Raw genomic sequence first — 56,993 nt, 5'->3', positions numbered from 1 at the left:
GCGGATGTAGCGATCTCGGCGAATATCATATGCTCACGCCAGTTCCGCAACCATTGCCACGGCTTGTAGTCGTCGTTGATGAATTTCGGGTATTTGTCGAATCCCTGCCTACAGCTGGTCAGCGAATTGACCGGTTAGCCGCCGTAGGTCGGGCATTAGGGATTCATTTGATTCTTAGTACGCAACGCCCCGCTGGTGCTCTTACTGGCCAAACACGCGCGAATATCAATGCCGTCATCGCGCTTCGAGTCAATGACCCCAGCGAATCAGTCGAACTCATTGGCTCCACTGCGGCAACATTGCTAGATCAGCCGGGGCAGGCAATTGTGCGAAGTTCTTCGCGGCCAACTGGAAAAGTCCAATTTCATCTCGCTGTTGAGCCCGATCTCAAAGGCGAAATTTTTGAGCGAAACCGCAACAATATGGCAGTAGCCCCGTTCTGCACATTTGAACCTGAACATGAGCTATCCGGGCCGGACCCGCTTACGGTACTTCTGGAGCAGCTAACGGCCCGTTGGGTATTGGTGCCTAAACCTGTCTCGGGATTTGCACCCCCTCTTCCTTTGACCTCCGAAGAGGCACTAATCCCAACAGGCTGGCCCGGGAAGGACAAGGGCACCATCTTTTGCGGCGTTCGGGACAACCTGTCGGGTGGCACGTTAGAACCACTGGTCGTTAACACCGCACAAGGGCATTCTTTATTGATATGCGGTTTGCCGGAAGCTGGCGCCCGGAAGTCATTGAACTACTTGGTCTCATTGCGCCGCAAAATATTGTGTTTTGGACCAGAGCCGGTGACTGACGCACACAAGCATGCAAATCTGAAGGTCATCACTGGCAATGACACATACGCTTTTTTGGATGCTCTGGATTATCTAGAATCGCTTCCGAGGGACGATGGCTTGATCATCATGGTTCATTCGTTGGCTCAGCTTCAATCGGTGCTGCACCCGCAGCACTTTCAACGATTCGATGAGGCGTTGGGTTCGCTTTTGCGCTCAGGTTCTCAGCAGTCACCGTTCATAGTTTGCGCCGTCGATAGAGATCAGAATTGTCTAAAATCCACCGGCTTGTTCACGACCCAATGGTACTTTCCATACAATTCCACGGAATCACTAAAAATGATCTGGCCCAAAATTCCGGCTTGCTCTCCCATTACCGGCCGAGGGGTAATCGTAACTGCGGACAACCCGCCCCAGGTTTTTCAGCTTGCGCCAGCTCAAGCAGTTCCCCGCGAGGACGACAACTGGAACTATGCCAGTCCAGAGGACAGTGCGTATAGCCAGGCACCACACGAAGCATCCCAGCTACTTGGCTACTGCCCGTTTACCGGTCGCCCGATAGCCCGGCCACAACAAGCTCGCTTGATCATGATCTGTCCCGACGCTGACGAGAGGCTCAAGCTGTCGCTTCTTCTAGCGGATCGTTGGAATGCTTCCCACGCTAATGGCATAGAAGAATTAGCTTCAAGAATCGATGACTTCGAATCGGGGAAACAAGATAGTCCGGCCATGCTTTGCGTTTATTTGGAGAGCACAGCACAGCCACGACTCATGCCTGCAATCGAAAAGCTCGGAGCAATCAATGTGCCCGTCGTTTTCTTCACGCCGCCCTCGGCAAGGCTGGCGTATGAGCTCGGACTATCAGCGCTTGGATTAGATGACCGGGAATTCGCAGTCGTTGAGTCCGAACATTCCCAGGACATGCAACCAATGCAATGGCCTGCACTTCATCATGAGCCATCGGCTGAAAACAGACCGTACTGGCGCGCCATCATTTCTCGCAATGGACAGCCACGGATGATTCACATCCCCCGGGACATTCGTAGGAAATAACTAATTTGATGGCCGATCGCCAAGAAAGGCCGTGGTCTTTGGAGCGAAAAGCAGTACCACGCTCGAACCGGCAATCATGATAGATGCAAGAGCAGCTATCTTGACCATAGGAATATTGGAGCTCAGGAATGAAACAGACAAGATCAGTTGGAACAATTGCCACACGATAATTGGGGCTCGCGTGAATGCCTTCCCCTTGAAGAAGTTAGCGGCAACGGACCCCTGCCAGATGGCCAGTAAAAGGCAAAGTGCCAACATGAAGATTTGTCCGCCGACGTTCAACGCACCGTCGGTCGATAAGTTGCCTAGATAGCTAATGGCATATCCCAATACGGCCAGCGCTTCAAGCATTACTAATGCTGCAACGATGACTACACTGATTGGTCGGGGCATATTACTGTGTTGGTGGCTCACGTCAACAATCTTCGTTGACGTCTGGCAGGAACTCAAACTGCCCCGACTACTTCTTCTGTAGTGGACGCCACACCAACTGGCACTAGCGGACTTGCCACCCAAATGCCATGTGAGAAAGCACTCAGGCATTCAGCAACATTTCGCTATCATGACCCTTGTTTACTTCCTCGTAACATGAAAACCTTATGTGGTCGGTTAAACGAGGAGCCCAATCGGTCCTCACCGAAGATCAGAAGAGCCAATCGGTAACCATTGGCTAATCAGGATTTCATTTCTTTCCTAATTAGTTGTTGCCTCATCGTTGCCTGCCGTTGGCCCTTCAGACCCCCTCTCAGATTTCAAGGAGCATCAATAAGCATGGATTGGCGTAGCCGCGCGGCGTGTCTGGAAAAGGATCCGGAACTGTTTTTCCCAGTGGGGAACACCGGTCCGGCCCTGTTGCAGATCGAAGAGGCCAAGAGCGTCTGCCGTCGATGTGAAGTAACCGAAACTTGCTTGCAGTGGGCTATTGAGTCCGGTCAGGATGCAGGCGTATGGGGCGGTATGAGCGAAGATGAGCGCCGCGCTTTGAAGCGCCGCGCCGCACGTGCTCGTCGCGCTTCATAATTATGCGCTCGAGGTAAATCTCGCAACCCGAGACGCCAAACGAATTCCGCCAGAGGTCAACACCACTGGCGGAATTCGAGTTTAACCGGCATTTTTCCAGCTCCCCTAGGTAGATTAAAAGTAGTATTCATGTTCGAAAGGATCTGTTAGTGACTTTGGCCTGCTTCGCGCGCACGATTCAGGCGGGTGCAGACGGGAAATGAGCTCAGCCCTGACAGACCCGCATTTGGGCAAGACTCTCGACGGCAGATATCGGCTCGACCATCTGCTAGCCCTTGGCGGAATGTCCCGCATCTACCGCAGCATGGATAAGCGGCTTCACCGCGCTGTCGTCGTGAAAATACTGAACGACAATTTCGCGAGCGAACCCACTGTCCGTGAGCGCTTTGAATCTGAAGCCGTGATCGCCGCGAATATCACGCATCCGAATGTCGTTTCTATTCGCGACCATAATGTCAGCGACAATCTCGTTTACCTCGTCATGGAGTATGTCCGTGGACGGAACCTCGATCAAGTTATCGCTGAGCGGGGTCATTTCACGCCCCGCCAGATGTTGAGCGTTCTGGAGCAAATTTGCAATGGACTAAGCGCTGCTCACAGCGAAGGCATCATTCACCGAGACATGAAACCAGCAAATGTCCTGCTCGCGGACACCGGAGAGATCAAGTTGACCGACTTCGGCCTGGCGCGAGCAGCCAGCGCCCATACCCAATCAGCAACATTGCTGGCAACGCTGTCCCATGTTTCACCGGAGCTCGTTTCTGGGGCGGCAGCCGATTCTCGCAGCGATATCTACGCGCTGGGCATCATGATCTATCAGATGCTCACCGGCAAACTGCCATACTCGGAAACCAATCCAGCCGCCATGATGAAACACCATCTGGACTCCCCCATGCCGTTGCCTTCGCACACGGTTCCTGGTCTTGCCGAAGATCTGGATGAGCTGGTTCGCTGGTGCACCGAAAAAGACCCTGAAAAACGTCCTCAAGATGCCTCGCTCTTGCTAGAGGAGGTCCGCCAGATCCATTCGACCCTCTCCGATGAACAGCTGGACTTTGGTGTCGAATCGCTGGGAACCGTCTCAGATCTCATTCCCAAAACCTTCACCCACATGCCGACCACCTTGCAGCAACGGCTCGACGACATGCAACGCGACCGGGAGATTGAACGTGAACAGCAATGGCTAGCGCTTAACTCCACTTCTGGTGACGGCGAATACGAGGTCGACGACGACCAAGCGAACGAATCGCCAACCACGATCATCGCTGCCGGCGCCGCGACCGAGGTCCTGGACCTGCGAGACGCCCAGGCAACCCGTGCGCTGCCCCAAGGCGACAGCATTCCGGATGGCGCAGTCCTGAATGCCACCACCGCTTATGCCCGCGATGAGCTTCCCCAAAGCGCGCCGGAAGCTGCCGATACTGCGCCATCCGCACGCGATGCAAAGCGCGCGCAAAAGCAGGCAAACAAGCGTTGGCGCAAAGAAGCCCAAATTCCAACGCACCGCCTGCGCAAGCCGCGGACGGGGACCCAGAAGATCGTCATCACCTTGATGTGGATCCTGATTGTGGCGCTCGTTGCCGGCGCTGGCTGGTTCTTCGGTCGCGGGCCCGGAACGATCGTGCGCATTCCTTCGCTGAACGGCATGCTCCAAGAGCGGGCGATCGCCCAAATGGATAGCCAAGGCGTCCCCGTTAAGGTCAGCACGGCCTACGACGACGAGATCGCGATTGGCCGGGTGGTCGATTCACACCCGGGCACCGGGAAGAACATCATGAAGTTTCAGGGCATCGAGCTTACCGTCTCACAAGGACCGGAGCTCTTCGACGTTCCTGACGTTGCAGGCCTGGCATTGGAAAGCGCCAAAAAGTCATTGGCCAAGGCCGGCTTCAAGAACCTGAGCACCACCGAAGAGTATTCTTCGTCGGTGGATTCTGGCGCGGTAATCAGCGAAAGTCCTGGCGCCGGGCAACGGGTGCCAAAGAAGAACACCGTCAAGCTCACTGTTTCAAAGGGGCCGGCACCAGTTCAGGTACCCTCGGTGATCGGCCTGAGCCAGGAACAGGCCACGGAAAAACTTCGCGCGGCCGGATTGTCATTGACGGCTGGTGCAGAAGTCCATTCGGCACAGGTGGAAAAGGGCTTGGCAGCTTCCCAAGATCCAGCAACAGGCACCGCCGAATTCGGCAGTTCCATCACAGTCAATTTCTCCTCCGGGCCAGAATACATCCAGATTCCATCGGTTGTCGGACTCGACGTCAACGACGCTACGGCGCGGCTGGAGGAATCTGGTTTCCAGGTGAAGACCCACAGCGTTTTCGGTGGTCGCAACCAAATCGTGCGAATGCAGACTCCGCTCAATCAGGAAGCTGTTCGCGGTAGCGAAATCAGCATCTACGCTTTCTAGCGGTTACGCCAAAGGCTCAGTTCCCTTACGGGGAACTGAGCCTTTGGGTTATGCCTTAGCGATTACGGCTGCGGCTTTGCAGTGCCGAGGAGACCAGGAAGGCCATTTCCAGGGACTGGCGGTGGTTCAGTCGCGGGTCGCAGACCGACTCGTAGAGCGAGTCGAAATCTTCCTCACGAATTGGGTCAGCGCCACCGAGGCACTCGGCCACGTCGTCGCCGGTCATCTCGACATGCAGGCCACCTGGGAAGGTGCCCAGCGAGTCGTGCACCTCGAAGAAGCCGCGGACTTCGTCCATGACATCCTCGAAGTTGCGGGTCTTGTAGCCGTTCTGGCTGGTGACCGTGTTGCCGTGCATCGGATCGGTAACCCACAGCACCTGGGCGCCGGAGGCAGTGACCTTCTCGACCAGGTTTGGCAGCTTCTCGCGAATGTTCTTCGCACCCATGCGGGTGATGAAGGTCAGTCGGCCTGGTTCGCGGTTCGGATCGAGCTTTTCGATCAGGCGCAGCGCGTCATCTGGCTCGGTGTTCGGGCCAAGCTTCACGCCAATCGGGTTGCGCACACGCGAGAGGAAGTCGATGTGTGCGTGATCGAGCTGGCGGGTGCGTTCGCCGATCCACAGGAAGTGGCCGCTGGTGTCGTACGGCAGGCCGGTACGCGAATCGGTGCGGGTCAAGGCACGCTCGTAGTCCAGCAGCAGGGCTTCGTGCGAGGCGAAGAACTCGGTGCGCTTGAGCGCCTCGAAGTCCGCGCCGCAGGCATCCATGAAGCGGATGGCCGAGTCGATTTCGCCAGCCAGCTGCTCGTAGGCGGAGTGTGCCGGGTTGGCCATGAATCCGCTGTTCCACGAGTGCACGCTGCGCAGGTCGGCGAAGCCGCCCTGCGTGAAGGCCCGAATCAGGTTCAGCGTGGCCGATGAGGTGTTGTACGCCTGCACCATGCGCTTCGGATCGTGGGCACGCGATTCCTCGGTGAATTCGTAGCCGTTGACGATGTCGCCGCGGAATGCCGGCAGGGTTACGCCATCTCGGGTTTCGTCATTCGAGGAACGCGGCTTGGCAAACTGGCCAGCCATGCGGCCCATCTTGATGACCGGCATCGATGAGCCATAGGTCAGGACAACGGCCATCTGCAAGATGGTGCGCACACGTGCGGAAATCTTGTCAGCGGTAGCATCGGCAAAGGTCTCGGCGCAGTCGCCTCCCTGCAGGAGGAAAGCGCGGCCCTGTGCGGCCTCGGCGAGGCGTTCACGCAGGACATCTACTTCGCCGGCAAAAACCAGAGGAGGACGCGAACCCAATTCGTTGATGGAGGACTGATAGTCCTTGTGCTCACGCCAGGTTGGCTGCTGGGCAATAGGCATTTCACGCCACAGGTCTAGTTGCGGATCAGTGGCGGGGCCGGCTACAGAGGAGCCTGGCAATGGGGTTCGGTTTACTTCGCTCACCTTGAAGATTCTACGTCGCTGATCGGCAAAGCACCGCGACGAATGTAACAACAGCGCGTAATACTGTGAACCGTCTTCTATTTTTTAGCTTTCCGGGGTGCATAAACGTCGACATAGCTCTGTCCAGACAGCGCATTGATAGCCTGCCGGATCTCATCGGCGCAGGCCCTTAGCGCCTGCGGATCGCCGTGTTTGCCCGCCAAATGCTCGAAGTGCAGGGGCTCGCCGATCTTGATTCCGATCTTCCCCGGATGAGGCAGGCCCTGCCCGATAGGCTGGACCTTTTCGGTGCCGATCATGGCCACCGGAATCACCGGTGCCCCGGATTCCAGAGCGAGGATGGCCACGCCGAGCTTTGCGCGGTACAGCCTTCCATCCGGTGAGCGGGTGCCTTCTGGATAGATCCCCAGAATTTTTCCTTCATCCAGGGCCCGTTTGGCGCTAGCCAGGGAAGCGGCTGATTTCTGCCCGCCTGAACGGTCCATTGGCAGCTGATTGATATTGCGGAAGAACCATGCGGTGATGCGCCCCTTGAGTCCGCGGCCGTTGAAATACTCGTCCTTGACCAGGAAGATTACCGGGCGCTCAAGCATCGCAGGCAGGAACACCGAGTCGCTGACTGACAGGTGATTTGAGGCCAGAATGGCCGCTCCGGCGCCCGGAACGTTGTTGATGCCTTGCAGATCCACGCGGAAGAAGATCCTCACCAGTGGCCGAACGGCGAATCGCTTGAGGAAGTCATACAGCACGGCAGAAAATTCCTTATTTCTCGAGGTTCGGCTTTGTCACGGGACATGGATTGATCACAGAACTTGTGGCACTGTCCGCACCCTTCAATTGTGCACTACGCTCGGAGGTATAAGCAGAAAATTGGAGTGGTCACGATGAATAATGAAGCACGGAATAGCTCTGGGCACTCATTGCCCAAGGGCTCAGCAGTGCTGTTGATCCATGGCTTCACTGGCTCCCCCACGGCCATGGAACCCTGGGCCAGATCCCTGCAGGGAGCAGGCTTCACTGCAGCCGTGCCTCTGCTTCCAGGCCATGGCACCCGATGGCAGGACATGATTCCGGTGGGCTATAGCGAGTGGATCCAGGCAACCGAGCAGGCTTTTGACGACCTGGCACGCACGCATGGCACCGTGTTCGTGGCCGGTTTGTCCATGGGTGGAGCGCTGGCACTGCATTTGGCCACAAGGCGCAATGTCGCCGGGATTTCACTGGTCAATCCGGGGCTCGTGGTTGACTCTGCGCTGGCCCCGATGACGCCATGGCTGAAGCACCTGATGCGAAGCGTGGCGCCGATCAGCAACGATATCGCCAAGCGCGGAGTGGACGAGGGGGCCTATCCGCGCACCCCCGTGGCCGCGGTAGCTCAGCTCCACGCGCTGTTCGCGCAAACCCGTTCACGGCTGGAACTCGTCACCGCTCCGGTGCAGCTGTTCAGATCGACCGTAGATAATGTGGTGTCCGAAGCTTCCGTGCGTGAGCTGGTAGCAGGGCTCAAGCCAGGAACACTGGCCGAACACCACATGCTGCTTCATTCCAAACACGTTGCAACACTGGATTATGATGCCGAGCAGATTTTCCACGAATCGGCCCGCTTTTTCTCCCAGCTCTCTAGCACGGCGCACACTCGGACAGGAGGGCCCCTATGAGCCAGCCCGATGCCACTCCTCCGGAGCGAGAAGATCCCCGCTGGGATGATCTGGTGAAAAATTTTCAGCAGCTTGATGCGCAGGCCCCTCGGGAACCTAGTGCCCAAGAACGAGCAGATCACCTCAAGAAGCTCTTTAACACCGGGCCAGGCGCCATGAATGGCCCGCGTGATTTCGCGCCCGAAGAATCCGATGAATCTTTTGTTCCCGACGAGCCGGCGGCGCTGGGCTCCGGGGATCCGATGTTGAATCTCGCGTGGACCGCGGCAGCAGGTGGGCCCATCGGCTTGTTGCTGTGCGTGCTGTTCTTCCGTTCAGCTCCGGCCTTCGTTGTCATTGGCTTGGCCCTGGCGACCGTCGCCGGGATCGTCTACTTGCTTAAACGTCTTCCTACTGCGCACGATCCGGGAGATGATGGGGCCCAGGTCTGAAGTGAACTTGGAGCGCCAAACATAGTAAGTTACCTTAAAGTAATAAAGTGTGATGCGGATTACCCGCCATTGCTCATGGGGACACATACAGTTTCAGGAGATGAATACCAGATGCGCGAATATAGCTCGCCAATTCGCATCCATACGCCTCAGCAGTCAAATATCACCGATCTGTTGCTGCGGCACGCCAATTCGGCCGCGAATCCAGCCTTGTTCGCCAAACCTGGCGACGGCTCCTCCTGGCAGGATGTCACCGCATCGCAATTTGCCGCGGACGCGAAGGCCATCGCCAAGGGTTTCATTGCCCACGGCATCAACCCCGGCGCGCGCATCGCGTTGATGGCGAAAACCCGCTACGAATGGACCCTCGTCGACTTCGCCATCTGGTTTGCCGGTTGTGTCACCGTTCCAATCTACGAGACTTCCTCCCCCAGCCAGGTAGCCTGGATTGTCGCCGACTCCGAGGTCAAGGCGATCGTTCTGGAATCGGCCACCCACGAAGCCGTGGTGCGCCGCGCAGCCCATCAGGAACAGCTCGATACCCTCGATAACATCTGGCAGTTCGAGGGCGGCCTGGAACAGCTGGCCGAAGACGGCAAGGATATTGACGACGAGCAGCTCGAAGCCCGCCGCTCGGCTGTCGCCTTGAGCGACATCGCAACCATCATCTACACCTCGGGAACCACTGGACGGCCCAAAGGCTGCGAACTGACCCACGGCAACTTTGTGGAGCTCGCAGAAAATGCTGCCGCGTCCCTTCCGCAGGCGGTGTATCCCGGTGCCTCCACCATCATGTTCCTGCCACTGGCCCACGTCTTCGCACGATTCATCTCCGTGATCAACGTGGCTGCCGGTTGCCGCACCGGGCATACCCCTGATGTGAAAAACCTGCTGGGTGATCTCCAGTCCTTCAAGCCGAATTTCATCCTTGCCGTTCCCCGCGTCTTCGAGAAGGTTTACAACTCGGCCATGCTCAAGGCCGAAGACGGCGGCAAGGGCAAAATATTCCACGCTGGCGTCGACGTGGCCGTCGCCTATTCCAAGGCGCAGCAGGCCGGCAAGATTCCGCTGGCGCTGAACCTCAAGCACAAGCTCTTCGACGCCTTGCTCTACAAGAAGCTGCGCGAGGCGATGGGCGGCAATATTCGCCATGCTGTCTCCGGCGGTGGCCCGCTGGGAGAGCGCCTGGGCCATTTCTTCAACGGCATAGGGGTCACCGTGCTCGAGGGCTATGGGCTGACCGAAACCACCGCGCCGATCACCGTGAATACCTTGGAACGCATCAAGATCGGCACCGTCGGCAAACCGCTTCCGGGCAACGCGGTTCGCATTGCCGAAGACGGCGAAATTCTTGCCAAGGGCCTGTGCGTGATGCGCGGATACCACAATCGCCCGGAGCTGCAGGAGGAAACCTTCACCGACGGGTGGTTCCACACCGGCGACATTGGCGAACTGGATGCCGACGGGTTCCTCAAAATCACCGGCCGCAAGAAGGAAATCATCGTCACTTCCAGTGGCAAGAACGTGATTCCAGCACTGCTTGAAGACCAGATCCGTGCCGACGCCCTGGTTTCACAGTGCGTCGTGATCGGTGAAGGCCGGCCATTCATCGCGGCTCTGGTCACTTTGGATCCTGAAGCGCTTCCGGGCTGGCTTGAACGCCACCAGCTCGATAAGAACACTTCACTGGAGGAATTGGCCACTCATCCGACGGTGCTGGAAACGGTTGAGAAGGTCATCGCCAAGGCCAACACCTCGGTGTCCAAGGCCGAGGCAATCAAGTCCTTCCGCGTGGTGCCCGCTGACTTCACCGAGGAAACCGGCCATCTGACTCCCTCGATGAAGATCAAGCGTGCTGTAGTGCTCAAGGACTACAACGAGCTGATCGAGGAGATCTACTCGGCTCCCAAGCCCACAGCGTAATCCAGCACTGCTGTAACCAGATCCCACGATTCGCGTGCCGAAGCGGCCCAGGGCAACCTGAGGCCGCTTTGCTGCGTCCGGGCGAAGTAGCTGCGCGGCAAGACCACGCGGTTGAATGCAGGGAGTTCTGCAACGCTGTGCCCTTCGTCGAGCACCGCGAAGATCAGGTTCTCCGCCAAGGCCGGGCGGCCGTTGGCCAGCAGCCACTGCACCAATTCCATCAGCTGGTCTTCGCCAGCGGGCCCGGTTTCTCCGACGACCACGAGCACGTCAACGCCGCTGAACTTCCCCTCGAGGACCGACTGAACGCGTTGCGGTCCGGCGGTGGACACCTCTGCACGCAGCTCCAGCTCACCAAATTGCTCTGCCAGATGCTCGGCGATTTCGAAGAATGGCAGGTGGGTGCTGAGGGTGAATACCAGCACGCCCAGGCGATCGCGCCCGGCAGCGGCCTTGCTTGCTCGTGCTGCCACCTCTGCGGGCGCTGCCCCTGCTGGAGTTTTATTTGCTCGCCTCACGGCTCTCCTTGTGCTTGATCTGCGTTGTGAATCCTTGCGGTGAGCACAGGGGCCCGCAACCATGGTTGCGAGCCCCTGTGCTCGGTGTGGCGTGCTATGCCAGCTGCTACTTCGGTTCGATCACCAACAGCAGGTCGCCACCTTGGACCTGGCTGGTGCCATCGAGGGTGATCTGGGTGACGACTCCGGTGGCGTTGGCGGTAATGCCGGCCTCCATCTTCATCGCCTCGATGGTTGCCACCGACTGTCCTGCCTCAACCAGGTCGCCGGCCTTCACTGTCACCGTCACGGCGCCGGCGAATGGCGCAGCCACATGCCCGGCATTGTTCGGATCAGCCTTTGGCGCCGACTTGACGGTGGACTCCACCGACTCGTCGCGGACCTTGATCTGGCGCGACTGGCCGTTAAGCGTGACCACCACGGTACGCAGGCCCTTCTCGTCAGCCTCGGACACCGAAACCAGCTTGACCAGCAGGCGGACACCGGTGCCCAGCGAAATGACGTGCTCGAAGCCCGGGGTCAGGCCATAGAGGTAATCGCGGGTGTGCAGTACCGACAGGTCCCCGAAGTTCTCCACCGACTTCTCGAAGTCGCGAGTCGGACCAGCGAAGAGCAAGCGGTTCAGGGTGGATCGGATCAATTCCGATTCCCCGCGCAGCGCCTGGGCGTCCTCTGCCGACAGATCCTCGACGCGGGCCTTGACGTTGCGTCCCTGCAGCGCCTTGGTGCGGAATGGTTCCGGCCAGCCGCCTGGAGGGTTGCCCAGTTCTCCGGAGAGGAACTGGATGACCGAGTCCGGGATGTCGTAGTTCTGCGGATTAGCCTCGAAATCAGCGGCGGAGACTCCCGATCCGACCAGCTGCAGGGCCAGGTCGCCCACCACCTTGGACGATGGGGTGACCTTGACGACGTTGCCGAGCATCGCGTTCACCGAAGCGTACATGGACTCGATGGCTTCGAAGCGCTCGCCCAGGCCCAGCGCGATGGCCTGCTGGCGCAGGTTGGAAAGCTGTCCGCCAGGGATCTCGTGCTGGTACACGCGGCCCGTTGGTGCTGGCAGTCCCGATTCGAATGGCTTGTACAGGGCACGCACGGCTTCCCAGTACGGCTCCAGCGAGGCTACGGCATCCAGGGACAGGCCTGGATCGCGCTCGGTGAATTCCAAGGCCGCGACCAGTGCGGAAGCCGATGGCTGGGAGGTGGTGCCGGCCATGGCGGCGCTGGCAACGTCTACTGCATCCACGCCGGCATCGATGGCTGCCATCAAGGTGGCCAGCTGTCCGCCGGAGGTGTCGTGGGTGTGCAGGTGGACCGGCAGGTCGAAGCGTTCGCGCAGCGCGGTGACCAGCTTGGTGGCTGCCGCAGGGCGCAACAGGCCAGCCATGTCCTTGATCGCAATGATGTGTGCGCCGGCGTCAACGATTTGCTGCGCCAGGTTCAGGTAGTAATCCAACGTGTACAGCTTCTCGTTGGCATCGAGCAGATTGCCGGTGTAGCACAGTGCCACTTCGGCAACGGCAGTACCGGTCTCGCGCACGGCCTTGATCGCCGGCGCCATCTGCGACACGTCGTTCAGGGCATCGAAGATGCGGAAGATATCGATGCCGGCCGCAGCTGCTTCCTTGACGAACGCGTCGGTGACTTCCGTGGGGTACGGGGTGTAGCCAACGGTGTTGCGGCCACGCAGCAGCATCTGCAGCGGGATGTTCGGAAGTTCGGCCCGCAGCAATTCCAGGCGCTTCCAAGGGTCTTCGCCGAGGAATCGCAGGGCAACATCGTAGGTTGCTCCGCCCCAGACTTCCATGGAGAACAGCTGTGGCACGCTGTGCGCGTAGGCAGGCGCGGCCGCGAGCAGGTCGCGGGTACGCACGCGGGTTGCCAGCAGGGACTGGTGCGCGTCGCGGAAGGTGGTGTCGGTGATGCCCACTGCCTTGGAATCGCGCAGCAACTTGGCGAAACCCTCGGGACCGAGTTCCAGCAGTTTCTGGCGCCATCCATCAGCCGGAACTGCCGACTTGGATGGGCCGTCAAATGGGGAGCGCTCCGGCTCGTCGGACTTGTCCCCTGGGAAGGCAGGAAGTTTCTTGCGAGGGTCGATGCCCTCGATGCGTTCGCCATTGGGGTGGTTCACGGTGACGTGCGCCAGGTAGTTCAGGGCCTTGGTACCGCGGTCCTGGGACTCGTTGCCGGTGAGCAGGTCCGGCCGCGAATCGATGAAGTCGGTGGCGACATCGCCGGCCAGGAACTGTGGATCGCCCAGCACGTTCTGGATGAACGGGATGTTGGTGGCCACGCCGCGGACACGGAATTCAGCCAGCGCGCGCCGGGCACGAGCCACGGCGGTCTTGTAGTCACGACCGCGGCAGGTGAGCTTCACCAGCATCGAGTCGAAGTGCGGTGAAACCTCTGCGCCGGTGTAGATGGTTCCGCCATCGAGGCGCACGCCCGAGCCGCCGGCGGAGCGGTACACGGTAATCGTTCCAACATCCGGGCGGAAGCCGTTGGCAGGGTCCTCGGTGGTGATACGGGACTGCAGAGCCCAGCCGCGCACCTGGATCGTGTCCTGGCTGATTCCCAAATCCGCCAGCGACTCGCCGGCAGCGATGCGCATCTGCGCCTGGACCAGGTCGATATCGGTGACTTCTTCGGTTACCGTGTGCTCGACCTGGATGCGCGGGTTCATCTCGATGAACACATGCTGGCCGGCGCGCTCGCCCACGGTGTCCACCAGGAACTCGACGGTTCCAGCATTCTGATAGCCCAGGGTCTTGGCGAACTTCACAGCGTCGCGGAACAGCGCCTGCCTGATTGATTCGTCCAGGTTCGGAGCCGGAGCGATTTCAACAACCTTCTGGTGGCGGCGCTGCAGCGAGCAGTCGCGTTCGTGGAGGTGAACGATATTGCCGTGTTCGTCAGCGAGGATCTGCACTTCGATGTGCCGCGGGCGAAGAACTGCCTGTTCCAGGAAGACGGTGGGATCGCCGAAGGCGGTGCCTGCTTCGCGCATGGCCGCACCCATCAGCTCTGGCAGATCTTCGCGCTTGTCCACGCGACGCATGCCGCGTCCGCCGCCGCCGGCCACTGCCTTGACGAAGATTGGGAAGCCGATTCGGTCCGCTTCAGCAATCAGGAAATCAACGTCATCGCTTGGCTCGGAGGATTCCAGAACCGGGATGCCCGCCTGGCGGGCGGCCTTCAGCGCGGCGACCTTGTTTCCGGCCAGTTCAAGCACGTCCGCCTTTGGACCGATGAACTTGATGCCTTCGGCCGCTGCAGCACGAGCCAGATCGGGGTTCTCGGACATGAATCCGTAGCCCGGGTATATTGCGTCCGCACCGGCTTCTTTGGCGACGCGGATAATCTCGTCGATGTCCAGGTAGGCGCGGACCGGGTGGCCCTCTTCGCCGATCTGGTAGGCCTCTGCGGCCTTCTGGCGGTGAATCGAATTTCGATCCTCTTGTGGGTAAACCGCAACTGTCTTTGCACCTAGCTCGTAGCTGGCACGGAAAGCACGAATTGCAATCTCACCGCGGTTGGCGACCAAGATTTTTTCAAACATAGTGTCCCTACATCGAATCAGTACAGGTTGGTTGGGCTCGGTCCAAGGGTTTAATTTCCCTAGTCCGAAGTGAGACATCAACAGCCTGTCGGGTCTCGAAAAGCAGCAAGCTTTTGCCACTTCTGTGAAACACACTACACGGACGCCGAGTTGAACGTCCAAACATTTCACGCTGTGGTCAGACCACAAGAAATATTTGCCAAGCGTGATCTTTTAATCACTAAGTTGGATTCATAACCAAAAACCGACGTTGCAAAGTCGGGGAAATGGACTCCGGCACACTATGATGATGAGAGACTAAATATTCGGTGGGACGTTAAACTAGCGAACAGTGAAAGGCGTGGTCTGGTCCGTGCACGTAGTGAGCATCAGCAGCCTCAAGGGTGGCGTGGGAAAAACCTCCGTAACGCTCGGCCTGGCTTCAGCAGCACTTGCCGCCGGCATCCCGACTCTCGTCATTGACTTGGATCCCCACGCGGATGCCAGCACTGGCCTCGGAGTCCGGGCGAATGGAAAGCAGCCAATTGGGCAGATGCTCAAAAACGCTCGCCGAGCCCGCCTGCAAGATCAGGTTGTTGCCAGCGCTTGGCAGACGAAGGCAGCAGAGAAGAAATCGCGTACTCGCATTCCGGTGCTTGATGTAGCTGTAGGCGACGCCTACACCGGCATTTACGACCGTCCGGATCTGCGAACCAGGGATCTTCGCCGGCTTACCCAGATCCTCAGCCGCACCAGCGGTTATCAGCTGGTGCTGATCGATTGCCCACCGTCGCTGAATGGCCTGACCCGCATGGCATGGAGCGCTTCGGACCAGTTGCTGCTGGTGGCAGAACCAAGCCTCTTCTCCGTGGCTGGCACCGAGCGCACACAGCGCGCACTGGATCTTTTCCGTCGTGAATTCGCCCCTTCGCTTGGCCCAGTCAAGGTCGTCGCCAACCGAGTTCGCAAGGATTCGGCAGAACACACCTTCCGCTTGGGAGAAATGCGCCAGATGTTTGGTGATTCCATGGTCAAGCCAGAAATCCCAGAGCACCCGGAATGGCAGCAAATTCAGGGTGCCGCCTATTCGGTCCACCATTGGCCTTCAAAGGCCACCGGGCCAATGCTCAACCAGTTTGACGCATTGCTCAAGGAAATCATGTCGACCGCTGGCTCGTCGAATTCCTGACGTTCATCAGACGTTGACCACATAGGCTTTGGGCCGGACCACCGATCGGTGGTCCGGCCCAAAGCCTATGCAGTTTTATTTCAGATTGATTAGCCGACGTTGCGCGCGGCCTTGGCAGCACGACGGGCAGCCAGCTCATCTTCGGGCAGCGTCTGCTCTGCAGAGCTTTCCGAAGGCAGTTGCGCCAGCGAGCCTTCTACTTCACGCCAGACTCGTCCTACGGCGATGCCGAACACTCCCTGGCCCTTCTGCACAAGATCAATGACCTCATCAGCACTGGTGCACTCGTATACCGAGGCGCCATCGCTCATCAGGGTGATCTGCGCCAGGTCCTCGACCCCGCGTTCACGCAGGTGCAATACCGCAGCCCGAATCTGTTGCAGAGATACTCCGGTGTCCAGCAGACGCTTAACGACCTTGAGAACCAAGATATCGCGGAAGGAGTACAACCGGTGACTGCCGGACCCCTTGGCACCACGAACTGCCGGCTCTACTAAGCCGGTGCGTGCCCAGTAATCAAGTTGGCGGTAGGTGATCCCTGCAGCCTTGCATACGACCGGACCACGATAGCCGGCATGCTCATCGAGCTCAGGCAAGTCATCGGTGAAGAGCAGCCCTTGTGTATTGGAATGCTTGATGCCACCGTCTGCCCCATGACGAGGCTCTGTCTGGCGTGACTCCATCCAATTGCTCCTTGCGTATCAGCGCGTTTCTAAGCGAGTAATGAGGCGACCAAATTAGAACCGTGCAGATGCGAGCGATGATCACAAAAACAGTTCCTGTTTAATGTCCCTATGCATCGACGGTACGGCCATCTGACCTAATGGTCAAAGACCTTCAAGCTTAACTTTAAGCCGTGTCGCGCAAGCGATTCGAATATCCCAAATGAGAGTCGATAATTCGCTGAATTCAGCAATGCTTCAACTACGAAGAAAAATCTTCGGGATCAATATTGTCCAAAAATTCACGGAACTCGCGCAGTTGCTCCTCGGGAGCTTCTTCGCCGTCGCTATCCGTCTCGATGGAAACGCCAGCTTCTTCCAATACGTCTTCTGCGCACATAATCGGGCACTTCGCACGAACCGCCAAAGCCACCGCATCGGAAGATCTGGAATCAACGCGCTTGCCATTGGAAAAAACAAGCTCGGCAACGAAAACAGCATTATGCACGGAAACGATTTCAATTCGTTCCAATGTCACGCCCAGCGCTTCAAAGACGCTAATCATCAAGTCGTGGGTCATCGGGCGAGGCGGGGTCAGGCCTTGTTCCGACATGGCGATTGCCGATGCTTCAGGCGCTCCGATCCACAATGGCAGGTAGAGATTCTGTTCCGGATATTTAAGCAACAGCAGTGGCTGATTCGCAGGCAGTTGAATGCGAATCCCGGAAAACTCCAGTTCCAGCATGCCGGCCTCCTAGAGTTGTAAATGCCTGTTGAAATTCAGCCTAGCGATCAAGTTGCGAAATAGCACGCTGCACGAGGGCGTCGTGAATTTCTAGGCACTGGCGAGAAATTTCTTGCGCTTCTTCGGCGGCCCGGGCCCGTGCCGAAACTTCAGGTTTCTTCAAGTCGTTGCCGACGATTGATTCGATCAATGAAAATTCGCGATCAGCTGCGGTACGGAACTGGCGCAAATGCCTAGGCTCAACTCCGTGATTCGCGAGTTGCACGGCAGATTGGGTCACCTTGATGCAGCTCGAATCAAAAAGTCCTGCCTGCGCTTCGACGAGTCCAAATTTGAGTAGCTCATCAACTAGTTCTTCACTGGCACCCGTCAGCCCCTGCAGCTCTGCTAGTGATACGAGACGGGTCCTACGCTCTACAGCTTCAGTCATATCGCTATTGACCAATTGCGGAGCGGCGGGCGCTCCCCCAGGCAACGCCTCAGGAGCTTCGCCTCGGTCGATGGCATCCAGATGGTCCTTGATGACCTTCAGTGGCAGGTACTGGTCACGCTGCACGGCGAGGATGAAACGAAGGCGACTGACGTCCGACGCGGTGTACTTGCGATATCCGGCAGAGGTGCGCTGCGGGATAATCAATCCCTTGTCCTCCAAAAAGCGGATTTTAGAAGCCGTTACTCTCGGGAACTCATCTTTCAGTTCCGAGAGCACTTCGCCGATATTCAGCGCTGCCTGCCGGACAGGCTCGTGGCGCGATGCCTCGAGTCGTGGGCTGCGGGCTGCGTCAAAGATCGGCAAAGGGTCTACACCTCGGAAGTAAAAATATCTCGACGGACTAGCCGCCGGTGGAAATCTAGAACTCTACCAGTTTAAAGGTTCGGTACGCTCTGGTAGAAATTCAACCGGAACTTGCCGATCTGCACCTGGACTCCACTGCTCAGCTGAATTTCGTCAATGCGGTCACCGTTGATGTAAGTACCGTTCAGCGAACCAATATCGCTGAGCAGGAAGCTCTCGCCGTTTCTGGTGAACTTCGCATGCCGACGCGATACCGTGACATCGTCCAGGAAAATATCCGCGTTGGGATGACGGCCAGCGATGCTTTCATCGGTATCCAGCAGGAATCGGGCTCCCTTGTTGGGACCCGAGTGAGCAATGAGCAAAGCCGAGCCCGATGGAAGTGCTCGAACCGCGCTCTTCTCATCTTCGCTGAGTGTGTAAATCACTGAAGGCTCTGAAGCCTTGTTCATCGAAGGAAGAGCAATATTGGTCGTCTCGGAGGCAGACTCATTATGCGGGGCAACCGGCCCATGTTCCGACATGTGGGATCCTCCAGAAAATCTTGCTTACAGTTCGTACGCGACGACATTGTGTTCAGATTTGGCATAGTACGCAATACCAAACTATCTACAGATTAGCCTACTCACCACCCAAGTGATAACAGAAATATCGATATTTTCCGATGCGTGGATTTCCTGGCGATCCTTCCACTGCTGAAAGAGCATTGATGCGGCCGTCGCTATAGCACCAGTCTTTCGCGGTATAGGGTGGCAGTGCAAGCGTTGAGCAGAACTTCGCAGGTGGACAATGACTGAAATACTGATTAAGCGCGCCTATGCGGAACCAGACGACAAGGACGGCTACCGAATACTGGTTGACCGTTTATGGCCAAGGGGACTTACCAAGTCCAAGCTCAAGTTGGACCAGTGGGCCAAGTCCTTGGCTCCTAGTTCCGAGCTCCGCAAGGCGTGGAACCACGACTCGGATCGTTTTGAAGAATTTGCCCAGTTCTACAGGGCCGAGCTAAATCAGAATCCGGCGGTCGACGACTTTCTGGAGCTGATCGAACACCTGCCCACGGTGACTTTGGTTTTTGCCGCTCGCAATGAACAGGCTAATCACGCGATGACCCTGCGTGAGTATTTGCTTGACCAGTTGAAGCGTCAGTAGGCGGTACGAAACAGACACCATCGGCACACACGAAATCCGATTCAACAACTTGCTGAAGGTCAAAACTGAACTCCCGGCTCATTGCACCATCCTTTCAATGAATCATTTCACCGTTCACATGCTTCAACTTGCCGAGCCCGCGAAATATTCCTCAGGCAGCCATCTGGAAAAGCAGCATAGGTCCGGCCGCTGCCGACCGGACCCCTGCTGCGTTCTGGAGTAGCGGCCTAGATGCGTGGAACCAAGACATCGTCAAAAAAGCCTGCTAGATCCTGAATGGAATCCAGCGGCAGAACATGGGCCACGTACATGTCAGGGCGGACGATGACTATCGCGCCATCGCGCGAAATCTGGCGCTCTTCGAAAATATCTGAGGATTCCCACGCCGCATAGACCTTTTCATAGTCCATGAGTCCCAGCTCGCCAACATTGGGCCGGAAGATTTTCGGAGCATCATTGATGTTCATCGAGGCGTAATCCTGTTGGTAGATCACCTTCACGTCAAACAGGGAATCAAGATCAGCATCCTGCGGTGTGAAGCGGCGCACCGGGGAATCCTTCGATTCCAATAGCCAATTCGCCAGCGTGGCAACTTTGCTTGGTTCGCCTATTCGGGCTCGGTCGGCAAAGACGTAAATTCGATAACGGCCATCGGCCCGATGGTGGTGCCCCAAGTGCCGTGGACTGGCATCGGCGACCCGCATGACTTCCGAAGATCTGAATCGCTTCCCAATCGGGAATCCTGCCGCCAAGTCCTGGTGATCGTGGACGGCCGTTAGCACCGAAGGAGCATATTCAGTCATGAAACCAGCCGGGAACTCGGCGGTACGCACGTAGAACTCGGCGGCTCCCTCCTGGCCCTGCAGCGCTTCCGGCGTGGCCGCCATGATGGAGGACCACTGCTTATCAAAGTCGATGAGGTCCCTGGCGATCATCTTTCTCTCTGTTGAATACGTGCGCAGAAGGCTTTGTGGAGACCGCCCGGTCAAGACATATCCGAGCTTCCAGGCCAGATTGAAACCGTCCTGCATGGACACGTTCATTCCCTGTCCAGCCTTCGCCGAGTGGGTATGGCAGGCGTCGCCAGTGATGAATACCCGCGGTTCTCGAATGCAATTCTCATCCGGCGCAATGTCATCAAAACGATCTGCGAGACGATGCCCGACCTCGTAGACGCTATGCCATGCAATGTCCTTCACATCCAACGTGTAGGGATTCAGAATCGCTTTGGCGCGTTGAATGATTTCTTCCAGCGGCGTTTCGCGAACTTTGCCGTCATCACCTTCTGGGACTTCGCCCAGATCGACGTAGAGCCGGAAGAGCTGGCCGCCTTCACGCGGGATCAGCAAAATTGAACCGGCCCCGGAGTGAATCGCGCATTTGGTTCGAACGTCAGGGAAATCGGTGAGTGCCAAGGTATCCATAACACCCCAAGCGTGGTTCGCCTTGTCTCCAGAAAGCTTCGCTCCGATAGAACGACGGACGTTGCTTCGCGCGCCATCCGCGCCAACAACGTATTTAGCGCGCACCACTCGCTCAATGCCCGGAGCTTTGTCTCCGCAGGCAAGCAGGGTGACCTTCACTGGATACGCGTGGCCATCTTCAATCACCAGTTCCTTGAATTCCCAGCCGAAATCCGGAGTGATCCGCGCCGGCGAGTTATAGGCATACTCGGCGAAATAATCGATCACGCGGGCTTGGTTGACCACCAGATGCGGAAATTCGCTGACACCAGTTGGATCATCCGGGGTGCGGTCGGTTCGCATAATGCATTCCGAGTTTTCCGGGTCGGGATTCCAGAATGTGGTCTCTTTGATGATGTACGCCTCGGAGGTAATGCGTTCGGCAAATCCAAATGCCTGGAATGTCTCAACGGTTCGAGACTGGATGCCGTCGGCTTGACCAATTTCCAGGCGGCTCGGACGTCGGTCAATGATTCGCGTGTGCACTTGAGGGAACTGCGAGAGCTGGGCAGCGGCGATGATGCCCGCTGGCCCGGTGCCGACAACCAGCACATCCATTCGGTCAGGAAGCTGCTTTGGGCGGTCTGTTCCCTTACCGGCAGCTGGCTGTTTACGCGGATCAGCGGAAACGTATCCGTTGTGGTGAAACTGCATTGTTCCATTCCCCATTTCTCTAGCAGTGCGATCAAGCATCTCGCTCAAAGTTCTATAAACGAACACAGTAATCTTTTATCGCACACCGATCATATACAATCTGTGAGCTCACGCACAAGGCGCCTGTCGGCGCCGCGAAGTACCGCTGGCTCCGGGCATGGAAAACGCCCCAGCAATCCGCAAAGGTTTGTTGGGGCGTTCGAGCCGCGCCTAGTTGGCGCTGCTCGCAGGCGAAAGCCCCTGAGGGCCATCGAGTTGGCGAACTCTACTGAATTACTTGTACGTGACCATCCTGTACCTGCAATCGGTGCAATGATCCGTGCTCCTTGAGTTTCTGCTGCCATCGCCGATCATGGCTCACGGTGACTACAGTCCCGGGGAAGGCCACCAATGCACCTTCAAGCTGTTCGACCAATGCCGGCGAAATATGGTTCGTGGGCTCGTCCAAGAACAAGATGTGCGCCTGGGAGCTCACAGCGATTGCCAGTTCGAGCCTGCGTCGTTGCCCCACGGACAAGGCCAGGGGGTGGCGCAAGAAGTCCTGGGGCGCAAATAGCCCAAGCTTGGCCAGCACTTCGGCGGCATCTTCAACGTATTGATCTGTCGCCAGCGCAAAGGCTTCGATCAGGCTCTGCCCCGGCACCTCGCCGAGCTCCTGCCGCAGCCAGGCACAGCGCAATTGCTGGGTCAATTGAACCTGGCCGCTGTCATAGGACAACTCGCCGGCCAGCATTTTGAGCAGCGTCGTTTTCCCGGCCCCGTTCGGTCCGGTCACCATCCAGCGTTCGCCGAGCTTGATCTCGAACGATCCGGTGCGCAGCGCCGGCAGTTCCGAGCGTTGGGCCTTTTCCACGCGGATCAAGGTCTTGGCGGTTTCTGGACCGGTGGCGCCTGCCGGCATGGAAAATTCAAGTTCAGCGGCTGGTTTGGGCGCCGGACTGGCTTCCAGCTCTTCGATCCGCGACTTGGCCTGGCGGATTTTGGAGGCCGACCCGTGGCTCCGTTCCCGTAAACGGAAATTGCCGTGCCCAAAGCCCGCCATTTCCATTTTTCGTGGAATGGCCGCGGCACGCGCCACGTTCTTCTCCACCAGCTTCCGCGAATGCTCCATCTCAGCCCCCCATGTGGCATAGGCTTCCTGAGCCGCGATCCGTTCCTGCTCCTTGGCATGGAGGTAGCCATCATATCCATTGCCATATCGGCTCAGTTGCCCATCATGGACTTCGAGGATCGAACGCGCAAAGCGCTTGAGGAACATGCGGTCGTGAGTGATCAGCACCAAGGCCCCTCGGTGCCTGTCCAAGCTGCGTTCCAGCCAGGCCAGCGCCGCCTCGTCAAGATCGTTGGTCGGTTCATCAAGCAACAGCAGCTGCGCGCCAGAGCACAGCACGCAAGCCAAGGCGAGCCGGGATCGCTGGCCACCGGACAGGCGCGAGACTCCGCGCTCTCGGTCCTGCTCCCCCAATCCAAGTTGTTGCAGGGCGCTGTCCAGCCGCTGGGCCAGGGTATAGCCGTCGGCCGCTTCGTAGATATCAGTCACCTGTTGCAGTTGGGCCATCAGGCGTTCAGCAGCAGGGCCCTGTGCACCTTGGAGCTTCAGGCTGATGACCCGCATCAGGTTCTCCAGCTCGCGAAAGCGGGCATGATACGAATCGATGACTTGCTGAATGCTCATCGAAGCGGTGAAGCGCGGATTCTGCGCGGCATAGGCCACGCCGCCCGGGGCGTTGATGTGCCGTTCTCCTCGCTCGACCTCCAAGTTTCCAGCGATGACACGCATCAGCGTGGACTTGCCTGATCCGTTATCCCCGAGCACTGCTAGCCGCTCCTTGCCGGAAATCGACAAATCGCAGTCGACCAGCACGTCGCGTTCGCCAAAGCTGACGCTGAGGCTTCGAAGGGAACAGATGTAGTCGGGGTCGTGCTCGGGATTCTCGAGCGCTGGCTGGCGCTGATCATGTGGATGGGTCATGGGATATTCCTGCCTGACGCCAACGGCCCACCAGAGTACTTTCCGGAGGCTGGCGAAGATTGGGCATCACAATGATGCAAAAGAAAAGAGAGGGAAGGTGCGGCGTGCAATCGCCTGCTGCCTGGAGGAATCAGATCCCGGAAATTATCGTGCCCATCTTTCAAGGCTAGAGCTCGATGGTTCCGCTGATCAATATCGAGGTAGCGCCGCCAACCCAGAGCTGATTGCCGGCCACGCTCACATGCACTTGGCCGTCGCGGCCAGCCTTTGCGCCTTGGCGGTTGACCAATGGCGCACTGGCATATCCAGAGTCGATCAGCCATTGGGTCCCGGCACCGTTCAGGCTTCCAGTCACCGGGTCTTCACGCAATGCCCCATCTTCAATGGTCAACGCCCGGACTTCAAACTTTTCTGGCCATCGCTCCTGCGGCAGGGCCCCGAAGACCCCGATCTTCCACCGGCCTGGCCGCTGCGGAATTTTCGGAACAATATCCAGGACCTGTTCCGAATTCTCCAGCAGTATCCCGGCCCACCCCGGCCCGTTGTCAACCCATTGGGCGTCCTTGACTGCGGCTGGATCAATGTCCAGAATCCCTACAAGGTCCGCCAGTTCCCCGGGCTCCAGCTCGCCGGAGCGAATGGCAGGCGGAGAAGCGAAGGAGAGCAAGTTCCCGTCAATGTTGATGGGCACCAATCCGGCGCCGCACTGCACGATGAGCTGGCGCGGATTGCGTGGCACTCCCCCTGCTTCCAGCCAAGCACGGGCGGTTCCGAGGGCAGGATGCCCGGCGAAACGGTACTCGTGCTGCCGGGCAAAAATGCGGAATCGGAAATCTGCCTGCTGGTCGGTGGCCGGCAGGACATAAGTGACTTCGGAAAGATTGGACCAGAGCGAATAATCTTGCATCGCTTGCGTCTCCAAATCCTGTCCGTCAAGCACCACGCCCAGCGGGTTGCCCTTGTAGGCAGTGTCGCTGAAAACATCAACCTGGTAGAACCGACGCTGCATGGGGCTGGCCTTCCGAACTAGTTCCCGAATGCGCAAAACCCCGCCGAGACTGGTCTCGACGGGGTTGTGCTATTTGGTCGGGCTAGCGGGATTTGAACCCACGGCCTCCTCACCCCCAGTGAGGCGCGCTACCAAGCTGCGCCATAGCCCGATGCCTCCGCAGCCGTTATCCCCGAGTCGTGAGAACCAAGGGTGCCGTCTGCAAAAGCTCCGTTATTACCCTACACCAAGTGAAGGGCTAATTTCGAACTCTAGCGCTTGCGACCGCGTCGTTCGCGGATTCGCATCGATACTTCGATCGGCGTGCCGTCAAATCCGAAGGTCTCGCGCAGGCGGCGCGTGATGAATCGGCGGTAGCCAGGATCGAGGAATCCGGTGGTGAACAGCACAAAGCGCGGCGGGCGGGCCGAGGCCTGGGTGCCGAAGAGGATGCGTGGCTGCTTGCCGCCGCGGACCGGGTGCGGGTGGGCTGCAACCAGTTCGCCGAGGAAGGCGTTGAGCTTTCCGGTGGGAATGCGCTTGTCCCACGAGTCCAGCGCGGTGTTCAGCGCAGGAACCAGCTTGTCCTTGTGCCATCCGGTTTTAGCCGAAATGTTCACCCGCGGGGCCCATTCGATGTGCGCGAGGTCGCGGTCGATTTCCTGGTCCAGGTAGTAGCGGCGGTCCTCGTCCACCTCATCCCACTTGTTGTACACGATGACCATCGCACGGCCGGCCTCGATGGCCAGCTGGATGATGCGCACATCCTGCTCGGAAACGATCTCGTTGGCGGCCAGCAGGATCACTGCGACCTCGGCCTTTTCCAGCGCAGTCTGGGTGCGCAGGGATGCGTAGTAATCCGAGCCCACAGCCATGTGCTGGCGGCGGCGGATGCCTGCGGTATCGACAAAGCGCCAGATGTTTCCGCCAAGCTCGATTAGTTCGTCCACCGGGTCGCGGGTGGTGCCGGCATAGTCGTCGACTACTACGCGCTCGGAACCAGCCAGCTTGTTCAGCAGCGAGGACTTGCCCACATTGGGGCGTCCGATCAGGGCCACGCGGCGAGGCCCGCCGGATGGAATCAAGCCGCCAAAGGCGGAATGCTCAGGCAGCTTCTCCATGACGGCATCCAGCAGGTCCGCGGTGCCGCGGCCGTGCAGCGCCGAGACTGGCCAGGGCTGGCCGAAGCCCAAGCCCCAGAGCATGGCCGCTTCGGCTTCCTGGTTGAAATCGTCCACCTTGTTGGCGACCAGGAAGACCGGCTTGCCCTTCTTGCGCAGCATCTTGACCACGGCCTCATCGGTCGCGGTGGCGCCAACATGCGAGTCCACCACAAAGAGGATCGCATCGGCGACATCGGCAGCAATTTCCGCCTGGTCAGCCACCGAAGCATGGATGCCCTTGGCATCGTGCTCCCAGCCACCGGTATCAACGATGGTGAAGGGGCGGCCCATCCACTCGGCAGAGTAGGACACGCGGTCGCGGGTCACGCCCGGGGTGTCTTCCACCACGGCTTCGCGGCGGCCCAGGATGCGGTTGACCAGGGTGGACTTGCCCACGTTGGGGCGGCCGATCACGGCGAGCACTGGTGGAATGACCACCTCGGCGTCGTCGTCATCAAAGTCGTCCAGACCGGCGAGCAGGGCCGAGTCTTCCTCGTCCAGTTCGTAGTCTTCCAGTCCGCTGAGCAAAGCCTGCGCGCGGATGGCGGCTTCTTCCTCGCTCAGTTCGGCCAGGCGCTCGGCGATATCGTCGTCTCCAACGGGGATGTATTCCTCGTCGTGGGTGGAGTTGTTCTCGCTCATGATTTTCCCTTCACAGCGATCGTAATCTTCATCGGCTCTCGCCGAGGATGGGCACCAGCTTGTGGCTAGTTTTTCGTTGCGGTGCTGATTGCGTCAAGCACCGCGGCGATGGTTTGTTCAAAATCCAGGTCCGAAGAATCCACGGTCATCACGCCGTCGGCAGCCTGGGTGAAGTTCACCACCGTGGAGTCCTTCGCGTCGCGAGCCAGCACCTGGTTGGCCAGCTGCGAATCGTTCTGGGTGCCGCCCAGCTGCAATCCGCGGCGGCGCAGCCGGGCCTCTTCCGAGGCGGTGAGCAGGATGCGGGCGTCGGCATCCGGGGCCACCACGGTGGTGATGTCGCGGCCTTCGGCAACAATGCGGAGGTTGGCCTTGATGATTTCCTGCTGGCGGCGCACCAGTTCGGCACGCGCGTCCAGGTTGGTGGCCACGGTGGAGACCTGTTCGGAAATGCGCGGCTCGCGGATCGCCGCGGTGACATCCACGCCGCCGATCTCTACCAGCTCGGCATCCGGATCCACCGAGATTTCCAGCTGGGCATCGCGCACGGCCTGGGCAATGGCGTTGGCGTCCGACAGGTCCGTTCCGTCTGCGAGCACCGAGTAGGTGATGGCGCGGTACATGGCGCCGGTGTCCAGGTAGGCTGCGCCCAGTTCGCGGGCGACGGCCTTGGAGACCGAGGACTTGCCCGAGCCGCTGGGGCCGTCGATGGCGATGACGAGCTGGTCGTTGTTCAAGGTGCTCACTGGGCTACTTTCCATCCGTTCTTGGTCAATACGTCAATCAGTTCGTCCCGGCGTCCGGGAACCACCGAAACATCCACCATGCCGACCTGATGGCCAGCAGAGTGCTCCATGCGCAAATCTTCAATATTAATGCCCGCTTCGCCGATTTCGGCCAGCAACCGGGCAATCTGCCCCGGCCGGTCATCCACCAGCACCGTGACCAGGGCGAAGGCCTGCGGCGGGGCGCCGTGCTTGCCCGGGATCCGGGCCTTGCCGGCGTTGCCTTCGGTCATCAGCTGGGAGAGATCCAGCAGGGCCCCGGGGCCGTGCGGGTTCCGCAGGGTGCTGATCAGCCGGTCCAGGTCTTCTTTCATCCCGGTCAGGATCGGCACCAGCGCCTGGGCGTTGTGCGAAAAGATCTGGATCCAGAGCTTCTCGTCACTGGCGGCGATGCGCGTGGTGTCCCGCAATCCGTTGCCGGCCAGGGCCAGTTGGTGCGCTTCGGCATTGAGCAGGCGCGAGGCGATCATCGAGCTGGCCGCCTGCGGGAAGTGGCTGATGAGCGCCACCGACTGGTCATGGTCGGCCACCGACATCCGGTGCATCGTAGCGCCAAGGTCGATGGCCAGTGCTTCAGCCACCTTCACTCGTGCCGGATCCGCGCCGCCATGGGCGCAGATGACCCACGGCATCGAGGTGAACAGCTCGCCGCGGGCCGCGGCCGGGCCGGACTTTTCGCGTCCGGCCATCGGGTGCGTGCCCACATAGCGGGAGGTTTCGGCCTCGCCCAGTCGATCATCGGCCAGCACTGCCGAAAGGATCGAGCCCTTGACGCTGGCGATATCCACCACGGTGGCATTGGGGTAGGCCAGCAGGGCGTCGGCCACCAGGGCGGCGGTGACATCCGGCGGAGCGCCGATCACCACAAGCTCCGGGGCAATGGCGCGCTGTTCAAGCAGGACGCCGGCCCCGATGTCCTGGGCAACCCCAGCAGCCGTCGGGGAAACATCTGCAAGATAGACCGGCACGCCTTTGGCGCGCAAGCCCAATCCCACCGAGGTGCCCAGCAGCCCGGTGCCGATGACCAGAACTGGGCCGGCAAGGTGAGAGGACAGCATGGGCTACATCCCCACCATGGCCATCAGGTGCCCGACTTCCTGGTTGCCCAGGGAGCGGATGGTGCCCTGTTTCTGGTCGCCGAGCAGGATTGGTCCCACGGCGACGCGCACCAGGCGCTGGACCGGGTGGCCCACGGCGTCGAACATGCGGCGCACAATGCGGTTGCGGCCCGAGTGCAAGGTGACCTCGACCATGACATGCTTCGGGGTGGTGGCGATGATCTTCAGGTCATCGACCTTGATCCAGCCGTCTTCCAGCTTGATGCCCTCGCGCAGCTGGTTGCTCACCGCGCGTGGCAATGGCCCAGGAATCTGCACCAGGTAGGTCTTGGGGACCTCGTACTTCGGGTGCTGCAGGCGGTTGGCCAGCTCCCCGTCGTTGGTCAAGATCAGCACGCCCTCGGTCTTGTAGTCCAGGCGTCCGACGTGGAACAGGCGCAGCGAGTGGTGCTCGTTCTTGAAGTAGTCGGCGATGGTGCGGCGGCCCTCGGGGTCATCCATCGTGCACATCACGTGCTTCGGCTTGTTGAAGACGAAGTAGCGGTTGGCCTGGTTCGTCTGGATGCGCATGCCGTCGACGTGGATGGAATCCTTGGCAGGATCCACGCGGGAGCCCAGCTCGACGACCAGGTTGCCGTTGACCTCGACGCGGCCTTCGAGGATCATTTCCTCGCAGACGCGGCGCGATGCGACGCCGGCGTTGGCCATGGCCTTCTGCAGGCGGATGCCGTCCTGCTGCTCGCCATTGATTTCGCGAGAGGCCTGGCTCTCGGCACGGGCCTGGGCGCGGGCGCGCTGGGTCGGGCGTGCGTAGTTGGTGGGCACGGAGTTGCCGAAGCGCTCCTTGCCGAAGGCGCGCTCGGAATTCTTGCGCGGGGCCGAGGTGTTGCGCTTGGCCGAATTCGACTTGGCGCCTGGCTTGCCCGAGGCAGACTTGTCGTGGGGCTTCTCGCCGAAGGACTTGCCGCCCTGCTGCTTGCCGCGTCCGCCTGCTGGCTTGCCGCCAAAATTGGAATTGTTGCCGCGTGGTGTGCGGCCGGAGGATGATCCCCTGCTCATGCTTCGCTATGTCCCTTGCTGTTGCGTTTCACTGCGCGGGCCCATGGATTGGGGGCTTCACGCGTGGTTAGTCCGTTGTAGCCGCCAGCTGGCTGCTACTTAGTCGTCGTAGGTTGCCGAATCGAGCGATTCAAGATCGGCCACCCCAGGAAGATACGGGGATAGCGCAGGCAACTCATCTAGCGAGCCCAATCCCAGTCGTTCCAGGAAGTATTCAGTGGTCTGGTACAGCGTTGCACCGCCATCGCCAGTTTCCGGATACTCCGTGATCAATCCGCGGGTGAGCAATGTGCGCACCACAGAATCGACGTTTACACCTCGAATCGCCGAAATACGTCCACGCGAGACCGGCTGACGGTAAGCGATGACAGCCAAGGTTTCCAAGGCGGCCTGCGACAAGCGCGCGCTCTGCCCGTCGAGCACAAAGCTGGAGACGAAATCGGCGTAATCGCTGCGCGTATAGAAACGCCACCCGGAGGCGACACGACGCAGTTCAAATCCGCGCGGGCGATCCTTTCCATCATACTCGGTTGCCAGTTTCTCCAAAGCTTCGGCAACTCGCGCTGCCGGCACCTGGAAGATTTCGGCCAAACGCCCCGAGCTGACGGGGATATCAGCGACCATGAGCACCGCTTCCAGGCCCGATTCCAGGCCTCCTGGCAGCTGGTCAATGGGTGCAATCTCACTCATGATTCACCTCACCACCGCTCCCCTCATACTCGTCTTGTACTGCTTGGGCATCGAAGGAGGACTCCGAAGCCAGGGCGATCCGCAGCGGGCCGAGCGGGTCTTCTTGCTCAAAGCTGATCGCTCGTTGCCGGAACATCTCCAACAATGCCAGAAAACGCACCACAACCACCAGATGAACCGAAGCATCGGCGACCAGCTCGCGGAAGTCCAGCGGTCCGCGCTCCTGCAGCAGGGCGGTGATGGACTCGGCTTCATCGGCAATCGTGACATTGGCCCCATGCAAGTGGCCGATTCCCACCTCGGTGATCGGCTCCGGCTTCGGCGCCAAAGCGCTGGCCGCCAAGGCTGCCAGGGCGTCGGGGCCAATGCTGAAAATCAATTCAGGCAGCAGGGAGGCAAACTGCGGTTCCAGGGAGACCTCGCGCGGATGACGCGAACCTTCAGCCTCGTAGCGCTCGCCCAGGAATTCGGCGGCCTGCTTGAACGCCTTGTACTGCAATAGCCGGGCAAAGAGCAGGTCCCTGGCTTCGAGCAGCTCGAAGTCCTCTTCATCAGCCATTTCCCCGCGCGGCAGCAAGCGGGCCGCTTTCAGGTCCAGCAGGGTGGAGGCAACCACCAGGAATTCGGTGGTCTCATCGAGCACCTTCATCCCGTCGTTGCCTTCGGCGACGCTGGCCTGCAGCTCACGCAGGTAGGCAATGAATTCGTCGGTCACCTCCGCCAAGGCCACTTCGGTGATGTCCAGCTCGCGCTGGGTGATCAGGTGCAGCAGCACGTCAAAGGGCCCGTTGAAATTGTCCAGGGCAAGGCGAAAACCGCCAGACGATTCCTGCTCAGCTGCTGCTGGCTCGGCGGAATCGTTGGCGGTTTGCTCGGTGAGCGTGGTGCTCATTACGGGGCGCCACCGCGCCAAATCAATTCACGCGCCAGATTGCGGTAGGCCTCGGCACCGGGGTGGTTGGCCGCATAGGTGGTAATCGGCTCGGCAGCAACGTTGGCATCGGCGAATTTAATGGTTCGCTTGATCACCGTTTCAAAGAGCTTGTCGCCGAAGGCCTCGTCCAGGCGGGTGATCACTTCGCGGCTGTGCAGGGTACGCGCGTCGTACATGGTGGCCACCACGCCGTCGAGCTCCAAGACCTGGTTCAGCCGGTCCTTGACCTTGTCGATGGTTTCCATCAGCAGGGCCACGGCACGCAGGGCGAAGAATTCTGCAGTCAGCGGGATGATCACGCCATGGGCGGCGGTCAGCGCATTGATGGTCAGCAGGCCCAGCGATGGCTGGCAGTCGATCAGCACTACGTCATAATCGTCGATCACGTGGCGCAGCGCGCGCTCGAGGACCTGCTCGCGGGCGACCTCGTTGACCAGTTGCACTTCAGCCGCCGACAGGTCGATGTTCGCTGGCAACAGGTCGATGTTCTCCACATCGGTGTGCAAGATCGCGTCCGTGATTTTCACCTGGCGGTCCATCAGCACGTTGTAGACGGTGATGTCCATTTCATGCGGGTTGGTGCCGAACCCGGCGGACAGTGCGCCCTGCGGATCGAAGTCCACCAGCAGCACCTTGCGGCCGTACTCGGCGAGCGCGGCGGCCAGGTTGATGGTGGAGGTGGTCTTGCCGACCCCACCTTTCTGGTTCACCATGGCGATCACGCGTGCTGGGCCGTGCGATGGCAACGGTGCTGGCACCGGGAAATCTGTCAATGGCTTGCCAGTTGGACCCATCGGACGAGGCTCCTTGAGCATCCCCGCCCCGCGGTGCTTATTTCCCTGTTCCTCGCTCACGATGGGTAAACCACACTTCCCGTTCGATACACCAAATTCTTTGAGCTGTAGGCTCATTTCAAGGTTATCGGTCGAAGTAAAAGATCCCGGTTTTTTGGGTTCATTCACGGCGAGCCTTTACCTTGAACCTTAGCTCTAATGTTGTATGCGAGCTGGATGCGCACTGGCATTTCGCGAAAGGACACGATGAGCACCTTTGTGAAGTTCATCAGCCTGGCCGTGGCCGAGCCGGAGAGCGAGGAAGTCAGTGTTTCCGTGCTGCTCCAGGCACAGCTGGATGACGGACGGCTGATCGTCGTGCTCGATGACCGGGGCTAGTCCATCAATTGCCCCTGGCCGCAGGCGGAACTGGCTGAACCGGCCCCCGGGGCGACCGCGGCCCAAGCCCTGCACGATTACTGGGAGTACATCCAGTCGATCCTCGCTGCGCAACAGCTGCACCTGCCGGTCCACGAGCTGATGGCCCTGGAGCATGAAGTCCCGTTCGGCCCGCGCCTGCAAAACCTGCTGGCCGCGTCAGGCCATTGACCCTGCCTGGGATTGGGCAGGAGACTTGAACCATCATGAACAAGGATTCCCAGACCGTGCTCGCTTCCCTGGAGCACTCGTTGCAGCTCGGCGGCCGGCTCGTCGAGAACATTGCAGGCCCGCAGTGGAATGCGCCCACACCGTGCAGCGATTGGACGGTGCGCAAGCTGCTCGAGCATGTGGTGGGCATGAATCTGGTCTTCGCCGCCATGCTGTCCGGGCAGCGCCCACCCTCTCGCGATGCCGATGTGCTGGGCGAGGATCCGGCCGGGGCCTATGCCCGCTCAGCGCAGCTGCTGCTCGCCGCCTTTGGCGCCCCGGGGGTGCTTGAACAAAGTTTCCAGAGCCCGATGGGCACGGCCACCGGCTTCGAGCGGCTGCAGATCCGCAGCTACGATTTGCTCGCCCACCTCTGGGATCTGGCCCAAGCCACCGGCCAGGCGCTGGAGGATGATCCCGTGCTGGAGTCCTCGGCGCAGCAGGCATGGGAATTCGCCCGCGGGCAGCTCGCTGATTCTCCGCGTTCCGGGCGCTTCGATCCCCCGCAACCGGTCGGCGATAAGGCACCGGCGCTGGACCGGCTCGCGGCGTTCCTCGGCCGGCCAGTGCCGTGGACCCCACACCGATAATTTGCCCTCGATCCGGAGAAGTCCTTGAACCGGGCGCACCCCGGTGGTCAAATGGTGCCACACACCAGGACCAGGCGGCGTGAGGGGCGAGGCAGATGTTCATGGGAATGCTCGGCAATTGCACGGTATCGGATGTGGCCCGCGCCGAGCACTGGTATGCCCGGCTCTTTGGCAGATCCCCCGATCAGCGGCCCATGGACGGATTGCTCGAATGGCATCTGGCCCCGGGCTACGGCGTCCAGGTGTACTGCGAACCCGAACGCGCCGGGCACAGCACCCTGGTCTTGGAAGTTGCCGATCTCGACGCCCAGGCGTCGCGGCTGCTGGAATCGGGCATCGAGCATCACGGCCCGCAGCCCGGCGGCGGGGCGCGAATCCTGCAGCTTCAGGATCCCGACGGCAACCGGGTAGTGCTCGCCTCCCCGTTGACCGGCCTCGCGCGCTGAGCCCGGCATCAGGAACTCAGGCTTGCTCTGCCGCCCAATCGAATGACAACGGCAGCAGCTCGCGAGCGCTTACGCTGCGCGGCCCGTTCGGGGTATCGACGATGACTCGCAGCTGCGGGTAGTTATCCGCCATCACCTGGCGGCAGCGACCGCACGGGTTCTTGATTCCGCGGCCCTCGTTGCCCACCGCAACTACCACCTGCGGATCCACGGCCCCGGCGGCACGGGCCACCCCGAAAGCCACCAGCTCGGCACAGGGCCCGCCGGTGAAGTGGTAGAAATTCACGCCCGCGTGCATCGTGCCGTTGGCAGCCAGCACCGCGGCGCCCATGGTGTGCACCCCGTCCCCGCCATCGGGCGCATCGGTGGTGGACTCGATGGTCTGCCGGGCCAGCTCGACCAGCGCTTTTTCGGCATCAGCCAGTTCTCGATAGTGCAGCCGGTACGGTGTCGCGTTCATGGCTCCAGCCTAGCTGCCACGTCCTGCAGCCAGGCATCCCACGCCCCGCTGGCCAGCCCGGCCAGCAAGCCGTATCCTGCGGCGCGTGGATGCGCCCCGTCATCGGCGGCCACTTCACCGCGCCACAGTTCATTGCCGGCCAGGTCTTCGTGGACGCCCAGATACGGCACCATCTCCGAGCGGCAGAATGCCCGCATCTGCGCGTCCAGCTCAAGCAGTTCCGTGTTCAAGGCATCATCGGCGATCGCTGGCGGCCCGATCATCAATACCGGCCAGCTCCGTTCCCTGGCCGCATCCAGGATTGCCGCGAGGTTGGGGATCCGATCTTCGGCTGCCACCCGTGGCTTCGCTCCCCAGCGGATGACGTCGTTGACGCCGAAAGAGAACACCACGCCCACCGCATGATCCCCTGGCGGAAAACGCGCAGCGCATTCGGCTTCGAATCGCTGCCTGATCATGGCGCTGGTATCGCCGCGCACCCCGAGGTTGTAGCCGGTGAGCGCGTAGCCGCGTTCGATTCCCCGGGCGATAAGCCGTCCTGCCCATCCGCGGTGGGTTTCATCGCCGACTCCCGCGACAAAAGAATCCCCGACGAAGCACACTCGCAGCGCTGCACCCATGATGTCCTCTCGACCGGTTGGCTGTCCCGCCACCCAAGGCCAATCCTCCCAAAGATTCCAAGACGCAAAAAATCCGCTACCCGAGCACTTCGGATAGCGGATTCTTCACTGCGGGCTAATGGCCCTCGACGCTGGTTTCGTCGAACGGACGGTTGCCGGCCAGCACGGCCTTCGCCTGGTCCATGTCAATTTCCCTGGTCCACTTGCCGATCAGCAAGGTGGCCACGGCATTGCCAGTGAAGTTGGTCAGCGCGCGGGCTTCGGACATGAACTTGTCGATGCCCACGATCACGCCCATGCCGTCCAGCAGTTCCGGACGGTGCGACTGCAGCCCGGCGGCCAAGGTGGCCAGGCCTGCTCCGGTCACGCCGGCGGCGCCCTTGGAAGCGACGATCATGAAGACCAGCAGGCCGATCTGCTCGCCCAGGTTCATCGGCATGCCCATGGCGGTCGAAACGAACAGGGCTGCCATGGTCAGGTAGATCGCGGTGCCGTCAAGGTTGAACGAGTAGCCGGTTGGCACGGTGATGCCGACAACCGGCTTCGAAACACCGGCATGCTCCATCTTGGCGATCAGGCGCGGCAGGGCCGACTCGGAGGAGCTGGTGGAGAAGATCAGCAGGTATTCGCGAGCCAGGTACTTGAGCAGCAAGAAGATGTTCAGACCGGTCACCACGCGCAGCAAGGTGCCAAGGATGACAACGATGAACAGGGCGCAGGTCATGTAGAAGGCGCCCATCAGGATAGCCATGGAGCCGATGGCGGCCCAACCGGTGGCACCGACCACTGCGGCAATGGCGCCGAAGGCACCAATCGGGGCAACCCACATGATCATCATCATCAGGCGGAAGACCACTGCCTGGATGTGCTTGATGCCGTTGAGCACCGGCTCGCCGGCCTTGCCCATGGACTGCAGCGCGAAGCCGACCAGCAGGGCCAGCACCAGGGTTGGCAGCACCGGGATGTCGCCCGGGATCAGTTCCAGCAGGAAGGCGACGGTGGCGTTGTCTCCCCCGCCGGCGCTCGCCTCATATGGCTCGAGCTTCAGTCCGGACCCAGGGTGGATGATGTTGCCGACGACCAGGCCGATGGCCAGTGCGAAGGTGGACATGGTGATGAAGTACAGCAGCGCCAGGCCGCCGACCTTGCCGACCGTAGCGGCCTTGGCGATGGAGCCGACACCGAGGGCGATGGTGCAGAAGATCACCGGGGCGATCAGCATCTTGATCAATGCCACAAAACCGGTGCCCAGGGGCTTGAGCGCCTTGCCGAGGTCCGGGGCGAGCAGTCCGACCGCTGCGCCGAGCACCACGGCGGCAATCACCATGATGTACAGCCAGTGGGTCTTGTCTTTTTTCTTCGTTCCAGCCTGGGCTGAGTTGCCGCCCGGCTTCATGTCGTCAGTGACAGTCATGTAGTTAGTCCTACCCTTGAAAAGTGCCTGCAACCGCCCCTGGCGTCCTTGCCAAGCCGGTATTACGTAGAATCGTTCTGTTCAATGGTGCGCGCCGAGGTGATGTGCATCTCTATTGCGTTCATATTGGTCACGCAGTAGCACTCCAAAGGAAGACACCGCAAGAGGAGGAGCGCAACATGACAGACCACTTCACGGACCTGTCCTCGCCCCGCGAGGCCCAGAACGATGCAATCCCCGCTCCCCTGAGCCGCAACGGCTGGTCTTTTGCGGTGCTGATCTTCGCCGCGCAAATGCTCGTGGTCATTTTGGTGGTCATTGGAATGGCGGTTTCCACCTACCAGCAACAGGCCCGGGTCATCCTCGACGACAAGCAAGCCACCGTTGCCACGATCTCCATTACACTGGCCAACGACCCTTTCGTGAGCAGCGCGCTGGCCGACGACCACCCCTCGGAACTGCTGCAGCCCTATACCAACAAGATCCTGGACCGTGGCCAAGGTGTCGATTTCATTTCGATCATGACCCCGGACACCAAGCGCGTCACCCACCCCAATCCCGAGCGGATTGGCCAGAACTACGCAGGTTCCACCAAGCAGGCGCTCGCCGGCCACACCTATAACGAGGTGGCGCTGGGAACCCTGGGACGCTCGGTGCGGACCATTGCGCCGGTGTACCACGACGGAAAGCTTGTCGGGCTGGTGGCCACCGGAATCACCCTGGAAAACCTGCAGACGATTTACCGCAGCGAGCTGCCGCAAATCCTACTGGTTTCCGCACTCGCCCTGATCCTGGCCGGCTTCACCTCGTGGTGCTTCTCGCGCTACGTCAACCAGGCGACCTTGGGCTTCGGCCCGAATGGTCTGCGCCGGCTCTACGCCTTCTATTTCTCCGCACTGCATTCGGTGCGCGAAGGGCTGGTGCTGCTCGATCGGCGGCATCGGATCGTGCTCTATAACCAAGAGGCCGCGAAATTGCTGGATTTGCCCGATGAGGTACCGCCTCATGGCCTGGATCTCGACCAGGTCCAGATGCCCGAAACCCTGCGCACGCTCATGGCCACCGGCCGCAGCTGCAAAGACGAAATCCATCTGGGAACCCGCAGCGTCCTGTCCATTTCCCAAGGCCCCGCACGCTTGACCAACGCGGGATTGCCCCGGCGAGGCGGCGCTCCTCGGCGCTGGCTTGGCGTGCAGCCGCTCACCGGCCAGGTTCTGACCTTGCGCGACCTCACCGAGGTGCAGGAACTGGCCGGCGAGGTCCAGTCGCTGAAAACCTTCTCCACCGCACTGCGAGCGCAAACCCATGAGCATGCCAACCGGCTGCACACCATCGCCACGCTGATAGAAAATGGCCAGAACGAGCGGGCCTTGGCCTTTGCGGTGGACGATCGGCAGCATTCGCAAAAGCTCACCGATGCCATCGTGCATTCCATCGATGACGCCTATCTCTCCAGCCTGCTGGTGGCCAAAGCCGCCCAAGCCCATGAGCGCGGGGTCAAACTGGATATCACCGCACAGGGATTCATCCCTGCCGATGCGGTGGCAGCCAGCGATATGGTCACCATCGTGGGCAACCTCTTGGACAACGCCTTGGACGTTTCCGCCGGCACCAGGGAATCCACCGTCTGGGTTGAGGTCACCGCGGGGCATGGGGAGCTGATCATATCCGTGGCCGATTCCGGGCCCGGCATTGAACCGGAATTCCTTGACCAGCTGCTGCGTTTCGGGGTGAGCACCAAAAAGGGGGCACAGCCGCGCGGACTGGGCTTGGCCCTGGTGCAGCAGGCCGTGCTGCGCCTAGGTGGCACAATGAATGTTGACAATGATGCCGGGGCGATCTTCACTGTGACCCTTCCGCTAGAGTCCAGCAGCCAGCCCAGGAGAGTTCCATGACAGATCCCCGCATCGTCCCGCCCGCCCCGTCTTCAAACAGCGCGGACATCGTTGTGCTCGTGGTTGACGACGAGCCCGAAACCGCGGCGTCCCACGCCAAGTACGTTAATCGGGTCCGCGGATTCGCGACCGGCGCGATCGCCAGCAACGGGCAAGAAGCGTTGTCCCTGCTCACTCGTGCCCGGAATTCAGGGGCTGCCTTTGATCTGGTCCTCCTGGACATGACCTTGCCCGATTTGCACGGCATCGACGTGGCCAAGCGGATGCGCGGGTTGGGCCTGACCACCGACATCATCGCCATCACCGCCGTCCGCGATCTTGCCGTGGTCCGCTCCGCTGTCGCCACCGGCATCACCCAGTACCTCATCAAGCCCTTCACCTTTGCGGCCTTCAGCGAGAAGCTGGAAAATCACCGCCGCTTCATCTCCACCATGCGGTCCACCGGGCCGGACACCAGCCAGGCCGCCTTGGACACCGCCTTTTCCGCGCTGCGCACATCTACCGCTTCCGCGTCCCTGCCCAAGGGCCTGATCCCGGAAACCTTGGCACAGATCAGCGAGCATCTTGCCCGGCAGGCCGAACGGTGCTTCTCAGCCACCGAACTGGGCGAAGAGCTGGGCATCTCGCGGGTCACCGCGCGGCGCTATCTGGAGCATCTGTTCGAGACCAGGGCAGTGCTCAAACAACCGCGGCATGGCACCAGGGGCCGCCCGGAATATGAATACCGGGCAGCCCCTCGAAGCTAGGCCGCCGACCTAGGCTTGCGCGCGCAACAGCGGTACCAATTCATCGAGCACCACAGGGTCCTCGATGGTGGATGGAACGGTGAACTCCTTGCCGTCGGCAATCTGCCGCATGGTCTTGCGCAGGATTTTGCCCGAACGGGTCTTCGGCAACGCCGCGACCACAGTGACTTCGCGGAAGTCCGCCACGGCGCCGATCTGCTGGCGCACCAAGGCGACAATTTCCCGCGCCAAGGTCGCCTCGTCGATCTGAACGCCGGATTTGAGCACGACATAGCCACTGGCGCGCTGCCCCTTGAGCGCATCGGCCAGGCCGATCACGGCGCATTCTGCGACCGCCGGGTGGCTGGCCAGCACCTGCTCGATGGCGCCGGTGGACAGCCGATGCCCGGCAACGTTGATCACGTCATCGGTGCGGCCCATCACGAAGAGGTAGCCGTCCTCATCCAGGAACCCCGAGTCCCCGGTCAGGTAGCATCCCTCGATCTGCGCCAGATACGTGTCGATAAAGCGCTGGTCGTTGCCCCACAGCGTGGTCAAGGCTCCAGGTGGCAACGGCAGGCGGACAACAATATTCCCCTCCTGGCCCGCCGGCAGCTTTTCGCCCAGACCATCGCGAATCTGCACCGCGAAGCCAGGCACCGGGGTGGTGGGCGATCCCGCCTTGGCCGGCAGCGCTTCCAGCCCCAGCGGATTCGCGGCGATCGGCCAACCGGTCTCTGTCTGCCACCAGTTATCCACCACGGGAATCCGCAGAAGATCGGAAGCGAAGTGGAAGGTATCCGGGTCCAGGCGCTCTCCGGCGACAAACAGCGCGCGCAGGCTGGACAAGTCATGGCTGGCGATCAGCGCGCCCTGCGGATCCACCTTGCGCACGGCACGCAACGCAGTTGGCGCAGTGAACATCGTTGTGACCCCGTGGTCCTCGATAATGCGCCCAAAAACTCCGGCATCCGGCGTGCCCACCGGCTTGCCTTCATAGAGCACCGTCGTTGCGCCGGCGATCAACGGCGCGTACACAATGTAGGAGTGGCCTACAACCCAGCCGACATCGGAGGCGGTGAACATGGTGTCCCCGGGATGCACATCGTAGATTGCGTTCATCGAGTACTGCAGCGCTGTGCCGTAGCCACCGGTATCGCGGACCACTCCCTTCGGCGCCCCGGTGGTGCCCGAGGTATACAGCACGTAGAGCGGGTGGGTTGATGGCACGGGCACGGCCGCGGCGGGTGTTGCCTGCTGCGCCAGCTCATCCCAGTCCAGCCAATTGACCTGTTGTCCGTTGATGGGCTGGTTCCGGTATTCGGCGAGGCCATGCTCGAACCCATCGCGGTGGGCCACGATCACGTCCCTAACCGCTGGTTCCGCCAGGGACAGCGCCTCGGACACCGCCGGCAGGTATTCGATGCGCCGGCTTGGCTCGATGCCACCAGAGGCGGTTACCACCGCGACCGGCGCGCAGTCGGTAATACGGGCCGCCAGTTCCTTCGGGGCAAAGCCGCCAAAAACCACCGAATGCACGGCACCGAGTCGGGCGCAAGCAAGCATGGCGATCACGGCCTGCGGGATCATCGGCAAGTAGATCAGCACCCGATCCCCCATGCCGACCCCGCGCCCTGCCAATACGCCGGCAAAGGTTTCGACCTCGCTCAGCAGCTGCGCGTAGGTGTAGCTGACGACGCTGCCCAGCATCGCTGAATCGTGGATCAGCGCGGTGTGATCTGCGCGGCCGGCGGCAACATGCCGATCGAGCGCATTGCTGGAAAGGTTGAGCTTGCCATCGGGGAACCAGGAATAGAGCGGCTTGCGCGAATCGTCGATGGCTATTTGCGGCACCATGTCCCACTGGAGATCCTGGGCCGCTTGCAGCCAGAAAGTGGCGGGGTCATTGGTGGCCTGGGCGAAGGCCCGGCGATATTCCTGTGCCATTGTTCTTTCCTCCCGGCACCGGGCGTCATTGCCCGGCCCCTGCGTGGTGACTGAGGTCGTCCTCGCCGACAACTCTATGAGCCAAGTCACGCCACCACAAGGTTTATGTATACATAAACTGAAAAGATTTTGGGAAATATTCTCATATCTCCCAATTTTCCACGGGCCATGTATACAATTGCAGCATGAGAGCAAGCGACAAGGTCTATGAGAGCCTGCGCGCCGACATTGTCGAATGGCGCTTGGCTCCGGGCACCGTACTCGCAGAAGTCGAGCAGTCAGAACGCCTGGGCGTTTCGCGCACACCAGTTCGCGAGGCGCTGGGGCGGCTGGTTGCCGACGGACTAGCGGTAGCGCAACGCGGGCGAGGCACGGTTGTCTCGGAGGTCAGCGAAGATCACGTAGAAGACCTGTTCGTCCTGCGCGTAGCGCTGGAATGCGCCAGCGCCCGGCAGGCAGCCAGCTCAGCGCAACGAGCAAGCTTCGACGAACTTGCGCAGCGCTTTGAGGCCGCCGCCCTAGAAATAGCGATCCCCGGATCCCGCGAATCCTACTACCAGCTGGTGCAGCTGCTCGACGATTCCATCGACGAAGCTGCGAACAACAAGTACCTGTCCAACGCATTGCGCACCCTGCGGGTTCACCTGCAACGGATTCGGCGCATGGCCAAGGACAACCCCCAACGGCTCAAGGCCTCGGCCGGCGAACATGCTGCCATAGCGCGAGCGATCGCCAGCGGGAATCCCGAGGTTGCCGCGGCGGCCACCACAGTTCACCTGCACCAATCCTTCACCCACATCATGGCCCACGCGGCCGGATCAGAAAGGCAATGACCATGATCAAGCACCCTGTACGCGTATACCGCTCCGAGGAAAACCTGGCTCGCGAAGACCAGCTGGCGCATAAGATCGCCACCGTGGCCGCCGATCCGGTAGAGGTCACAGCAGAAGTGACCGACATGATCATCAACCGCATCATCGACAATGCCTCGGTGGCCATCGCTTCGCTGAACCGAGGACCGATCATTGCCGCCCGCGCACAGGCGTTGACCCACGCCCCATCCACCGGCGGGGCGGGCGCCAGCGTCTTCGGCATCTCCGAAAAAGTCTCTCCGGAATGGGCAGCCTGGGCCAACGGCGTGGCCGTGCGCGAACTGGACTACCATGACACCTTCCTGTCCGCCGAATACTCGCACCCGGGCGACAACATCCCACCGATCCTGGCTGTTGCGCAGCACACCGGTGCCTCGGGCAAGGACCTGATCCGCGGCATCGCCACCGGCTACGAAATCCAGGTGGACCTGGTCAAGGCCATCTGCCTGCACAAGCACAAGATCGACCATGTCGCGCACCTGGGCCCATCGGCCGCCGCCGGCATCGGCACCCTGCTGGGCCTGGATGTCGAAACCATCTTCCAGGCCGTTGGACAGGGCCTGCACACCACCACCGCCACCCGTCAGTCGCGCAAGGGCGAAATCTCCACCTGGAAGGCCCACGCCCCGGCCTTCGCCGGCAAGATGGCCGTGGAGGCCGCGGACCGTGCGATGCGCGGCCAGACCTCCCCAGTGCCAATCTACGAGGGCGAAGACGGCGTCATCGCCTGGATGCTCGATGGCAAGGATGCCGCCTACGAGGTGCCGCTGCCAGAGGCCGGCGAAGCCAAGCGCGCCATCCTGGACACCTACACCAAGGAGCACTCGGCCGAGTACCAGGCCCAGGCCTGGATCGACCTGGCCCGCAAGCTGCACGGCGAGCACCCGGAGGCCACCGACCCGAAAAACGTCACCTCGGTGCTGATCAAGACCAGCCACCACACCCACTACGTCATCGGCTCCGGCGCGAACGACCCGCAGAAGTACGATCCCACCGCCAGCCGCGAAACCCTGGACCACTCGATCCCGTACATCTTCACCGTGGCCTTGCAGGATGGCGCATGGCACCACGTGGATTCCTACTCCCCTGAACGTGCCGGCCGCGCCGACACCGTGGAGCTGTGGCACAAGGTCACCACCGAAGAAGATGCGCAATGGACCCGCCGCTACCACTCGCTGGACATCGCCGAGAAGGCCTTCGGCGGCTCGGTGGAGATCACCCTTGCCGACGGCACCGTGATCACCGATGAAATCGCCGTGGCCGACGCGCACCCGCTGGGCGCCCGTCCTTTCGCCCGCGAGCAGTACATCAACAAGTTCCGCACCCTGGCCACCGGCTTGGTGGACGACGCCGAGATCGACCGCTTCATCGCGGCCGCAGAAAACCTTGAAAACCTGGCCGCCGGCGAACTGGACCAGCTGAATATCGTCGCCGCGGCGAGCGTCATCAACGCAGCGGCCGCACCGAAGGGTCTGTTCTAGCATGCTGTACTCGACAAAAACCCCTGCGGCAAAGCGCCTGGCGCTGCGCGAAATGCTCACCCCGGGTGCCGCCCGCCAGTTCCCTGGCGCCTTCAACCCGCTCTCGGCGAAGCTGATCAGCGAGAAGCAATTCGGCGGCATCTACATTTCCGGTGCGGTGCTCGCCAACGACCTTGGCCTGCCGGATATCGGATTGACCTCGCTGACCGAGGTAGCCACGCGTGCCGGGCAAATCGCCCGCATGTCCGACCTGCCCTCGATTGTGGACGCCGACACCGGTTTTGGCGAGCCGATGAACGTGGCCCGCACCATCCAGGAACTCGAATACGCCGGACTTGCCGGGTGCCACATCGAGGACCAGTTCAACCCGAAGCGCTGCGGACACCTGGACGGCAAGAATGTGGTGGACACCGACACCATGCTCAAGCGCATCGCCGCTGCGGCCGACGCACGCATCGATGAGAACTTCCTGATCATGGCCCGCACCGACATCCGTGCGGTGGAGGGCCTGGATTCGGCCATCGACCGGGCCAAGGCGATGGTCGACGCCGGAGCCGACGCGATCTTCCCGGAGGCGATGAAAAACGTCGCCGAGTTCGAGGCAGTGTGCAACGCCGTGGATGTGCCGGTGCTGGCGAATATGACCGAGTTCGGCAAGTCCGAGCTATTCAACCGCCGGGAACTGGCAGATGCCGGTGTCGCGCTGATCATCTACCCGGTCACCCTGTTGCGCAGCGCCATGGGCGCGGCCGAGCGAGTGCTGGATGCCATCAGTGAGGATGGCACCCAGCAGCGCGAAGTGGATAACATGTTAACCAGGTCACGCCTCTACGAGCTCGTGGACTATGAAGCCTACAACCGCTTTGATACCGGAATCTTCAATTTCCAGGTCCCGACCTTGGACATTGATTCCAATAGCGCCAACCTCTAGATTCGCACCATAGCAGTATCACCAATGCATTATTTCTCCGGCAATGAAGAGGAGCAAGAATGACTACCCCCGAGGAAATCAAAAAGGGCCTAGCAGGCGTTGTCGTTGACTACACCGCCGTCTCCAAGGTCAACCCGGAAACGAACTCGCTGTTGTATCGCGGTTATCCCGTGCAGGACCTGGCCGCTAACAAGTCCTTCGAAGAGGTCGCGCTGCTCTTGTGGACCGGGGAATTGCCGAGCCAGAGCGAATTGACCGAGTTCACCGCCTTCGAACGTGCCAACCGCGCTTTGGATCCGCGGGTCAAAGCCGCCATTGATCTGCTGCCCGCCGACTGCCACCCCATGGATGTCGGACGCACCGCGGTGTCGGTGATCGGCGCAAACCACCCCGAGGCAGGCAATTCCTCGCCCGAGGCCGAACTGCTCAAGGCCAAGGAACTGTTCGCTGCTTTCCCGGCAGTGGTTGCCTACGACCAGCGCCGCCGCCGCGGCCTGGAGATAGTCGCCCCGCGTGAAGACCTGGACTACTCGTCCAACTTCTTGTGGATGACCTTTGGCGAAGAAGCCGCCCCGGAGGTTGTCGATGCTTTCCGCGTGTCCATGGTGCTCTATGCAGAACACTCTTTCAACGCCTCGACCTTCACCGCCCGAGTAATCACTTCGACCCTGTCGGATCTCCATTCGGCGGTCACTGGGGCCATTGGAGCGTTGAAGGGTCCGCTGCATGGTGGAGCCAACGAAGCGGTGATGCACACCTTTACCGAGATCGGCATCAACAAGGACGAATCTCGCGAAGATGCCGCGAAGCGCGCCAAGGCCTGGATGGTGGAAGCACTGGCCGCGAAGAAGAAAGTCATGGGCTTCGGGCACCGTGTTTACAAGCACGGCGACTCGCGCGTCCCGACCATGAAGGCCGCATTGGACCGGATGATTGAACACTACGATCGCCACGAAATACTGGGATTGTACGACGGCCTGGAAGCTGCGATGGATGAAGCCAAATCCATCAAGCCAAACCTGGATTACCCGGCCGGTCCGACCTATCACCTCATGGGCTTTGACACCGAGATGTTCACCCCGATCTTCATTGCGGCACGCATTACCGGCTGGACGAGCCATATCTTCGAACAGCGCGCAGCCAACGCGCTGATCCGACCGCTCTCTGCCTATAACGGCTCGGAGCAGCGAGCACTGTAAAAAGTTCAGCTCACAACAAGGGCCACGGGGACGAAGCAAGCACTTCCTCCTCGTGGCCCTTGCCACGCCCAGGACCGGAGTGCACCAGTTGGCCGCCGCGCAGGCTTGCAGTATCGAACGAATCAACCTATCGTTTAACGATAGAAACACTTCGAAGAACGATAAGGTAACTTGCCATGGGAAAATTCAGTATTGTCGGGTTGAAGATAATTCTGGCTGTGATTCTAGCTGGCACGTTCTTTGTTCAGCTATTCATGATCCCGATGATTTTCATCCACGAGTCACCGAGCGACGGGACGGAGAAGTTCTTTCAAGGCTCCTTCCTCAGCTACCTTTTTCTCGCAGGTCTCATCATTGAAACCTGCGTTTACTGCGTGTGGAAATTAGCGACGAGAGTCAAACGCGGGACTGTTTTCGACCCGGCCTCTTTGGGTTATGTAACGCCCATCATCATCGCCTTCGCGGTCGGCGCCGTGGCCACGCTTGCACTCGGCGCCATCTTCGCTGCCAGCACCGAAATAGCACCCGGCGTTGTGCTTCTTGTCGGTGGGGCCGGACTCCTGATGATCGGCATCAGCATCATCGTGCTCGTCCTGCGCCAGCTGCTCGAACAAGCGGCAATGACCGAAGCCCAAGCTGCCGAACTTCGCACCGAATTGGGTGGCGTTATCTGATGGGAATCCGAGTAGATATCGACGTGATGCTAGCCAAGCGAAAAATGGGGGTTGGCGAACTATCAGAGAAGATCGGCATCACGCCAGCGAATCTTGCCGTGCTCAAAAATGGACGGGCCAAGGCCGTCCGGTTTAGCACCTTGGAAGCGTTGTGCCGTGAATTGGATTGCCAACCTGGCGACCTGCTGATTTTTGAACCCGACGCCGGCTAGGACAGAGAACGGCATCGGATCAAGATCAATCCCAGGGGTCAAAATCAATCGTTTGCACCGAGATGTTGTCGGAGGCCAGAACTATCCTTGCGGTGAACCTCTGGCCGGCGGCCAGCTGGGGCAGCCAAGTTTTCGAGTCCTGCCACATCTGGTCGACGGGCAATTGGTCGATGCGGAACCACAACGGTTCGAGCTCGTCGCTGCTGGCTGCTTGCCCCTCGGCAGATCGCGCGATAAAGGTCATGCAGTCCATGTCAGCGGCGGGCAGCGAACTGAATCTGAATTCAATTCTTGCTGCCAGTTGCAGGTCCGGGCCAGAGACCCTCAGGCCCGTTTCTTCGAAAAATTCCCGAACAGCCGCTTGCCTGCTCGACTCCCCCGGTTCATTTTTCCCTCCGGGAAGGACGATCTTTCCTTGCCCGAATCCGCGCAACTTTCGCCCCAGTAGAATTTGGGCATGCCCATCCCGTTCAGCGAGCAAGGCAACTAACGCCACCGGACGAGGATTAGACGAGTGGCTATTCCCAGACATGGTCATTCAACCCTTGGATGCGCCAGTTGATAGGACTCACGCAGCGAGTCCACCGTCACTTTGGTATAAATCTGCGTTGTAGTCACCGAAGCGTGACCCAGGAGTTCTTGTACTACACGAACATCGGCACCGCCCTCTAGTAAGTGGGTGGCGAAGGAGTGGCGCAAGGTATGCGGCGAAACTTCGACATTGATTCCCGATCGCTGCGCAGCCTTGCTGATCAAGAGCCAAACTGACTGTCGAGACAGCCGGCCACCGCGCTGATTGAGAAAGAGCGCAGGCGTGCCCTTGCCCTTCAGCGCCAACCCAGGTCGCGAACGCACCAGGTAGTCGCTGACCGCTTGCTGCGCGTAACCGCCTACGGGAACGATGCGTTCCTTGGACCCCTTGCCGAAGAGCCGGACCACCGCGTCGTCGGCAAAATGAAGATCGTCCACGTCCAGATCGACCACTTCAGAAATTCGAGCACCGGTGGCGTACAAGAATTCCAGGATGGCGCGATCACGCAGGCCCGCCGGAGTTTCGGTACTGATCGAATCCAGCAGTCGAATTACCTGCGCAATGGAAATCGCTTTTGGCAGTGATTGCCCGATTGCCGGGGGCTGAATCTCGCGTGCCGGATTGGGCACGCAAATCCCTTCCAGCTCCCAGTACTTGTGCAACTGCCGTATGGCCACTGCATGCCTGGCCACGGACCTCGCGCCCAAGGGCTTATGGTCGTCGTCGCCGCGGGAAAGCTCCTGCAGATAACCGCTAATGGTGGCCTCGGTGATTTGCTGTGGATCGTTCACGTTATAGGTTTGCAGCACATCTGCATAGCGGGCTAGGTCCCGGCGGTACGATGCAAGCGTATTCTCGGCTAGGCCTCGTTCGATGGCCAGGTGCTGCAAGTAGCGCTTGACCGCCTGCTCAAAGCCGTCGCTCATCCTTCGCGCAGATTGGGGTGAACCTCGAATGGTTCATTCGCGTCGCGCAAATTGGTGTACTTGCTAGCTCGTGCAGCTTGAGTAGCCAGGAGCGCGATCATTGCCGTTGGATTGTGAATCTTGCCGGCCAGTACTGCGGCAACAGCTTCTTCCAATGGAACCCAGGTGCTGATCATTTCAGCTTCTTCTTCGGTGCGTTCATGTCGCTGGCCCTCCGGCACGAGCTGCGGTTCGCGTGCTAGATATACTCGCACGGCCTCCGATGACGAGCCTGGCGAAAGGAAGACATCCGTCAAAATTGACCAATGATTTGCCGTTCGGTCCGCTTCTTCCCAGAGCTCACGCTTGGCTGCATCCAGCGGTGCCTCGCCCTCGATATCCAACAGCCCCGCGGGAATCTCCCATAAGCGCATCCCGACTGGATGGCGATACTGATTGATCATCAGCACTCGCTCGTCATCATCCATCACCAATACACTGACGGCGCCAGGGTGGTTGATGTAATCGCGTTCAATGGTTCCGCCAGTCTCTGAAAGCTTCACCGAATCGTGGATGACGTTCCAGATTCGCCCTTCGTACACTGTTTCCCGGCCCAGTAATTCGCGCGGAGAGAATTCGTCGGAAATTGGAGGCATCGACACCAGGTTCGTCCTTTGGTAGGTAATAGCTGTCCTTCAATTCCAAGCTTAAACAGCCGCGCGCCGGTCAAGAGTAACCGGCGCGCGAGTGCTTGCAGAGAATTCACTCTGCCCGAAATTTGCTAGCTGCGCTGATCCAAGGCAGCAGCAACAAGACCAGCGAACATCGGGTGCGGCCGTGTCGGGCGGCTGGAGAGCTCCGGGTGCGCCTGAGTGGAGACGTAGTAAGGGTGAACATCCTTTGGAAGTTCGACAAATTCTACAAGGCTGCCATCTGGCGAAGTGCCGGAGAAGACCAGGCCAGCTTCTTCCAGCTGCGCGCGGTACGAGTTGTTGACCTCGTAACGGTGACGGTGGCGTTCTGCTACGTCGGTTGTGCCATAGGTTTCGGCCAGGACCGACCCTTCAGCCAGCTTTGCCTCATAAAGGCCAAGGCGCATGGTTCCGCCCAGGTCGCCCTTTCCATCCACGATCTCCAGCTGCTCCTCCATGGTCGCGATGACCGGGGTGGTGGTATCTGGATCGAATTCGGTGGACGAAGCGCCTTCAAGGCCAGCAACGTTTCGTGCGTATTCGATGACCATGGACTGCAGGCCAAGGCAAAGGCCGAGGGTAGGCAGCTTGTTCTCACGAGCGAAACGCAGTGCGCCCAGCTTGCCTTCGAGGCCGCGAATGCCGAAGCCACCTGGCACGCAGATTGCTTCAACGCCAGCGAGAGCCTTGGCAGCTCCTGCTTCAGTGGCGCATTCATCTGCTGGAACCCAGCGAATGTTGACCTTGGCGTTGTTAGCGAATCCACCGGCGCGCAATGCTTCGGTCACCGAAAGGTAGGCGTCCGGAAGGTCGATGTACTTGCCAACCAGAGCTACGGTCAGCTCAGTGCTTGGGTTATGCACAACGTCCAGCAGGCGGTCCCACGAGCTCCAATCGACATCGCGGAACTTCAGTTCCAAAGTCTGCACGATGTAGGCGTCCAGGCCCTGAGCGTGGATGACCTTGGGGATGTCGTAGATGCTCGGGGCATCAGCGCAGTTGATGACAGCTTCGGTGTCCACGTCGCAAGTGCGTCCGAGCTTGGCCCGCATCTCCGCAGGAATCGGACGATCGGAACGGATGACCAATGAGTCTGGCTGAATGCCAATGGATCGCAACGCAGCTACGGAGTGCTGGGTTGGCTTGGTCTTCAGCTCATGGCTCGGGCCAATGAATGGAACCAGGGATACATGCACGAAGAAAGCGTTCTTGCGGCCGATGTCCTGTCGAACCTGGCGCGCTGCTTCCAAGAATGGCTGGGATTCGATATCGCCAACAGTGCCACCGATTTCGGTGATGATCACATCTGGAGCTGATTTGCCGGCGGCAGGATCAGTGGCAGCCAAGCGCATACGGCGCTTGATTTCATCCGTGATGTGCGGGATCACCTGGACGGTATCGCCCAAGTACTCGCCGCGACGTTCACGTTCCAGAACGGTTGAATACACTTGACCGGTAGTTACGTTGGCGGTTCCAGGAAGATTCTCATCCAGGAAGCGCTCATAGTGTCCGATATCCAGATCGGTTTCTGCGCCATCGTCAGTGACGAAGACTTCACCGTGCTGGAATGGGTTCATAGTACCTGGATCGACGTTCAGGTAGGGATCGAGCTTCTGCATGGTCACTGAGAGACCACGAGCTCGAAGTAGATGTCCAAGGCTGGATGCCGTCAATCCCTTACCAAGGGAAGAGGCCACACCGCCGGTGACGAAGATATGCTTTGTCGTTTCAGACGACCGAGAATCACGAGTTGAATTACGCTGCACCACGGGATTTCATCCTATCACCATTCCAATATTTAGCATCCTTCTAAAACTCTAGTGCACCATCACGCGAAGCCCTAGCCTCACCGTAATTCAGGCATTCACCAAGACTTTTAGCCGAAAATCTATTTCGCGGTGGTGAGCGATGACACTAGAATCTGGGCTTCCGAAAGCAACTCCTCCGCATGGGCCTGAGCTGTATCCGATTCCTCTTGACCCGCTAGCATCCTCGCCAATTCCTTGACGCGTGCATCCTGGTCGAGGCTAATCACATCGCTGGCGGTGTAGCCTGCACCTGATTTCGATGTCGCATCCGAATTCTTGATCACGCGAATATGGCGATCTGCATACGCGGCAACCTGAGGCAGGTGTGTCACGACGATGACCTGCACGTGCCTGGCGAGCATTGCCAGGCGTTCGCCAATGGCTACGGCAGCCTTGCCGCCTACGCCCTGGTCGACTTCGTCGAAAACGAACGTCGGCACCGGGTCGACCGCCGCCAGCACGACTTCAATGGCCAGCATGACACGTGAGAGTTCACCACCGCTGGCGCCCTTGCCCAAAGCACGTGGAGAGGCACCGGCATGAGGGGCGAGCAGCATCGAAATTGCGTCCTGGCCGAATGCCCCCGGCTCGTACAATTCGGCGACTTCAATAACGAGCTTTGCATCTGGCATCGCCAAGGCTTTAAGTTCGGCCGAAACCTGCGAGGAGAGCTTCTTTGCCGCTTTGCGTCGAGATTCCGACAGCTCGGAGGCAAGCGAAGCGACGCGATGCTCAAGCTCAACTACTTCATTCTCAAGCTCCGCAATCCGCGAATCATCGCCACCAAGCCGCTCCAGGCGGGAACGGGCCTCGGACGCCCAGCTGATCACTTCGTCGACGCTCGGAGCGTACTTCCGCATCAGCTTGTTCAAATCAGCGCGGCGGGCCTCGATCTGCGCAAGCCGCTCCGGGCCTTCCTCGTCGAGATCTGCGGCATAGGCCGCCAAATCGCTGGACAGTTCTGAGGCAAGAATGCCAAGTTCTGCAGCACGCTCGGCAAACGAGGACAATACGGGATCGTCGCCACTGGCCTGAGCGAGCACTCCCCTGGCAGTTTCCACCAGCGTCGTGACTCCAGGGTTCTCGAAATCTTCGGAATCGATTACGGACTGCGCTTGCTGGCTGGCAGATCGAAGCGACTCAACGTTACCCAACTTGATCGACTGCTCGCGCAAGGTTTCGTCCTCACCCGGCTGCGGATCCAGCGACTCAATCTCATCCAGGGCCAAGCGCAAATTTTCGGCCTCGCGCACTCGATTGCGCGATTCGGTCTTCAGGCTCGATAGCTCTTTAGTTGCGGAGCGCCACTGGCGGTACGAACGCTGGTAGCTGCTCAAGAGGCGGGTGAGCGATTGCCCGGCAAAGCGATCGAGGGCATCGCGTTGAGCGGCTGGCTCCTTGAGCCTAATCTGATCGGATTGGCCGTGGACTGCGACGAGATCATGGCCCAGCTCGGCGAGCAGGCCCACCGGGGCGCTGCGCCCGCCAATGGTAGCCCTGGAACGCCCCTGGGCCGACAGCGATCGGGAAAGCAGCAGTTCGCTCTGTTCGCCAGCCGGTTCAATAAAGGCACCGGCTTGGCTGGCAGAATCAAGTACATGGTGATCCGGCGGCAAGTGCACCACGGCCTCGGCGAGGGCATGCTTGGCACCGTTTCGCACCGCCCCGGCATCGGCACGACGCCCCAGCAACAAGGACAACGCGGTGATCACCATGGTCTTGCCAGCCCCGGTTTCACCGGTGACCACTGTGAGCCCTGGGCCCAGTGGAAGGGTGGCCTCAGTAATCACACCAAGGTTGGAAATCTGGATTTCCTGAATCATTGCCTGCTCCCGAATGTCGAGTTCAAGTCGTACCGTGAGATTTTAGTATATGTGTTCTAACCCTGTTTTTCGTAGTTATGTTCGAGCGTGTGGAAAATTTTTCTGGAACTCGTTTATTCCGGGCCATCGTCGGTTCGCGCGACCATGGGGATTCCCGGTTCGTCACGGTGGTGCGGCTCGACACTCTGCAAGCCAGGACCGATAATCGGAAGGGCGGCAGTGGCTGATCGGCGTGCATCTACCTTTGCCGGCCCGCGCCATCCGGTGATCGGCAATTCAAATTTGTTGACCAGGCGCTCGGAAAATGGCGTGGTATTCAAACGCGCCAAATACACCGGGCGGCTGCTGCGCGTAACCTCCACGCGGGCGCCAGGCGGCAATTCGATAGTTCGCCGGCCATCGCACCACAGCACGGCGCCAGCATCGGTGCGGGTGAGGATCTCGACCGCCATCACTGAATCCGGCGACACGACCAGCGGCTTGGCAAAAAGCGCATGGGCCGAAATCGGCACCATGATCAGCGCAGCTACATCCGGCCACACCACTGGCCCGCCTGCGGAGAAGGAATAGGCAGTCGATCCGGTGGGCGTTGCCATCACGACGCCGTCGCAGCCAAAGGTCGAAATTGGGCGGCCATCAACTTCGATCACCACTTCGACCATGCGTTCGCGATTGGCTTTCTCCACGGCGGCTTCGTTCAACGCCCAGGTTTCAGCCAGGCACACATTATCGAGCCAGACCTTGACCTCGATGGTCATCCGCTCTTCGACGGTATATTCCTGATTGACCAGGGCGTCCACCGTTGCTGCGAGTTCGCTGCGTTCCGCTTCGGCGAGGAAACCCACATGCCCGAGGTTCACGCCCACCAGCGGAAGCGGCGCTTCACGGACCAATTCGGCGGCGCGGAGCACCGATCCGTCTCCCCCAAGCACCACGCCCAGGTCAACGTCGTCAATCTGGCAGTCCTCGCCAAGGATTTCGATCGACTCGATGGCCCCGCCGATGGCGTCGGTCATGGCTTCGTGGTCCTTGCGCCGCATCACCGTGATGGCACCGGCGGCTTTGAGCAATGAACAGGTTTCTATGGCCGCGGCGATCGCTTCTTGGCGTCCGGTATGGGTGAAAACTAGAATTCGGCGCAAGGCGGGCGGCCCCTCTCAGGATCGTGAGATGCAAAATGACCGAGGCGTTCGACCCCGGCTAATGCACGTCACTTCTAAGAATAGTCAACGTTCTGCTCAATCAGCGCAACATCCGCCGGCTGTGCATTTTCCCCGGCCTTGAGCCACAGGAAGAATTCGACGTTACCGTCCTGGCCGGGCAGCGGGCTGCGCGCCAGGCCTTGCAAATGCAGCCCTGCTTTTCGTGCGCTGGCAATTACCGCTTCTACGGCTGTTTGGCGCAATTGGGGGTCGGTGACTACTCCGGTGCGGTTCAAATGCTCGCGGCCGACCTCGAATTGCGGCTTGGCCATGAGCACCAGCGAGCCGCCGGGCTTGGTGGCCCCAGCCAGGGCATCGATCACCAGGCGCAGCGAAATGAAGGACAAGTCGGCTACTACGAGGTCGACAACTCCCCCAATATCTTCGGGCGTGAGGTAGCGGACGTTGAGTCCTTCATGGACCGAGACCCGGGGGTCTTCGCGAATTTCGGCGACCAGCTGTCCATGTCCGACATCGGCCGCGACCACATGTTCTGCACCGCGGCGCAGCAGTACATCGGTGAATCCCCCGGTAGACGCACCAGCGTCAAGGCAGCGCAGCCCGGCAGGATCGATAGTGGTAAAGACATCTAGTGCGCCGGCCAGCTTGTGCCCGGCACGAGAAACGTATTCTTCGTTGCCGCTGGGCAGCACCGCAAGTTCATCGGCGGCAGAAACCTTTTTTGAGGCCTTGGCGGCAGGATGCCCTGCCAGCAGCACGCGCCCGCCGGCAATCAGCTTGCCTGCTTCGGTGCGCGAACGGGCCAGACCTCGGGTGACGAGTTCTTGATCGAGCCTTGTCACCGGCTGTGCTCCGCGCGATTGAGTTCTTGCTGCAGCCCTTGGAGCAACTGCTCATAGACCTCTGCATGCTCGGTAATATCGTGATCGGCCAACGATGACAGGGCCTGCTCTACCTGCGCATCGTCCATGCCCCGCGGGCCGGGAGCAGGCACTGGGTTCTGTGGAATCATGCTTAGCCTCGAACCCGGCGCAGGGTATCCAGTCCACGCTCGGTAAAACGGATTTCTGGAACTTCATGGCCGCTCTGGCGTGGGTGGGCAAGCCACCAGGCATGGCAGGCGGCGCGCCAGGCATTCAGGTCCGACTCGCTGCCGGAGACTTCGATCGCTCCGGCGTCAACCTTGGCCACCGCTTCGCCCACTTGCACGCCATAGCCCAAAACCTTGATGGTCGGGTACGGGCGGTACAGGTCAGCCAGCGTGTTGATGAGGTAATTGGGGCGCTGCTCCACTGGAGCTCCGAGGGCGGTACGCGGCGAATCCACGCCGGTCAGCACCAGGGCGGTGGAGAACCCGGCCCGGAATCCACCGAGAATGTCGGTATCCAGCCGATCGCCAACCACCAGCGGACGATGCGAATCCAGTCGATCCGCGGCACGGGCAAAAAGGTACGACTCGGGCTTGCCGGCGACCTGCGGCTCAGCTCCCGTCGCCAATTTCACCGCGTTGACCAGCGATCCATTGCCCGGGGCAATACCCTCAGCGCGCGGGATCGTCAGGTCGGTATTGGTGGCAACCCAGATGGCGCCATTGTTGATGGCGTAGCTGGCCTCGGCCAGGTTTTTCCACGACAGGTCGGGGTCGAATCCCTGGATGACCGCTACCGGTTCATCGGCATGGGATTCGACCACTTCCAGGCCGCGAACTGCAATGCATTCGCGCAGGTAGGGGGAACCCACCACCAAAACCTTGGATCCCGGATTTAATTCGCGTGCGAGCATCTCGGCGCCGGCATCTGCCGAACCGAAAATTTGCTCAGCGCTGGTCTTCACTCCCAGCTGGCGCAGGTGCGCTGCGACAGACATCGGCGAACGCCCTGCATTGTTGGTAATGAAGGCCAGAGTGACATTCACTTCCGCAAGGGTGTTCAGCGACTCGACAGCGTCATCGATGGCGTTGGGGCCAGCGTAGACAACTCCGTCAAGGTCGGAGAGGACAGAATCAAATCCAGAAATCAGCATTCGGTGGTGGTTCCTACTACTTGTTGTTTTTGGCTGCTACTGCCACAGCTTACTTCGAGGACTCGTCCTCGGACTCAGCTGGCTCGCCCTCCGTGCCGGATTCGGCGACTTCGCTCAGGCCGTCTTCCTCGTCGATCCCGGTTGCAGCCTCATCGGCTGCTTCAGTCTCGTCGTCGTCCTGGTCTGAAACCTCGGCCTCTTCCTCATTCTCGACCGGGTCGATCAAGTCCTTTGCACGGGGAGCTTCTTCCTCTTCATCCATTTCTGGAGCCAAGTCCATGATGAATGATTCGGTTTCCTGCTCGATGCCCAGCGCACGCTCGGCAACTTCGACCTGCTCGTTCCAGCGCTTTGCGTCCTCGGGACGGCCAGCGGCCGACAACAGATCCGCGTATGCAGTGAACAGGCGCGGGCTGAAGGAGAACGCGCGGTTGAAGTTCAGCTGTTCCAAGGATTCCAGCTCTGCCAATGCCTCATCCAGCTTGCCCAGATCGCCATAGGCACCGGCGGCTACAATCTGCATCTCGACCTTCACAGCAGCTTCGAGGTTGGCGGACTCTTCCGACTGAGCCAACTCGATGGCCTTTTCCGGCCGGCCCAGCGCGCGCAGCGAATCAGCGATCAACGGCAGGTTGTAATCTGAACCGGAAATCCGGCGGTGGGTGCGCAATTCGCGCAGTGCGTCTGCATACTTGCCAGCGTGGTAAGCCGCGATGCCAACTGCTTCACGAACTACCGCCACGCGGCCACCACGACGCGAAGCTGCCAAGGTGTGCTCGTAAGCAAGCTCTGGATCTTCTTCCAACAGGCGCCCAGCCATCACCAGGTGCTTTGCAACCCAGCCTGCGGAACGTTCCTCAAGGTAGCGGAGCTGAGCGCGAGCAACACGATCCAGTTCCTTACCGGTGACATCCTCGTCGATATCCGGCGATTGCGTGCGGTCAGCACGGTTTGAGATACGCAGATCGCCTGGGTTATGAGCGCGTGGAGTTTCTGCACGTGGGTCTTCGAAGCGCTGTCCGCGTGCTGGACGATCGCCCTTTGAGCGGTCGTCCTTGCGGAAATTGCCGCGATCATCATTGCGCTTGAAACCACCACGGTTGTCATCACGACGGTCGTTGCGGAAGCCGCCACGGTCCTCGTTGCGCTTGAAACCACCACGGTTGTCATCACGACGATCGTTGCGGAAGCCACCGCGATCTTCATTGCGCTTGAAACCACCACGGTTATCATCACGATCGTTGCGGAAGCCACCGCGATCTTCATTGCGCTTGAAGCCGCCACCGTTGTCATCACGACGATCGTTGCGGAAGCCACCGCGATCTTCATTGCGCTTGAAGCCGCCACCGTTGTCATCACGACGATCGTTGCGGAAGCCACCGCGATCTTCATTGCGCTTGAAGCCACCGCGATTGTCATCACGCTTGAATCCGCCACGGTTGTCTTCACGACGGTCATTGCGGAAGCCACCGCGATCTTCATTGCGCTTGAAGCCACCGCGATCTTCATTGCGCTTGAAGCCACCGCGATCTTCATTGCGCTTGAAGCCACCGCCGTTGTCTTCACGACGGTCATTGCGGAAACCGCCACGGTCTTCGTTGCGCTTGAAGCCACCGCGATTGTCATCACGCTTGAATCCGCCACGGTTGTCTTCACGACGGTCATTGCGGAAGCCGCCACGGTCTTCATTGCGCTTGAAGCCACCACGGTTATCATCACGGTCCTGGCGGAAGCCACCACGGTTATCATCACGGTCCTGGCGGAAGCCACCGCGGCTCTCATCACGACGGTCATTACGGAAGCCACCACGGTCTTCATTGCGCTTGAAACCGCCACGGTTATCATCACGCTTGAAGCCACCCCGATTGTCATCACGACGGTCGTTGCGGAAGCCACCACGGTCCTCGTTGCGCTTGAAACCGCCACGGTTTTCATCGCGATCCTGGCGGAAGCCACCACGGTTATCTTCACGACGGTCATTGCGGAAACCACCGCGATCATCATTGCGCTTAAATTCGCCACGATCATCGCGACGCTTAAAGCCATCACGGGAATTGTTGCGGTTTGTATCTGAATTCCGGAAGTCGCCTCGCCCGTTATCAGAACTACGGCGGAAATCGTTAGACATTTAATGTCCCCTTCAGCGGCAATCTCAATACCGCAACCTTCGTGATCGCTTGCACGATGCACTTCACTATTAACTAATCAGCGTGCTCCAACGGCACGAACAACTAACTTCAAGTCTACGGGAGCAAAGACTCATACCATAGGGATTAGAAGCCAATGTGGTAAGACACTCAGTCCAACAAACTCCAGAGTTGCTGAATGTAATTCCGTTAAGGCGCTGCGGTCCCCGGTCAGCATCCAAAGCTCTTTAAACAGGAAAAAAAGGGGGGCCAGGCACCCACCCGAACCCCCACCAACCAACA

At 60.1% G+C, this 56,993-nt stretch carries 52 protein-coding genes and 1 tRNA gene (1 of these 53 running past the window's edge); 19 read left to right on the top strand and 34 right to left on the bottom strand.

Annotation, left to right across the window (positions count from 1 at the left end; all coding sequences use genetic code 11):
- On the top strand, positions 1 to 1,835 hold the end of the coding sequence (locus AC6CHO_RS15985; RefSeq protein WP_498216431.1) for an FtsK/SpoIIIE domain-containing protein. It extends 1,846 nt beyond the left edge of the window; only the last 1,835 of its 3,681 coding nucleotides appear in the window; its start codon lies beyond the left edge, outside the window; it ends in the stop codon at positions 1,833 to 1,835.
- Here AC6CHO_RS15985 and AC6CHO_RS15980 read toward each other — a convergent pair whose 3' ends face one another.
- A complete protein-coding gene (locus AC6CHO_RS15980) occupies positions 1,836 to 2,249 on the bottom strand; it encodes a hypothetical protein (RefSeq protein ID WP_498216429.1) in 414 nt (137 codons plus the stop codon).
- 357 nt (positions 2,250 to 2,606) lie between these two features.
- Between AC6CHO_RS15980 and AC6CHO_RS15975 the strand changes: the two genes are divergently transcribed.
- On the top strand, positions 2,607 to 2,855 hold the full coding sequence (locus tag AC6CHO_RS15975) for a WhiB family transcriptional regulator (protein WP_013348560.1): 249 nt from the start codon (positions 2,607 to 2,609) through the stop codon (positions 2,853 to 2,855).
- A 199-nt stretch (positions 2,856 to 3,054) separates the two neighbouring features.
- Entirely contained in the window at positions 3,055 to 5,262 is a 2,208-nt protein-coding gene (locus tag AC6CHO_RS15970) for a Stk1 family PASTA domain-containing Ser/Thr kinase (protein WP_498216427.1), read from the top strand.
- Between the two features lie 55 nt (positions 5,263 to 5,317).
- On the opposite strand, the gene AC6CHO_RS15965 is transcribed toward AC6CHO_RS15970, so the two are convergent.
- Both AC6CHO_RS15965 and AC6CHO_RS15960 read right to left on the bottom strand, forming a co-directional pair.
- Complete coding sequence (locus AC6CHO_RS15965; RefSeq protein WP_444664649.1) at positions 5,318 to 6,712, bottom strand: class II 3-deoxy-7-phosphoheptulonate synthase; 1,395 nt, start codon at positions 6,710 to 6,712, stop codon at positions 5,318 to 5,320.
- A gap of 77 nt (positions 6,713 to 6,789) precedes the next feature.
- Positions 6,790 to 7,461: a lysophospholipid acyltransferase family protein gene (locus AC6CHO_RS15960; RefSeq protein WP_498216425.1), complete on the bottom strand. Its 672-nt coding sequence runs from the start codon at positions 7,459 to 7,461 to the stop codon at positions 6,790 to 6,792.
- Positions 7,462 to 7,596: 135 nt separating this feature from the next.
- Between AC6CHO_RS15960 and AC6CHO_RS15955 the strand changes: the two genes are divergently transcribed.
- From AC6CHO_RS15955 to AC6CHO_RS15945, 3 genes are all read left to right on the top strand, one after another.
- Positions 7,597 to 8,370, top strand: a complete 774-nt coding sequence (locus tag AC6CHO_RS15955) for an alpha/beta hydrolase (RefSeq protein WP_498216423.1) — start codon at positions 7,597 to 7,599, stop codon at positions 8,368 to 8,370.
- Positions 8,367 to 8,801 carry a hypothetical protein gene (locus tag AC6CHO_RS15950; protein ID WP_444664656.1) on the top strand — a complete coding sequence of 145 codons (435 nt, stop codon included), beginning with the start codon at positions 8,367 to 8,369 and terminating at the stop codon, positions 8,799 to 8,801. The genes AC6CHO_RS15955 and AC6CHO_RS15950 overlap by 4 nt, the downstream gene beginning before the upstream one ends.
- Before the next feature lie 111 nt (positions 8,802 to 8,912).
- Complete coding sequence (locus AC6CHO_RS15945; protein ID WP_498216421.1) at positions 8,913 to 10,724, top strand: AMP-dependent synthetase/ligase; 1,812 nt, start codon at positions 8,913 to 8,915, stop codon at positions 10,722 to 10,724.
- On the opposite strand, the gene AC6CHO_RS15940 is transcribed toward AC6CHO_RS15945, so the two are convergent.
- Positions 10,697 to 11,242, bottom strand: coding sequence for a hypothetical protein (locus tag AC6CHO_RS15940; RefSeq protein WP_498216419.1), 546 nt, complete (start codon positions 11,240 to 11,242; stop codon positions 10,697 to 10,699). The two genes, AC6CHO_RS15945 and AC6CHO_RS15940, sit on opposite strands and share 28 nt — an antisense overlap.
- Positions 11,243 to 11,348: 106 nt before the next feature.
- Positions 11,349 to 14,801 (bottom strand): pyruvate carboxylase, encoded by a 3,453-nt coding sequence (locus tag AC6CHO_RS15935; protein WP_498216417.1) that lies wholly within the window; start codon positions 14,799 to 14,801, stop codon positions 11,349 to 11,351.
- 340 nt (positions 14,802 to 15,141) lie between these two features.
- Between AC6CHO_RS15935 and AC6CHO_RS15930 the strand changes: the two genes are divergently transcribed.
- Positions 15,142 to 15,969, top strand: a complete 828-nt coding sequence (locus tag AC6CHO_RS15930) for a ParA family protein (RefSeq protein WP_498216478.1) — start codon at positions 15,142 to 15,144, stop codon at positions 15,967 to 15,969.
- Positions 15,970 to 16,058: 89 nt separating this feature from the next.
- Here AC6CHO_RS15930 and AC6CHO_RS15925 read toward each other — a convergent pair whose 3' ends face one another.
- The 4 genes from AC6CHO_RS15925 to AC6CHO_RS15910 form a co-directional block, all read right to left on the bottom strand.
- Positions 16,059 to 16,652, bottom strand: a complete 594-nt coding sequence (locus AC6CHO_RS15925) for a MerR family transcriptional regulator (protein ID WP_498216415.1) — start codon at positions 16,650 to 16,652, stop codon at positions 16,059 to 16,061.
- Positions 16,653 to 16,893: 241 nt separating this feature from the next.
- On the bottom strand, positions 16,894 to 17,376 hold the full coding sequence (locus AC6CHO_RS15920) for a bifunctional nuclease family protein (RefSeq protein WP_060701222.1): 483 nt from the start codon (positions 17,374 to 17,376) through the stop codon (positions 16,894 to 16,896).
- 40 nt (positions 17,377 to 17,416) lie between these two features.
- Positions 17,417 to 18,172 carry a transcriptional regulator FtsR gene (gene ftsR, locus AC6CHO_RS15915; protein WP_498216413.1) on the bottom strand — a complete coding sequence of 252 codons (756 nt, stop codon included), beginning with the start codon at positions 18,170 to 18,172 and terminating at the stop codon, positions 17,417 to 17,419.
- A 71-nt stretch (positions 18,173 to 18,243) separates the two neighbouring features.
- Positions 18,244 to 18,696, bottom strand: a complete 453-nt coding sequence (locus AC6CHO_RS15910) for an FHA domain-containing protein (protein ID WP_498216411.1) — start codon at positions 18,694 to 18,696, stop codon at positions 18,244 to 18,246.
- A gap of 265 nt (positions 18,697 to 18,961) precedes the next feature.
- On the opposite strand from AC6CHO_RS15910, the gene AC6CHO_RS15905 reads away from it, so the two are divergent.
- Positions 18,962 to 19,324 (top strand): DUF488 domain-containing protein, encoded by a 363-nt coding sequence (locus tag AC6CHO_RS15905; protein ID WP_498216409.1) that lies wholly within the window; start codon positions 18,962 to 18,964, stop codon positions 19,322 to 19,324.
- Between the two features lie 227 nt (positions 19,325 to 19,551).
- Here AC6CHO_RS15905 and AC6CHO_RS15900 read toward each other — a convergent pair whose 3' ends face one another.
- From AC6CHO_RS15900 to AC6CHO_RS15850, 11 genes are all read right to left on the bottom strand, one after another.
- The gene (locus AC6CHO_RS15900; protein ID WP_498216408.1) at positions 19,552 to 21,441 is read right to left on the bottom strand and encodes an FAD-dependent monooxygenase; all 1,890 of its coding nucleotides are present in this window, start codon (positions 21,439 to 21,441) and stop codon (positions 19,552 to 19,554) included.
- A 265-nt stretch (positions 21,442 to 21,706) separates the two neighbouring features.
- A complete protein-coding gene (gene abc-f / locus AC6CHO_RS15895) occupies positions 21,707 to 23,413 on the bottom strand; it encodes a ribosomal protection-like ABC-F family protein (protein ID WP_498216407.1) in 1,707 nt (568 codons plus the stop codon).
- Positions 23,414 to 23,579: 166 nt separating this feature from the next.
- Complete coding sequence (locus tag AC6CHO_RS15890) at positions 23,580 to 24,422, bottom strand: PhzF family phenazine biosynthesis protein (RefSeq protein ID WP_498216405.1); 843 nt, start codon at positions 24,420 to 24,422, stop codon at positions 23,580 to 23,582.
- A 74-nt stretch (positions 24,423 to 24,496) separates the two neighbouring features.
- Positions 24,497 to 24,573: transfer RNA gene (locus tag AC6CHO_RS15885), tRNA-Pro, on the bottom strand.
- 100 nt (positions 24,574 to 24,673) lie between these two features.
- Positions 24,674 to 26,206: a ribosome biogenesis GTPase Der gene (gene der, locus AC6CHO_RS15880; protein WP_498216403.1), complete on the bottom strand. Its 1,533-nt coding sequence runs from the start codon at positions 26,204 to 26,206 to the stop codon at positions 24,674 to 24,676.
- 65 nt (positions 26,207 to 26,271) lie between these two features.
- Entirely contained in the window at positions 26,272 to 26,967 is a 696-nt protein-coding gene (gene cmk / locus AC6CHO_RS15875) for a (d)CMP kinase (RefSeq protein WP_146274772.1), read from the bottom strand.
- On the bottom strand, positions 26,949 to 28,049 hold the full coding sequence (locus AC6CHO_RS15870; protein WP_498216401.1) for a prephenate dehydrogenase: 1,101 nt from the start codon (positions 28,047 to 28,049) through the stop codon (positions 26,949 to 26,951). Before AC6CHO_RS15870 ends, cmk begins: the two co-directional genes overlap by 19 nt.
- Positions 28,050 to 28,052: 3 nt before the next feature.
- Positions 28,053 to 29,108 carry a pseudouridine synthase gene (locus AC6CHO_RS15865; RefSeq protein WP_060701206.1) on the bottom strand — a complete coding sequence of 352 codons (1,056 nt, stop codon included), beginning with the start codon at positions 29,106 to 29,108 and terminating at the stop codon, positions 28,053 to 28,055.
- Positions 29,109 to 29,207: 99 nt separating this feature from the next.
- Positions 29,208 to 29,798 carry an SMC-Scp complex subunit ScpB gene (gene scpB, locus AC6CHO_RS15860; RefSeq protein ID WP_060701205.1) on the bottom strand — a complete coding sequence of 197 codons (591 nt, stop codon included), beginning with the start codon at positions 29,796 to 29,798 and terminating at the stop codon, positions 29,208 to 29,210.
- The gene (locus tag AC6CHO_RS15855) at positions 29,791 to 30,690 is read right to left on the bottom strand and encodes a segregation and condensation protein A (protein WP_060701203.1); all 900 of its coding nucleotides are present in this window, start codon (positions 30,688 to 30,690) and stop codon (positions 29,791 to 29,793) included. The genes scpB and AC6CHO_RS15855 overlap by 8 nt, the downstream gene beginning before the upstream one ends.
- A complete protein-coding gene (locus AC6CHO_RS15850) occupies positions 30,690 to 31,586 on the bottom strand; it encodes a ParA family protein (protein WP_060701201.1) in 897 nt (298 codons plus the stop codon). Before AC6CHO_RS15850 ends, AC6CHO_RS15855 begins: the two co-directional genes overlap by 1 nt.
- Before the next feature lie 186 nt (positions 31,587 to 31,772).
- Here AC6CHO_RS15850 and AC6CHO_RS15845 point away from each other — a divergent pair, with 186 nt between their 5' ends.
- The 3 genes from AC6CHO_RS15845 to AC6CHO_RS15835 all read left to right on the top strand — a co-directional run bounded on the left by AC6CHO_RS15845 (position 31,773) and on the right by AC6CHO_RS15835 (position 33,189).
- Complete coding sequence (locus AC6CHO_RS15845; RefSeq protein WP_498216398.1) at positions 31,773 to 31,904, top strand: hypothetical protein; 132 nt, start codon at positions 31,773 to 31,775, stop codon at positions 31,902 to 31,904.
- 245 nt (positions 31,905 to 32,149) lie between these two features.
- Entirely contained in the window at positions 32,150 to 32,743 is a 594-nt protein-coding gene (locus tag AC6CHO_RS15840) for a TIGR03086 family metal-binding protein (protein ID WP_498216397.1), read from the top strand.
- A gap of 101 nt (positions 32,744 to 32,844) precedes the next feature.
- The gene (locus AC6CHO_RS15835) at positions 32,845 to 33,189 is read left to right on the top strand and encodes a VOC family protein (protein ID WP_498216395.1); all 345 of its coding nucleotides are present in this window, start codon (positions 32,845 to 32,847) and stop codon (positions 33,187 to 33,189) included.
- Between the two features lie 16 nt (positions 33,190 to 33,205).
- Here the strand turns inward: AC6CHO_RS15835 and AC6CHO_RS15830 are convergent, their stop codons facing one another.
- The 3 genes from AC6CHO_RS15830 to AC6CHO_RS15820 all read right to left on the bottom strand — a co-directional run bounded on the left by AC6CHO_RS15830 (position 33,206) and on the right by AC6CHO_RS15820 (position 35,683).
- A complete protein-coding gene (locus AC6CHO_RS15830; RefSeq protein WP_444664692.1) occupies positions 33,206 to 33,649 on the bottom strand; it encodes a cytidine deaminase family protein in 444 nt (147 codons plus the stop codon).
- On the bottom strand, positions 33,646 to 34,302 hold the full coding sequence (locus AC6CHO_RS15825) for a GDSL-type esterase/lipase family protein (protein ID WP_498216393.1): 657 nt from the start codon (positions 34,300 to 34,302) through the stop codon (positions 33,646 to 33,648). Before AC6CHO_RS15825 ends, AC6CHO_RS15830 begins: the two co-directional genes overlap by 4 nt.
- 82 nt (positions 34,303 to 34,384) lie before the next feature.
- Complete coding sequence (locus AC6CHO_RS15820) at positions 34,385 to 35,683, bottom strand: cation:dicarboxylate symporter family transporter (protein WP_498216392.1); 1,299 nt, start codon at positions 35,681 to 35,683, stop codon at positions 34,385 to 34,387.
- Between the two features lie 179 nt (positions 35,684 to 35,862).
- Between AC6CHO_RS15820 and AC6CHO_RS15815 the strand changes: the two genes are divergently transcribed.
- Complete coding sequence (locus AC6CHO_RS15815; RefSeq protein ID WP_498216391.1) at positions 35,863 to 37,578, top strand: sensor histidine kinase; 1,716 nt, start codon at positions 35,863 to 35,865, stop codon at positions 37,576 to 37,578.
- Positions 37,575 to 38,324 carry a response regulator gene (locus AC6CHO_RS15810; protein WP_498216389.1) on the top strand — a complete coding sequence of 250 codons (750 nt, stop codon included), beginning with the start codon at positions 37,575 to 37,577 and terminating at the stop codon, positions 38,322 to 38,324. The genes AC6CHO_RS15815 and AC6CHO_RS15810 overlap by 4 nt, the downstream gene beginning before the upstream one ends.
- Positions 38,325 to 38,333: 9 nt before the next feature.
- Here AC6CHO_RS15810 and AC6CHO_RS15805 read toward each other — a convergent pair whose 3' ends face one another.
- Positions 38,334 to 40,250: an AMP-binding protein gene (locus tag AC6CHO_RS15805; protein ID WP_498216387.1), complete on the bottom strand. Its 1,917-nt coding sequence runs from the start codon at positions 40,248 to 40,250 to the stop codon at positions 38,334 to 38,336.
- Positions 40,251 to 40,435: 185 nt separating this feature from the next.
- Here AC6CHO_RS15805 and AC6CHO_RS15800 point away from each other — a divergent pair, with 185 nt between their 5' ends.
- The 6 genes from AC6CHO_RS15800 to AC6CHO_RS15775 all read left to right on the top strand — a co-directional run bounded on the left by AC6CHO_RS15800 (position 40,436) and on the right by AC6CHO_RS15775 (position 45,619).
- Entirely contained in the window at positions 40,436 to 41,083 is a 648-nt protein-coding gene (locus AC6CHO_RS15800) for a GntR family transcriptional regulator (RefSeq protein WP_498216385.1), read from the top strand.
- Positions 41,084 to 41,085: 2 nt separating this feature from the next.
- Complete coding sequence (locus AC6CHO_RS15795) at positions 41,086 to 42,603, top strand: MmgE/PrpD family protein (protein WP_498216383.1); 1,518 nt, start codon at positions 41,086 to 41,088, stop codon at positions 42,601 to 42,603.
- A 1-nt stretch (position 42,604) separates the two neighbouring features.
- Positions 42,605 to 43,534, top strand: coding sequence for a methylisocitrate lyase (gene prpB / locus AC6CHO_RS15790; RefSeq protein WP_498216382.1), 930 nt, complete (start codon positions 42,605 to 42,607; stop codon positions 43,532 to 43,534).
- A gap of 59 nt (positions 43,535 to 43,593) precedes the next feature.
- Positions 43,594 to 44,733: a bifunctional 2-methylcitrate synthase/citrate synthase gene (locus AC6CHO_RS15785; protein WP_060701188.1), complete on the top strand. Its 1,140-nt coding sequence runs from the start codon at positions 43,594 to 43,596 to the stop codon at positions 44,731 to 44,733.
- Between the two features lie 176 nt (positions 44,734 to 44,909).
- Entirely contained in the window at positions 44,910 to 45,407 is a 498-nt protein-coding gene (locus AC6CHO_RS15780) for a DUF2975 domain-containing protein (protein WP_498216380.1), read from the top strand.
- Entirely contained in the window at positions 45,407 to 45,619 is a 213-nt protein-coding gene (locus AC6CHO_RS15775; protein WP_060701186.1) for a helix-turn-helix domain-containing protein, read from the top strand. Before AC6CHO_RS15780 ends, AC6CHO_RS15775 begins: the two co-directional genes overlap by 1 nt.
- A 25-nt stretch (positions 45,620 to 45,644) precedes the next feature.
- Here AC6CHO_RS15775 and AC6CHO_RS15770 read toward each other — a convergent pair whose 3' ends face one another.
- The 10 genes from AC6CHO_RS15770 to AC6CHO_RS15725 all read right to left on the bottom strand — a co-directional run bounded on the left by AC6CHO_RS15770 (position 45,645) and on the right by AC6CHO_RS15725 (position 56,692).
- On the bottom strand, positions 45,645 to 46,151 hold the full coding sequence (locus tag AC6CHO_RS15770) for an 8-oxo-dGTP diphosphatase (protein ID WP_444664713.1): 507 nt from the start codon (positions 46,149 to 46,151) through the stop codon (positions 45,645 to 45,647).
- A gap of 2 nt (positions 46,152 to 46,153) precedes the next feature.
- A complete protein-coding gene (xerD, locus tag AC6CHO_RS15765; protein ID WP_084793151.1) occupies positions 46,154 to 47,077 on the bottom strand; it encodes a site-specific tyrosine recombinase XerD in 924 nt (307 codons plus the stop codon).
- Positions 47,074 to 47,712, bottom strand: a complete 639-nt coding sequence (locus AC6CHO_RS15760; RefSeq protein WP_498216476.1) for an NUDIX domain-containing protein — start codon at positions 47,710 to 47,712, stop codon at positions 47,074 to 47,076. Before AC6CHO_RS15760 ends, xerD begins: the two co-directional genes overlap by 4 nt.
- Positions 47,713 to 47,837: 125 nt before the next feature.
- Positions 47,838 to 49,517: a CTP synthase gene (gene pyrG, locus AC6CHO_RS15755; protein WP_060701183.1), complete on the bottom strand. Its 1,680-nt coding sequence runs from the start codon at positions 49,515 to 49,517 to the stop codon at positions 47,838 to 47,840.
- 119 nt (positions 49,518 to 49,636) lie between these two features.
- Complete coding sequence (gene recN, locus AC6CHO_RS15750; RefSeq protein WP_498216378.1) at positions 49,637 to 51,379, bottom strand: DNA repair protein RecN; 1,743 nt, start codon at positions 51,377 to 51,379, stop codon at positions 49,637 to 49,639.
- A 113-nt stretch (positions 51,380 to 51,492) separates the two neighbouring features.
- Positions 51,493 to 52,521, bottom strand: coding sequence for an NAD kinase (locus AC6CHO_RS15745; RefSeq protein ID WP_498216377.1), 1,029 nt, complete (start codon positions 52,519 to 52,521; stop codon positions 51,493 to 51,495).
- 74 nt (positions 52,522 to 52,595) lie between these two features.
- Positions 52,596 to 53,384: a TlyA family RNA methyltransferase gene (locus AC6CHO_RS15740; RefSeq protein WP_498216375.1), complete on the bottom strand. Its 789-nt coding sequence runs from the start codon at positions 53,382 to 53,384 to the stop codon at positions 52,596 to 52,598.
- Positions 53,381 to 53,554, bottom strand: a complete 174-nt coding sequence (locus tag AC6CHO_RS15735; protein WP_498216373.1) for a hypothetical protein — start codon at positions 53,552 to 53,554, stop codon at positions 53,381 to 53,383. The genes AC6CHO_RS15740 and AC6CHO_RS15735 overlap by 4 nt, the downstream gene beginning before the upstream one ends.
- Positions 53,555 to 53,556: 2 nt before the next feature.
- On the bottom strand, positions 53,557 to 54,564 hold the full coding sequence (locus AC6CHO_RS15730) for an HAD-IIA family hydrolase (RefSeq protein WP_146278100.1): 1,008 nt from the start codon (positions 54,562 to 54,564) through the stop codon (positions 53,557 to 53,559).
- Between the two features lie 49 nt (positions 54,565 to 54,613).
- A complete protein-coding gene (locus AC6CHO_RS15725; protein WP_498216371.1) occupies positions 54,614 to 56,692 on the bottom strand; it encodes a hypothetical protein in 2,079 nt (692 codons plus the stop codon).
- Positions 56,693 to 56,993 lie beyond the last annotated feature (301 nt).

The sequence above is a fragment of the Glutamicibacter sp. GQ173 genome (assembly GCF_059759215.1).
Note: the sequence above shows the minus strand (reverse complement) of the source record. Positions and strands in the feature narration are given on the sequence as shown.

What these genes read in the sequence shown, in the direction of transcription:
- AC6CHO_RS15975 (WP_013348560.1), top strand. Translation starts at nt 2,607, where the DNA reads ATGGATTGGCGTAGCCGCGCGGCGTGTCTGGAAAAGGATCCGGAACTG.
- AC6CHO_RS15970 (WP_498216427.1), top strand. Translation starts at nt 3,055, where the DNA reads ATGAGCTCAGCCCTGACAGACCCGCATTTGGGCAAGACTCTCGACGGC.
- AC6CHO_RS15955 (WP_498216423.1), top strand. Translation starts at nt 7,597, where the DNA reads ATGAATAATGAAGCACGGAATAGCTCTGGGCACTCATTGCCCAAGGGC.
- AC6CHO_RS15950 (WP_444664656.1), top strand. Translation starts at nt 8,367, where the DNA reads ATGAGCCAGCCCGATGCCACTCCTCCGGAGCGAGAAGATCCCCGCTGG.
- AC6CHO_RS15945 (WP_498216421.1), top strand. Translation starts at nt 8,913, where the DNA reads ATGCGCGAATATAGCTCGCCAATTCGCATCCATACGCCTCAGCAGTCA.
- AC6CHO_RS15935 (WP_498216417.1), bottom strand. Translation starts at nt 14,801, where the DNA reads ATGTTTGAAAAAATCTTGGTCGCCAACCGCGGTGAGATTGCAATTCGT.
- AC6CHO_RS15925 (WP_498216415.1), bottom strand. Translation starts at nt 16,652, where the DNA reads ATGGAGTCACGCCAGACAGAGCCTCGTCATGGGGCAGACGGTGGCATC.
- AC6CHO_RS15920 (WP_060701222.1), bottom strand. Translation starts at nt 17,376, where the DNA reads ATGCTGGAACTGGAGTTTTCCGGGATTCGCATTCAACTGCCTGCGAAT.
- AC6CHO_RS15910 (WP_498216411.1), bottom strand. Translation starts at nt 18,696, where the DNA reads ATGTCGGAACATGGGCCGGTTGCCCCGCATAATGAGTCTGCCTCCGAG.
- AC6CHO_RS15905 (WP_498216409.1), top strand. Translation starts at nt 18,962, where the DNA reads ATGACTGAAATACTGATTAAGCGCGCCTATGCGGAACCAGACGACAAG.
- AC6CHO_RS15900 (WP_498216408.1), bottom strand. Translation starts at nt 21,441, where the DNA reads ATGCAGTTTCACCACAACGGATACGTTTCCGCTGATCCGCGTAAACAG.
- abc-f (WP_498216407.1), bottom strand. Translation starts at nt 23,413, where the DNA reads ATGACCCATCCACATGATCAGCGCCAGCCAGCGCTCGAGAATCCCGAG.
- AC6CHO_RS15890 (WP_498216405.1), bottom strand. Translation starts at nt 24,422, where the DNA reads ATGCAGCGTCGGTTCTACCAGGTTGATGTTTTCAGCGACACTGCCTAC.
- der (WP_498216403.1), bottom strand. Translation starts at nt 26,206, where the DNA reads ATGAGCGAGAACAACTCCACCCACGACGAGGAATACATCCCCGTTGGA.
- cmk (WP_146274772.1), bottom strand. Translation starts at nt 26,967, where the DNA reads ATGGAAAGTAGCCCAGTGAGCACCTTGAACAACGACCAGCTCGTCATC.
- AC6CHO_RS15870 (WP_498216401.1), bottom strand. Translation starts at nt 28,049, where the DNA reads ATGCTGTCCTCTCACCTTGCCGGCCCAGTTCTGGTCATCGGCACCGGG.
- AC6CHO_RS15865 (WP_060701206.1), bottom strand. Translation starts at nt 29,108, where the DNA reads ATGAGCAGGGGATCATCCTCCGGCCGCACACCACGCGGCAACAATTCC.
- scpB (WP_060701205.1), bottom strand. Translation starts at nt 29,798, where the DNA reads ATGAGTGAGATTGCACCCATTGACCAGCTGCCAGGAGGCCTGGAATCG.
- AC6CHO_RS15855 (WP_060701203.1), bottom strand. Translation starts at nt 30,690, where the DNA reads ATGAGCACCACGCTCACCGAGCAAACCGCCAACGATTCCGCCGAGCCA.
- AC6CHO_RS15845 (WP_498216398.1), top strand. Translation starts at nt 31,773, where the DNA reads ATGAGCACCTTTGTGAAGTTCATCAGCCTGGCCGTGGCCGAGCCGGAG.
- AC6CHO_RS15840 (WP_498216397.1), top strand. Translation starts at nt 32,150, where the DNA reads ATGAACAAGGATTCCCAGACCGTGCTCGCTTCCCTGGAGCACTCGTTG.
- AC6CHO_RS15835 (WP_498216395.1), top strand. Translation starts at nt 32,845, where the DNA reads ATGGGAATGCTCGGCAATTGCACGGTATCGGATGTGGCCCGCGCCGAG.
- AC6CHO_RS15830 (WP_444664692.1), bottom strand. Translation starts at nt 33,649, where the DNA reads ATGAACGCGACACCGTACCGGCTGCACTATCGAGAACTGGCTGATGCC.
- AC6CHO_RS15820 (WP_498216392.1), bottom strand. Translation starts at nt 35,683, where the DNA reads ATGACTGTCACTGACGACATGAAGCCGGGCGGCAACTCAGCCCAGGCT.
- AC6CHO_RS15815 (WP_498216391.1), top strand. Translation starts at nt 35,863, where the DNA reads ATGACAGACCACTTCACGGACCTGTCCTCGCCCCGCGAGGCCCAGAAC.
- AC6CHO_RS15810 (WP_498216389.1), top strand. Translation starts at nt 37,575, where the DNA reads ATGACAGATCCCCGCATCGTCCCGCCCGCCCCGTCTTCAAACAGCGCG.
- AC6CHO_RS15805 (WP_498216387.1), bottom strand. Translation starts at nt 40,250, where the DNA reads ATGGCACAGGAATATCGCCGGGCCTTCGCCCAGGCCACCAATGACCCC.
- AC6CHO_RS15800 (WP_498216385.1), top strand. Translation starts at nt 40,436, where the DNA reads ATGAGAGCAAGCGACAAGGTCTATGAGAGCCTGCGCGCCGACATTGTC.
- AC6CHO_RS15795 (WP_498216383.1), top strand. Translation starts at nt 41,086, where the DNA reads ATGATCAAGCACCCTGTACGCGTATACCGCTCCGAGGAAAACCTGGCT.
- prpB (WP_498216382.1), top strand. Translation starts at nt 42,605, where the DNA reads ATGCTGTACTCGACAAAAACCCCTGCGGCAAAGCGCCTGGCGCTGCGC.
- AC6CHO_RS15785 (WP_060701188.1), top strand. Translation starts at nt 43,594, where the DNA reads ATGACTACCCCCGAGGAAATCAAAAAGGGCCTAGCAGGCGTTGTCGTT.
- AC6CHO_RS15780 (WP_498216380.1), top strand. Translation starts at nt 44,910, where the DNA reads ATGGGAAAATTCAGTATTGTCGGGTTGAAGATAATTCTGGCTGTGATT.
- AC6CHO_RS15775 (WP_060701186.1), top strand. Translation starts at nt 45,407, where the DNA reads ATGGGAATCCGAGTAGATATCGACGTGATGCTAGCCAAGCGAAAAATG.
- AC6CHO_RS15770 (WP_444664713.1), bottom strand. Translation starts at nt 46,151, where the DNA reads ATGTCTGGGAATAGCCACTCGTCTAATCCTCGTCCGGTGGCGTTAGTT.
- xerD (WP_084793151.1), bottom strand. Translation starts at nt 47,077, where the DNA reads ATGAGCGACGGCTTTGAGCAGGCGGTCAAGCGCTACTTGCAGCACCTG.
- AC6CHO_RS15760 (WP_498216476.1), bottom strand. Translation starts at nt 47,712, where the DNA reads ATGCCTCCAATTTCCGACGAATTCTCTCCGCGCGAATTACTGGGCCGG.
- recN (WP_498216378.1), bottom strand. Translation starts at nt 51,379, where the DNA reads ATGATTCAGGAAATCCAGATTTCCAACCTTGGTGTGATTACTGAGGCC.
- AC6CHO_RS15735 (WP_498216373.1), bottom strand. Translation starts at nt 53,554, where the DNA reads ATGATTCCACAGAACCCAGTGCCTGCTCCCGGCCCGCGGGGCATGGAC.
- AC6CHO_RS15730 (WP_146278100.1), bottom strand. Translation starts at nt 54,564, where the DNA reads ATGCTGATTTCTGGATTTGATTCTGTCCTCTCCGACCTTGACGGAGTT.
- AC6CHO_RS15725 (WP_498216371.1), bottom strand. Translation starts at nt 56,692, where the DNA reads ATGTCTAACGATTTCCGCCGTAGTTCTGATAACGGGCGAGGCGACTTC.